A 56117-nucleotide genomic window follows, 5' to 3' on the forward strand; every position below is an offset into this window, starting at 1 on the left:
TGGCGCGGGGGATCTGTTCGGTGGCCAGCAAGGACGTGCTCGGCAAGACCATCGCCAAGACCCGGCGCGGTTCGGTGACCGGCTACGCCGCCTCGGCCGCCGGCGCCGTGACGGTGGCCGTGGGCGTCGCGGCGATCGCGTTCGACCCCGGCAGCCGGGGCATCGGCTTCTTCGTCGCCGTCCTGTTCGCAGCGGGCGGTCTCTGGCTGCTGGCCGCCGCCATCTACAGCTTCCTTGCCGAGTACGCCGGCGCCACCGAAGGCGGCGGCAACGCCCTGACCGAGGCCGTCCGCCAGCTCGGCCTCATCCGCCGCGACCGCGACCTGCGGGAGTTCCTGATCACCCGCACGCTGCTGCTCTCCACTGCTCTGGCGGCACCGTTCTACGTCAGCCTCGCGAACCGGAGCATGGAGAACACGCTGTCCGGACTCGGTTCGCTGATGCTCGCCTCCGGCGCCGCCAGCTTCCTCAGCGCGCCGGTGTGGGGGCGACTGTCGGACCGTTCCAGCAGGCTGGTGATGAAGCGCGCCGCACTGCTCGCCGCGACAGCCAGCCTGGGCACCGCTGCGCTGGCGCTCGCGCCGGGAGTGCCGCTCGCGCCGGTCGCCTTCGCGGCCACCTACTTCGCGCTCAGCATCGCCCACGCCGGCGTGCGACTGGGGCGCAAGACCCATCTCGTGGACATCGCCACGGCGGAGAACCGGGCGAGCTACGTCGCGGTGAGCAATACGGTGATCGGCGTGATGCTGCTGGCCGGCGGCATCTTCGGCAGCATCGCCACCCTGGTGGGCTCCGCCTGGACCCTGGTGCTGCTGGCCGGGCTCTCGGTGGCCGCGGCCGCATCTGCTCATCGGCTGAGCGAGGCGCAACGGTGAGCCGTCGAAAAGGCGGCTACAGCCAGCGCTTGCGGCGGAAGTAGATGAGCATGCCGGCGACGATGCCGAATATCACCAGCCACAGCAGCGGATAGCCGTAGCGAAGACCGAGTTCCGGCATGTTCCACGGACTCGCCTCCGTATCGAAGTTCATGCCGTAGACGCCGACGACGAACGAGAGCGGGATGAACACGGTAGCGATAATGGTGAGCACCTTCATCACGTCGTTCATGCGGTTGGAGAGGCTGGACAGATACACCTCCAGAAGACTGGAGGCCATCTCCCGGTAGCTCTCCACCAGGTCGAGCGCGTGCACCGTGTGGTCGTAGCAGTCACGGAGGTACGGGTGGGTGTCCGCCGCCAGCATGTGATGCTCGTCCCGCACCAGGCTATTGAGGGCATCGCGCTGGGGCCAAAGGCTCCGGCGCATGACGACCAGCTCGCGCTTCAGGCGGTGAATCTCGTCCAGTGCCTGCCGGCTGGGGTCGTCGAATACCGTCAGTTCCAGGGTCTCGATGCGCTCGCCCAGCGCCTCCATGACCGGGAAGGTGAGGTCCACCGCGGTGTCGATCAGCGCATAGAACAGGTAATCGGCGCCGCGCTCCCGGATCCGCGCCGCCGGCTGGCGCAGCCGGTGGCGCACCGGCTCGAACGGGTCGGCGTGACCCGGGTGGAAGCTCACCACCCAGGTGTCGCCGAGGAACAGGCTGAGCTGCGTGGGCGCCACCCCGTCCGGCCCGTGCTCCGGCGCGCCGACGATAGCGAAGAGCTGTCCCTCATAGGCCTCCACCTTCGGCCGCTGCCCGGTATGCAGGACATCTTCGAGCGCCAGAGGATGCAGGCCGTAGGCATCGCCGATGGCTCGCAGCAGCTCCTCCGTCGGTGTGCCCTGGACGTGCAGCCAGGTCGTCCGCGGGCTGTCGAAATAACGCCCGGCTTGCTCCAGGCCGCAGTCCGCCTCCTCCACCAGCTGCTCGTCGTCGAAGTCTGTCAGGGACATCCTGATCGGGACGCGCTCCGCCGCCGGCGGCGCGGTGAGGTCGCCGGGCGCCGTGCCGGGGCGGGTATAGCGCCCGGGGAACAGGTGCAGGGAATGACGCCGGGTCAGGTAGTGCCGGCCGCGCGGTTTCTCGCTCGACTTCGTGGGCTTCGTCATGGACTCGAGCCTGCCTGACGATGGATACTGTAGCGCTTTATCGCAGTGTATCCGCTTGCACGCCATTATGTCGCGTGACGGATATCGCGATCCGGGCACACGGGTGACTGCCGCTCAGCCACCGGACGGACACCATGGATGAGTACCGCAGAGTTCTGATCGACGCCTGCCGCCGCCTGTTGCGGCCGATCGCGCGCATCATGCTGCGCGGCGGCATGACGTGGCGGGAATTCGCCGACATCAGCAAGTCCGTCTTCGTGCAGGTGGCCACCAGCGATTACGGCATCGGCGGCCGGCCCACCAACGTCTCCCGCACCTCCATTCTGACCGGCCTCACGCGTCGGGAGGTGAAGCGTCAGCGGGAACTGCTCGCCGACGACCTTGACGAGTCCCTCACCCGCAAGACCAACAACGCCACGCGCGTGCTCGCGCGCTGGCACCAGGACCCGGACTTCTCCGACGGGCAGGGCAATGCCTTGGAACTCGACTACGAGGACGGCGACCACAGTTTCACCGAGCTCCTGCGCCGCTACGCCGGCGACATCCCGCCGAAGGCCATGCTGAAGGAGCTGCTGACGACGGGGGCCGTCGAAGAGGCCGCGGACGGGCGACTCCGGGCGGTGCACCGCTATTACATGCCCGCGGCCACCGACACCGAGACCCTGCGCCGCGCCGGCGAGGTGCTGGAGGACGTGGGCACGACGGTCAATCACAACCTCGGACGCGGACAGGAAGAGCCGTCCCGCTTCGAGGGCCGCGCCACGGCGCTGCAGGTGCCCCGCTCCGCCATCCCCGAATTGCAGGCGCTGCTGGAGGACAAGGGCGAGGAGTTCCTGTACAGGGTCGACGACTGGCTGGCCGAGCAGGAACGCCAGGCAGGGAAGGAGGAGACCGATACGGTGCGCCTCGGCATCGGCCTTTATTTCATCCAGGGCCCGCAGACCACGGAAGAGAGCGATGAGTGACAGGATGCGCAGTCAATCACAGTCCGCGAACATGACCTCGACGACGGCCGCCGCCACGCTGGCAGCCGCAACGCTGAGCGCGGTGCTGCTCGCCGGCTGCGACGGCACCGAGCAGGTGGCCGGCGTCGACCGGGGCGGTAACCCGGTCGCGGTGGTAACGAAGGGCGAGATCACCGGCTTCGGCAGCGTCATCGTGAACGGGGTCCGCTACGACACCGGAGGCGCCGAGATCGTGATCGACGGCGAACCGGGCACCGAGGCCGGGCTGTCGGTGGGTGCCGTGGTGACGCTGCGGGGCGAGATTGTGCCGGGCGCCGACACCGGCAGCGCCACCCGGATCGAATTCGACGACAGCGTCGAGGGACCGGTGGATGCCGTCGACGCGGGCGCCGGCATGGCCGTCGTGCTCGGACGCATCGTGCACGTGTCCATCGACACACTGTTCGAAGGCAACGACGCGGTCGCCGGCCTCGATGATCTGACGGCGGGGGATGCGGTCGAGGTCAGCGGATTCGACCGTGCCGACGGCAGCGTCGAGGCCACCCTGGTACGTCTGAAGTCCGCGCCCGACCGGCTGGAGCTGACCGGCGTTGCCGCCCAGGTGGACACGACCGCGCAGCGGCTGCGCATCGGCGGCGCACTCGTCGATTACGGCAGCGCCATGCTCGACGGCTTCCCCGGCGGCACCCCCGCCAACGGCGACCGGGTGGAAGCACGCGGCAGCGAACGCGCCGCAGACGGCGCGCTGATCGCCCAGACTCTGAGCTTCAGGGAAAAGGGCGTGGACGCGGCCGCGGAAGGCGAGGAGGCGAAAGTCGAGGGTCTGATCACGCGCTTCGCCTCGGCGGCGGACTTCGACGTGGACGGCCAGCCGGTCGCCACCGATGACGCCACCGTGTTCGAGGGCGGCAACGCCTCCATGCTCGGTCCCGACGTCCGCGTCGAGGTGGAAGGTACGGTGACGGATACGGGCGCCATCCTCGCGGAGCGGGTCGAGTTCGAGGGTCCCAGCCAGGCGCGGCTCGACGGCATGGTGGACGACGTCGACCCGGTCGCCGGCACGCTGACGGCCGCCGGGGTCACGGTCCTCACCGACGCGAAGACCCGCTTCCGCGACGCAAGCAGCCAGCGGCAGCGGCCGTTCTCGCTCGCCGACCTCGGCAGCGGCGAGCGCGTGGAAGTGGCCGGCACGGAGAGCGGCGAAGCGCTCATGGCGCGCAGTGTGACCCGCACGGACGCCGACGCCGGCATCGTCCTGCGTGCACGCGCCAGAGACGTGGGCGAATCCCGCTTCGTGCTGCTCGGCGTCACCGTCGTCACCGACGGCGCCACGGAGTTCGAGGAAGACGGGCAAGCGATCGACGACGCCGCCTTCTATGCCACTGCGGAAGGCCGTGACGTCGAAGTGGAGGGTACGCTGAACGGCGATATCGTCGCCGAGCGCGTGCGCCTGCTGGACGACTGACCCCGCGGCCGGACACACCAGGGGAGCGAACATGGATCTGCCGAAGACGATGACCGCCGTCGACATCACGGGGCCGGGCGGCCCGGAAGTCCTGCGGGCCGTCGAGAGAGCGGTGCCGGAACCGCGTGACGGTGAGGTACTGATCCGGGTCCGCGCCGCCGGCGTCAATCGCCCGGATTGTCTGCAGCGTCAGGGCCTGTACCCCGTGCCGGCAGACGCCGATCCCCTGCCCGGCCTCGAGGTCGCGGGCGAGGTGGTCGCCAGCGCCGCGGGCGCGGGCCGCTGGCGCCCGGGCGACCGGGTCTGCGCGCTGGTGCACGGCGGCGGCTACGCCGAATACTGCCGGGTGCCCGCCGAACACTGCCTGCCGGTGCCGGATGAGCTGACACTGACCGAGGCGGCCTCGCTGCCGGAGACCTACTTCACGGTCTGGTACAACGTCTTCACGCGCGCCGCGCTGGCCGAGGGCGAGTGCCTGCTCGTCCACGGCGGCTCCAGCGGCATCGGCAGCGCGGCCATCCAGATGGCGAAGACCCGCGGGGCGAGCGTCGTCGTCACCGCCGGAACCGAAGCCAAGTGCGATTACTGCCGCGAACTCGGCGCCGACCTCGCCCTGAACTATCGCGAGAGCGACTGGGTGGCGGGCGCGAAGGAGCTCACCGGCGGACGCGGCGTCGACGTGGTGCTGGACATGGTGGCCGGACCCTACGTGGACCGGAACCTGGACGTGCTGGCCTACGACGGCCGCTACGCGCTGATCGCGTTCCTGCTGGGGCCGAAGGCGGAGGCCAACTTCGCCCACGTCCTGCGCAAGCGGCTGACCATCACCGGCTCCGCGCTACGCCCGCAGACGGTCGAGGAGAAAGCGACCATCGCCGCCGGCCTGGAACGCGGCATCTGGCCGCTGCTGGAGGCCGGGCGTATCCGCCCGACCGTCTACGCGACCTTCCCGCTCATCGAGGCCCCACGGGCCCACGCGCTCATGGAATCCGGCGAGCATATGGGCAAGATCGTGCTGGAGACCTGATCAGAGATTCCCCATCGTCAGCCGCGAGATCGCCCGGGTGAGGCCCCGCGGCAGGAAGCGCAGCTGGAACAGCGAGATCTGGGTGGCGACCCCGGGGACCGCGATCACCTCCCCCCGCATCATCGCCCGGTAGCCGTAGCGCGCCACCTCGTCCGGCGACGAAGCCACGGCGTCGAACATCTGCCGGTTGGTCATGCCGGCCGCATCCACGAAACCGGTGGCGACCGGTCCCGGGCAGAGCACCGTCACCGTCACGCCGGTACCGGTCAGCTCCGCCGCGATCGCCTCGCTGAACGACAGCACGAACGCCTTGGTGGCGAAGTAGGTGGCGAAGTTCGGTCCCGGCAGGAAGCCCGCCACCGAGCCCACGTTGAGGATGCGGCCGCTGCCCCGCTCCACCATCGCCGGCAGGAATCCGTGCGTGAGCGCCGCCAGCGCCGTCACGTTCAGGTTGATCATGTCCCGGTCCCGGGCCCAGTCCCGTTCGTGGAAGCGGCCCTGCCCGCCGAAGCCCGCGTTGTTGATCAGGATGTCCGGCACGAGACCCTCGGCCAGCAATTCGTCGGCCAGGCCCTCCGCAGCGCCGGGCACGGCCAGGTCCCGCGCCACGACGCGCACGTTCACCTCGTGGGCGTCGATGAGCTCGGCGGCGAGTTCCGCCAGCCGGTCCTCGCTGCGCGCCACCAGCACCAGGTCGCCGTCCTTACCCGCATGGATACGCGCGAGCTGCTCGCCGATGCCCCCCGATGCGCCGGTGATCAGTGCCAGGTTCTCCATCGCTGCTCCTTTCCCGGCTTCCGCCGTCTGCCGCGCGCAATGCCGCGCCGATGTCCGCTAAAGTAAAGGCGTGACAACCTCCGGTAAAGCATCCAGTCCCGACGAACTCGCACAGGCGCTGGCCCGGATACTCACCGGCGGCGCCGGCCGGGTGGAGGGACTGTGCCGGCTGACAGGCGGCGCGAGCCGCGAGACCTGGTCGTTCGAGCGGGTGACAGGCGAGTCCCGCCGGCCCCTGGTCCTGCGTCGGGCCTGGGACGGCAAGGAGCGGGACGGCGAGGAACCGGACGAGGACCTGCTCGCGCTCGACCCGGGCCTGGAGGGCCGACTGGTCGGGGAACTGGCCGCCGCCGGCCTGCCGGTGGCCGGCGTGGTGCACGTGCTCGCGCCGGACGAAGGGCTGGGCGCCGGCTTCGTCATGGAATGGCTGGACGGCGAGACGCTGGCGCCGCGGATACTGCGCCGCGACCAGTACGCCGACGCCCGCAGCCGTATGGCGCAGCAATGCGGCGCCGCGCTCGCCGCCATCCACGCCGCGCGGCCCGCCACGGCCGCCGCGCTGCCGGCCATGCAGGCCGCGGACGTGCTTTCGGCGTACCGGCAGCGCTACGACGGCTACGGGCACGCGCGCCCGGTCTTCGAACTCGCCTTCCGCTGGCTGGAAAACCGCCTGCCCGAGCCCGTCGAGCCGGTGCTCGTGCACGGCGACTTCCGCAACGGCAATCTGGTGGTCGACGAACAGGGACTCGTGGGCGTGCTCGACTGGGAGCTCGCGCACCGGGGCGATCCCATGGAAGACCTGGGCTGGATCACCGTCAACTCCTGGCGCTTCGGCATGAGCCACCGGCCGGTGGGCGGCTTCGGCCGGCGCCGCGACCTGCTGCGGGGCTACCGCGAGGCCGGCGGCACGGCGGACGAGCAGCGGATGCGCTACTGGCAGCTCATGGGCAGCCTGAAATGGGGCGTCATGTGCATGACCATGGCGGAGATCTACCGGCGCGGCGTGGACCGTTCCGTGGAGCGAGCCGCGATCGGTCGGCGGGTCAGCGAAGCGGAGATCGACATGCTGAACATCATACGGGGCAGGGACTGATGGAAGACGCGCCGGACGTCGGCGAGCTGCTGGAAGCCGTGCGCGGTTTCCTGGCCGAGGTCAGGGAGGAACTCGGCGGGCATCACGGATTCCACGCACTGGTCGCCGCCAATGTGGTGGACATCGCGCGCCGCGAGCTCGAGCTGGCACCCGCCGCCGACGCGGCGGAAGCCGCACGTCTCAGCGTCCTGCTCGGACGCGACGGCGAGCCGGCCGAGCTGAACCGTGCCCTGTGCGATGCCATCCGGGAGGGCCGCATCGCCATCGACGACGCGGAGCTCCTGGAACATCTGGAGCGCACCACCCTGGACCGGCTGGCGATCGACCAGCCGGCCTATTCCGGGGCGCGCATCGCCGCCGAGGCCGGCGCCGCCGGCAGCGGGGAGGATGCACCCCGCCGCTAGCCGCGGATGAAGCCGAACAGGTGCCCCGCGACCTTGCGCATCTGTATCTCCTCGGCCCCCTCGGTGATGCGGTAGCGCCGGTGGTGGCGGTAGATGTGCTCGAAAGGCTCGTGCCGTGAATAGCCCATGCCGCCGAAGACCTGCATCGCCCGGTCGGCGGCCTCGCAGCACAGGCGGTTCGCCCGGTAGTTGCACATGGCCACCTTGTCCGACAGCTCTGCCGCGATGCGCCGGCGCTCGAACCGGTCCATCTGCCAGGCCGTCTGGCGGATCAGCACCCGCAGCATCTCCGCCTCGGTCGCCAGCTCCACCAGCGGGAACTGGATACCCTGGTTCGCCGCCAGCGGCTTGCCGAACGGCTTGCGCGCCCGCGCGCGGGCGACCGCGCGGTCGATGCAGAACTGTGCCGCGCCGAGGCTGCTGGCCGCCTGGCGGATGCGGTTCTCGTGCACGAAGTGCTGGGCCACCGCCAGGCCCCTGCCTGCCTCGCCCAGCACCGCCTCCTCGCCCACCCACACGTCGGTGAACGACACCCGCGGATGGTCGGTGGGCATGTTGAAGGTCCACAGATATTCCTCGACCCGCACTCCGTCCGCATCGGCCGGCACCAGGAAGCAGGTGATGCCGGCGCCCTCGCCGTCCGAGCCGGCGGTGCGGGCGAAGACCAGATCGGTGCCGGCGACGTGCATGCCCGTGTTCCACATCTTCTCGCCGTTGATGCGCCAGCCGGGCACGCCGTCCCGGCGGGCCGGGACGGCACGGGTCTCCATCCAGGTGGCATCCGAGCCGTGCTCGGGCTCGGTCAGACCGAACGCGATGGGGTGCTCGCCGGTGATCGCGGGCTCCACGTAGCGCTCGATCTGCTCGGCCGTGCCGAAATCCCGCAGCATGAGCACGATGGGCAGGTTGCCCACCATCGAACTCTCGTTCTGCAGATCGTTGTGCAGGCCCAGGCCCTTCGCGGCGAGGTGTTCGCGCACCAACGCCATCGCCAGATTGCCCGCCTCCTCGCCGCCGAATTCCCGCGGCAGCGCGTAGCGGTAATGACCGGCCGCGTCGGCGCGGCGGCGCATCTCGGCGAGCAGCGCCTCCCAGTCGGCAGCGGGCAGACCGCCCCGCTCCCAGTCGGTGCGCGCGTACTCCCGACGGTGATCGAAGAAGCGGATGTTGTCGTCCGCCGCTTCCAGCGGCCGGATCTCCGCCTCGATGAAGCGGTCCAGTGCCGCGAGCTTGTCGCGCACCGCGGCCGGAATCTCGAAGTCCATTGTTCCCCCCGTTTCGGTGCAGGCAGAGCCGCTCCCTGTGCGGTGCCGTCCCGTCCGTTTCCATTGCCATGGCCGTCGCCATTCCGGTTGTCATTGCCGTCGCCATGGCCTGGCAGCGGATGCTCGCGTTTTCCCGGCCGCGGGTAAAGCCTTAGAATGCCGCATTGCCCGGCGCGACTGGCGGAGGCGGAACAGGTGCTGAACGACACGGCCACGGTCACTGCAATTGTTGTGGTGGTCCTGCTGCTGGCGGCAGGGCTGGTCTTCTGGCTGCTCCGCCGGCCCGGCGAGAAAGCCAGCGAACGGCTCGTGCGCGGCCGGCGCATCCCGGAGTTCTCCGTGCAGACGGAGGACGGCGAGCCCGCAGGCCCGCCGGACCTGCGCGGGCTGCCGGCTGTCCTCGTCTTCCTGCGCGGCAACTGGTGCCCCTTCTGCTCGGCGCAGGTCGAGAATCTGACGCAGCACTACCGGCAGATCAGCGAGCTCGGCGCCCGGCTGATCCTCGTCGTACCGAAGCCGCAGCAGACCACCCGCCGGGTCGCGGAACTGTTCGACGTGGACTTCACCTTCTGGATGGACCCGGATCTCACCGCTGCGCGCGAGCTCGGCATCGTGCACCCGGAAGGCGTGCCGGCCGATTACCGGGACGCCTACGGCGCGGACACGCTGCGGCCGGTCTCGGTGGTGATCGACAGCGAAGGCATCATCCGCTACGCCAACCGCTCGAAGGACGTCCGCGAGCGGCCGGACCCGGCCGAGTTCGTGAAGGTGCTCAAACGCCTCCGCTAGCCGCCGGATACGCCCTGCCCGGTCCGACCCTGTAAAAGAGAACGCCCCGCTGCGAGGGCGTTCTCCCGGAACACACCGGCGGCGAGCGGCGGAGATGCGCCTCAGCGGGTGCCGAAGTTCCAGCGGCCGCGCACCTGCCAGGTCATCGGCGGCGTCCAGTAGGGAGTGAACAGGAAGGAGGTGATGTACTCCTCGTCGGAGCAGTTGTTGCACTCGGCCGTCACGGACCACACGCCTTCGTCATCCACCAGCGAGATACCCGCATTGGTGATGACCTCGGTGTCGTTCTCGCCCCGCTGGCTCGTGCCGACGACGTTCGGCCCGATGAAACGCGTGGAGACGTTCGGCTGCAGCGAGGCCCCGAACGCCGGGATCGGGAAATCCAGGAAGGCGCCTACGGTCAGCGTCCAGTCGGGGGAGCGCTTGGGATCGGCCACGTTGCAGTCGAAGTCGAGCGCCGCGAACTCACGCTCGTCTGGCGGTGTCGCCTGACACTCGGCGATCTGATCCTGGATATCCACGTACTCCGCGTCCTGCAATCCGAGCGATACGAACAGATTCAGCCAGTCCGTCGGTACGGCGTTCACCTCGAGTTCGAAGCCGGTAACCTCGAGTCCGCCCGCGTTGGTGGTCAGGAAATTGCCGTCTGATGCGGAGGTGGTCTGCAGGTCCTCCAGATCCGTGTAGAAGAACGTGCCGTTGGCACGCAGCAGGTCGCCGAACATGTCGCCGCGGAACCCGAGTTCGTAGGCCCAGAGCTTCTCCGGACCGAACGGTGTCATGGTCGGCGCCGTCGCCTCGCGGGCGTTCCAGCCTCCGGACTTGAAGCCCCGGGTGGCGGACGCGTAGACCATCAGATCGTCGGAGTAATCGTATTTGAGCGCGACGCGCGGGGTGACGATGGACTCCTCCTGTTCCACCGGGATGCCGGCGGCGATCAGGTTCTCCGTCTCCAGCGTGAGCGGTGGACCGATGATGCCCCTGTTCCCGAGATTGTCCGTAATCGAGATCTCCTTCTGCTCGTCCGTGTAGCGCGCACCGACGGTCAGCGTCCATTTGTCCGAGAGGGCATAGTCACCCTGGGCGTAGACGGCCCAGCTTTCGGTGGTGTTCACCATCACGCGGTCGGCCAGCACGAACGAGCCCAGCAGCCAGTCCGCGAAGTCCGTCTCGTTGTCCTCGTCCAGGTAGAAGACGCCGGAGACGAAGTCCAGCCTGTCGTCGAAATAACGGGCCGACCATTTGACCTCGGCCGTGAACTGCTCGTGGACGCCGTTGTTGTCGATCCAGAAGAAATCATCCGCATCGCCCGGTGCATTCGGGAAGTTCAGGAAGAAGTCCTGCTCCAGGTCACGCCAGCCGACGATGAACTCGAGCTCGCCCGCCGGCGCGGCATAGGTCAGGTCAGAGATGATGCTCGTGGTCTGCGACACACTGCCGTAGTCCGCCTTCTGCTGATAGGTCAGCGGCACGAAACCACCTGTGATCGAGAAGTTCAGGAAGTCGAACGCGGCGGTAGGCGCACCGAGGGGGGCCACGGAGGTGGATACGCGATCGTCGCCGACCAGGTCGCCGTGGATGTTACCGGCCTCGTCGTCGATGTACTCCAGGGTCAGGTCCCAGGTCAGCATGTCCGTCGGCATGTAGCGGAGGTCCGCCCGCAGGCCGATGCTGTCGCGGACGTTGTAGTCGCCGCCGATGGCCGGGTTGCGATTCTCCAGCCAGCCATCGTTGGAGATGTGATAGGCAGAGAATTTGGTCAGGAATGTCTCGCTCACGGGGATGTCGACGCTGCCGCGCATCCGGTACTCGCCGTAGCGGCCGAAACCCGCCTCCACGAAGCCGCCCGTCTCCGGCGCCGGATCCTTCAGCACCACGTTGATGGCACCGCCCGTCGTGTTGCGCCCGAACAGCGTCCCCTGGGGCCCGCGCAACACCTCGATGCGCTCGACGTCGAACAGCGTGAAGTTGTTGGCATTCTGCCGCGACACGTAGACGCCGTCGATGTAGGTGCCGACCGGCGGGTCGAAGGTGGAAATGGACTCGTCGTTACCCTGGGCGCGGATGTAGTACATGTTCGCGCTGCCGATACCGGTATTGTTGCCGCCGAAGAGATTCGGCACGACGTTGATCAGGTCGAGAGTGTCCTCCACCTGCAGCGCCTGCAGGGTTTCGTCATTGTATGCACTGACCGCCACCGGCACGTCCTGGATGGACGCTTCCCGACGCTCGGCTGTGACGATGATCTCCTCCACCTGGGCGCTCGCACCAACGGAAAACAACAATGGCAACAGGAAGGCCGGCAGGGCTGTGCCAAGGCCCGGCCTGCTTCGAAAAGACTTGCTCATGGATACTCCCCTGCTCAGAAAAAGACAATACATTCAGTATTTTCAGGGCGCCCCGGCTCTTCCCTGCAAATCCGTAACGCAGACGACCCCCGTCGCGTGAATCCTGCCTCATACATTCTGAATTTTCAAAACAATACGTAATTGTCGCAGGGCCACGACACGAGTCGATGGCAATGGGCCGGACAGGGCGGGCGAGGCGATGCATCGTCGTCTGGCAGCAAAATTGTATACAATTTTCCGCTAAGCGCTTGATTTGTACAACTAAATTGTCAACCACGGCGAGCGCGACAAAGTGTGGACGACAACCGGATTCCGGCACACGGGGCGACGCAGTGGGTGGAAGCTCCCGGCAGGGGCCGTGTCTCGCCCGCCGCTAAATTCGCCGGCTGTCCGCGCGCCTCGTGCTATCCCGTCAGGGCGACGACCGCCGACGGCAGCTCCGCCGGATGCTCGCACAGCGCCGCCGCACCGGCCTCCCTCAGCTCCGCGGCGCTGCCGAATCCCCACAGAACGCCGATCGCGTGGACGGCGGTCCTGGACGCCCCGCGCATGTCGTCGTTGCGGTCGCCGATCATCACGCACTCGCCGGCGGTCAGCCCGTGGCTCGTCAACGCATGGCCGATCAGCTCGGCCTTGTCGGAGCGGCTACCATCCAGGTGGGCGCCGACCACGTCCGCGAAATAGCCCGCCAGCCCGAAGTGCTCGACGACGCGCCGCGCGAACACCGTGGGCTTGGTGGTCACCACCAGCATTCGCCAGCCATCGCGCCGGAAACCGTCGAGCACCTCGACGATGCCCTCGTGCAGCCGGTTCTCGTACAGACCAGTGTCCGTGTAGCGCTCACGGTACAGAGCCACGGCGGCACGCACGCGCTCCTCGTCCTGCGTCCCGAGCAGCTCGCGAAAGCTCACGAACAGGGAGGGGCCGATGTAGCGCTCCAGAAACGCGAGCGGCGGCGGCTCCCTGTCCAGGCGCTCCAGCGCATAGGCGATGCAGCGAGTGATGCCCTCACGGGGGTCGGTGAGGGTGCCGTCGAGGTCGAAGAAGAGATTCATGGCAGCTTTTTCGGGCATCTTGTCGAGGCAACTCGTTCAGGCAGCTTGAGGCGTCGGGCGGCTGCGCCTATCTTGTGACAATCACGCGCGGAGTCAATCGGGAACCGGCAATCCACAGGAATACGCCCATGGCCCGGACGCTGGCCGAGAAAATCTGGTCGCAGCACGCGGTCGCCGACCTGGGCGACGGCACGACGCTGCTCTATATCGACCGCATCTTCCTGCATGAGCGCACCGGCAGCATCGCACTGAGGGGGCTGGAGGCCGCCGGCCGCTCCGTGCGCGACCCGGAGCAGGTGTTCTGCACCATGGACCATATCGTCGACACTTTCCCCGGCCGCTCCGACATCACCATCATGCCCGGCGGCACCGAGTTCATCACCGCCACCCGGGCGGCGGCCAGGGAGGCCGGCATCCGTACGTTCGATATCGGCGACCCGAGCCAGGGTATCGTGCACGTGGTCTCTCCGGAACAGGGTATCGCCCTGCCCGGCGTGACGCTCGTCTGCCCCGACAGCCACACCGGCACCGTGGGCGGGATCGGCGCGCTGGCCTGGGGCATCGGCTCCACCGAGGCCGAACACGCGCTGGCCACCAAGACGCTGGCGGTGACGAGGCCCCAGCAGATGCGCGTGACCTACTCCGGGCAACTGCCCTTCGGCGTGACCGCGAAGGACATGATCCTGGCGCTGATCGGCCGGCACACGGCGTCGGGCGGCGTCGGCTACGTGGTGGAGTTCGCCGGCGAGGCGGTCCGGGCGCTGGACGTGGAGGCGCGTCTCACGCTGTGCAACATGGCGGTGGAGTTCGGCGCCTGGAGCGGCATCGTCGCGCCCGACGAGAAAACCTTCGACTACGTGCGCGGACGCCCTTACGCGCCGACGGACGCGGACTGGGACAAGGCGCTCGCCCACTGGCGTTCGCTGGCCACGGATGAGGACGCGGCGTTCGACCGGGAGATCGAACTCGACGCTGCGGGCATCGCGCCCCAGGTCACCTGGGGCACGAGCCCGCAGCACGAACTGCCGGTGGACGACGCGATACCCGACCCGGCGGGCGAGCCGGACGCCAACCGGCGCAAGGCCATGGAGCGGGCGCTGGAGTACATGGCGCTCGCGCCGGGCCGGCCGCTCGCAGGGATACCCATCGACGCCGCATTCATCGGCTCGTGCACGAACAGCCGGCTGAGCGATCTGCGGGCGGCCGCCGATGTCCTGCGGGGACGGCGCGTCGCCGACGGCATCAAGGCCATCTGCGTTCCGGGCTCCAGCCGGGTGAAGGCGGCGGCCGAGGCCGAAGGGCTCGATCGGGTGTTCACCGCCGCGGGTTTCGAGTGGCGGGAATCCGGCTGCTCCATGTGCTTTTTCGCCGGCGGCGAACATTTCGGCCACGAGGAGCGCGTGATCACCAGCACCAACCGCAACTTCGAGAACCGCCAGGGGCCGGGCACCCGGTCGCATCTCGCCAGCCCCGCCACCGTGGCCGCCTCGGCCATCGCCGGCCGCATCGCCGACGTGCGCGAATTCGCGCCGCAGGAAGACTGAAATGGAACCATTCGTCCAGCACAGCGGCATCGCTGCACCGCTGCTGCGTATCAACATCGACACCGACGCTATCATCCCGAGCCGGGAGATGAAGCGGGTCACGAAAGAAGGGCTGGGCGAAGGCCTGTTCGCGAACTGGCGCTACCGCGACGTATCCGCCCGGGAGGAGGACCCGGAGTTCGTGCTGAACCGCGAACCTTTCCGCAAGGCCACCATCCTGCTGGCCGGCGAGAACTTCGGCTGCGGATCGTCACGCGAGCACGCGGTGTGGGCGTTGAAGGACTTCGGCTTCCGCGCAATCATCGCGCCCGGCTTCGGCTCGATCTTCTATGGCAACTGCGTACGCAACGGCATCCTGCCCGTGCGCCTCCCCGAGCCGGACATCGAGGCGATCGCCCTGCACGTGGACGCCGAGCCCTCCCAGCAGGTGAGCATCGACCTGCCGGCGCAGACGGTCACCGACGCGGCCGGCGCGGACTATGCCTTCGACATCGGCGCGGGGGACAAGGAAATGCTGCTGGAGGGCCTCGACCCCATCGCCAGGACAATGAAGCTGGATGCGGAGATCCTCGCCTTCCGCGAGCGCGATCGCATCGACAGACCCTGGATCTACCTCTAGCGTTCACTCGTACCCGAGCAGCGCCCTGAGCCCCGGCGCGGCGTAATCGACCAGCCGCTTCTGGGTATCGGGCAGTTCATCAGGCACCTCGGCCGCGGTGCCGACGAGATTCTCCCGCGCCGTGCCACTTTGCGAGCGATCGGCGCCGACACGCACCCGCTCCCGCCAGTCATCCGGGAGCTCTCCCATGCCGAGACCGGCCAGCAAGCCTGCGAAAAACTCGCCGGCCGCCGACGTGTCGAGTTCGCGCACGTGCAGGAGCAGTTCCTCGAATCGCAGCAGGCGCGCCGAGGTACCCAGCCAGGCGACAGCATTGTGCGTGTAGATCTCACGCAGCGTAGGCGCCTTGTCCGGGATGCCGAATATCATCATGTTCAGCATATCCTCCGCAGCCACATTGCCCCCCTTCAGGTGATCGAGGGAACCCTGGAAGTTGTCGGACAGGAAAAAACGCGCCCTCGCCAGCACCCAGTCGTAGGGGTCGCGGACGAGCAGCAGGTGCTGGACACGGCGCAGCGCGATGGCCGAATCGTCGGCGTACAGGAGATGGCCCCAGCTCAGGTACGGACGGGCCCGCGAAAATGCGGCCATGTGATCGCGGAGTATCGGGTACTGGATGAAGGCGCGATGGTACTGCTGCTCGACGGGCACGAACATGCGCATGATGTTGCGCAGCAGATGCGTGCCGCTCTTCGGCACGCTGTTCAGGAACACGGGCGCCGTCATCGGGCGTTGCCCAAACTCGCGATTGCGCTGGTCCAGATTGTCCGGTCGCGCGACTACCCTCGGCATTTCCTGTCCTCGAAAAAACTGTGCCGGCGTGAGCCGGCACAGTCTATCAGGCGCATCGCCCCGCGGGTTCTAGTCGAACGTCTTCTTGAGATTCAGGAAGAACCGCCGGCCGAACCAGTCGTACTGGGAATAGAATGCGGAATTGCCGACCATTTCGATGACGCCGCTGGTGCCCTGCGTCGTCAGCTGCGGCGGCTCCTCGTCGAAGGCATTCGCCACGCCCAGCAGCACGGTCAACCCCTGTTCCTCCCACTCGTAGGAGGCCGAGAAATTGTGATAGATCACGCTGTCGGTGGACAGTACGGCCCGGTAGGAATCGCCGAAGTAGGTCACCGTGTCGCTGCCGAGATCCCGCGTGCTGTCCGTGGTGCCGATGTAATTGCCACCGTAGTAGAACGAGAATGCGCCGCGGTAGAGAGAGACGTTGTATTCGCCCACCCACTGCGGATCGCCGACCAGACCGTTCAGGTCCTCTTTAGTCTCCGCGAAGAGCGCTCGGGTATCCTCGATCTGCCTCGTCGCCTGCAGCTCCACCGACACCGTGCCGACCCGGTCGATCTCCGTGTTGTAGCGCAGCGCGTAGTCGATGCCTCTGTTGGTCTGCTCCGCGATATTCAGGAAGCTGTCCTGGATGTTGTCGATGCCATCGCCGGCGCCGGTGCGGTCGAACAGATCACACAGCGGCTCGTTGCCGCCGAACGCATAACCGAAGTTCGAGGCGTAGCACTCGCCGACGATCGTCGAGGCGCTGAGCTGGTCGACCTGATCGTTTACCGTGATGTCGAAATAGTCGATCGAGACACTCAGGTCGGCGAACTCCGGCTGCCAGATGAGGCCGATGGTCTTGGATTTAGAGGTCTCGGCCTCGAGGACACCCAGACCGCCGCCGGTGGTGACCTGCGGTGAGATCGTCGTACCCGGGAAATCCGGCGGCAAACCGGCAGGGTCCGCCGCGCAGTTGTCGGCCACCGTCTGCGAGATGTTGCCGAGCGAGAGCTGGTCGGCGTAGTCCCGACAGGGATCGATACGCGCGTCCGCGAAGCTCACCTGATCGGCGAGGTAGAGCTCGAACAGGGCCGGCGCCCGGAACGAGGTGCCCTGATTCGCGCGCAGACGCACCGAATCGATGATCTGCCAGTTGACGCCGAGCTTCCAGGTCGTATCGTCACCGTAGGAATCGACGTCCGTGTAACGGGCGGAGGCGTTGAGCGTCAGCCGGCGGACCGCCGGCAGATCCGCGACGACCGGCACGTCGAACTCGACGAACAACGCCTGGGTGGAATCGTCACCCACGGTATTGCCGGCCGCTGTATCGCCCCAGGCGTTGTCCAGCCGGATGTTCTCGCCCGGCAGGTCGTCGATCTCGTCCTCCCGATAATGGAAGCCGAAGGCGGCGCTGAGCGCGCCCGCCGGCAGCTGCAGCAGCTCACCGGTCATGAAGCCGTCGAACGACCACTGGATGTACTCCGTGTTGCCCGTCTCGCGGCCGAACAGGAACTCGCGGACCTCCGGCGAGACGACGCCGCGCATGACGTCCTCGCTGAACCACGGCACGTCCACGCACGGCACGCCTCTGACCGAAGTGGTCTGACCCACGCAGGAGCCGGTCGCGAACCACTGGTCGGAGATGGAATCGTCATAGATGAAGTCGTAGGAGTAATCGCCGTCGTTATTGCTGTACTGGAGCGCGAGATCCCACTCCCAGTTGTCGGTCAGGGCGCCGCGCAGGCCGGCCACGAAGCGCTGGTAGTCGATCTCGATTTCGTCGTCGGCATGATCCGTGATGGCTGTGGGGCTGTACCACTGCTCGCCGAACCAGCCGGCATCGGCCGACAGCTGACTGCCGCCGCCAGGGGTACCGGTACCGAGCGACCCGAAATCGAAGTTGCCGCTGTAGAGATAGGTCCAGTACTGGCGGTAGCCGTTGACCTTGGTCGTGCGGCGGTTGAACAGTACTTCGGTGTAGGCCGTGACGTCGTCGGTGATCTGGTATTCGGCCTCGCCATAAAGCGTGATCAGCTCGTTCTCGGGCACCAGCGACTCGCCGTCCTGGAAGGGATGGTCGCTGTTGGTGACGCCGTCGGAGACCCGGTTGTAGCCCACCGGGAACCAACCCGAGGGCGTCACGATATCGCCCGGATCGTCCGGCGTACCGTAGCCAGGGATGTACTGACCGAGGTCGTTGTCATAGTCGAACTGGGCAAGGTTCGAGCCGCCGGAGGGGCCGGCGGGGATATTGGTATCCGCCGCGTAATCGTAGATCCAGATATGACCCCAGGTGAGGTCCTCGCATTTCAAATTGCCGCTGCGGGGATCGACCACGTCGGCACGTTCGCCGGTATTGGGGTCGAAGATGAACTGATTGCCGCACTCGAAATAGTCGCGGTCGCCGCGCTGCAGCTCGGACTGTTTGCTGTAGTCGGCAGTGATGCGGAAATTGCCGCGGTCGAACACGCGCCCCCAGGAGGCGCTGAGACGCGTCTCCTCGCCGCCGTTCTCCGTCGGCTGCGAAACGAAGCCGTCGATGACGCCGCCGTCATCCTTGCGCGTGATGATGTTGACCACGCCCGCCACCGCGTCCGAGCCGTAGATCGAGGACGCGCCGTCCTTCAGAATCTCGACCCGCTCGATCGTCGCGAGCGGCAGCACGTTCAGGTCAAAGGCGGAGACACTGCCGCGGGTGCCCGACGGCCCGGCACGGCGGCCATTCAGCAGCACGAGCGTGCGGTTCGCACCCAGGCCGCGCAGGGACAGCGTCTGCACCCCGATGCCACCGTTCTGGACAAACTCCGCGCTGGTCGCCGGTGTCACCTGCGGCGAACCCGCCGCGACGGTGTTGCGCTGCAGGAGTTCGCCGACGTTGGCGACACCCTGGATGGAGGCCTCGCTCACGTCGATGACGTCCATCGGTGCGGAACTGGTGAAGACGTCCTTGCGGATACGCGAACCCGTGACGATGATCTCTTCGACGACCGCCCCCCCGGCCTGTACCGGTTCGTCGTCGTCCTGAGCCAGGACCGGCGTCGTCATTAATGACCCGTTCGCGAGTATGCAGCTGATGGCAGCCGCCAGCGGTGTTTTCTTCATGGTGCAGAGTCCCCCGCGTCAATTCTGGTTGAGTCGCCGAGATTGCTGTCGCTTTCGGAAACGTTTTCCTCTTCCCCCTTCGAGACGTTTCGCGGACAGCGTTTTGTTGTTAGGAGCGGAGTAAACCATGTAAAACCCGCGAATTCAACGAGCAAAATGTTGTGTGGCCGCCACAAACCGGCTTCGGGGTGACGGGGTTTCCGGAGTATGGTCAGATTGACGATCCAGGGCGGTAACCGGTCCGAACGGGGGCGTTTCGGCAGATGGAAGCGAAGAAGTTGCTGATCGTAGGTGGCGGGTCCGCCGGCTGGATGGCCGCTGCCTATCTGGAAGCGGCGCTGCGTGACAACGGTCGCCGAGACGTCGAGGTCGCGCTGATCGAGTCCCCCGACGTCCCACGCATCGGCGTCGGCGAAGCCACCATCCCTAACATCAAGCACATCCTCTCCGTCATCGGGATCGATGAAATCGACTTTTTGCGGCAGGTCAGTGGCACCTTCAAGCAGGCCATCAAATACGTCGACTGGCTGCACGGTGCCGGCGAGCACTATTACCATCCCTTCGACGGATTCCGCGTGCAGCCCATCGATCGCGCGGCCCGGCGCTGGCTGATGAGCGACCGCTCCATTCCCTTCGCCGACACAACCTCCCTGCAGCCCGTGGTGTGCGAGCTCGGTCTGGCCCCGAAACCGCTCGCGAGCCAGACCGGCGGGCCGTCACTGGCCTATGCCTATCACATGGACGCGCTCAAATTCGCCGATCTCCTCACGGGTATCGCCACCGCCCGCGGGGTGCGCCACCACATCGACCACGTCACGGGGGTCGAAAGGGCCGACAACGGCGACATCGCGGCGGTGCACACACGCTCGGGTCAGCGGCTCGAGGCGGACCTGTATATCGACTGCACAGGTTTCGCCTCCCTGCTGATCGAGAAAGAACTCGGTGTAGGGTGGGTGGACTGTTCACAGTGGCTGCTCTGTAACCGCGCAGTCACGCTCAACGTCCCGTACGAACACCATTATTCCGGCCATGTGCGTCCCTACACGACCGCCACGGCGCTCTCCTCCGGTTGGGTGTGGGAGATACCGTTGCAGCATCGCAAGGCCCTCGGCTACGTCCACTCCAGCGACTTCATCAGCGAGGACGAAGCGGTACGGGAGCTGAAGGCCTTCGAAGGTCCGCATGCGCAGTCGCTGGACACACGCACAGTCCACTTCCGTGTGGGCCACCGGGCAAAGGTCTGGGCACGGAATTGCATCGCGATCGGGCTCGCCGGCAATTTCATCGAACCCCTGGAGTCAACCGGCCTTTATCTGAGCGATCTCGCCACGGTCATGCTGGCCGAGCACTTCCCCCACGAGGACGCCGACCGGGAGATACTGGCGCGACGCTACAATCGGATCATGGCGAACCGGTTCTACGAGATTCTCGATTTCATCAACATGCACTATTGCCTGACCCGGCGGTCGGATACGCCATTCTGGCGCGAGATCCGCCGACCGGAGCGCGTGAACGACCGGCTCCGTGCCAAGCTCGCGTTCTGGCGAACGAAACTTCCCTCGAAATCCGATTTCGTCGACCAGTTCCTGCCGGGACAGGCGGCATCGCCGCTGCCGGACGGTGGCCTGCCGGGCGACCACCGCCCGCCCGTGGACACGGCCGGCGTATTCGGCATCGAAAGCTATGAGGCGATCCTCTACGGCATGGATTTCCTGGCGGACGAGAGCGATCGCTGGTTCGGCAGGGACCGCCCGGCCACGAAGGTGCCGCGCTTCATCGTGGAGAACCTCAAACGCGCTCCCCGTGCGCTGCCGGCGCACGACGTGTGGCTGCAACGCCTTGCCGGGATGCCCGTATTCCCGCGGACTCGGGGACACCGGTCATGATGCCTCCCCGGCGTGTCGTCATTGTCGGCGGCGGTTCGGCCGGCTGGATGGCCGCGGCCTATCTCGATGCCGCCCTCAACCAGCCGGATCTGAAGGTGGCGGAGATCAGCCTGCTCGAGTCACCGGATGTGCCGCGGATCGGGGTCGGCGAGGCTACGATCCCCAGCATCCATCATGTGCTGGCCACCATCGGCATCGACGAGATCGAGTTCCTGAAGCGGGTCGACGGCACGTTCAAGCATGCCATCAAGTACGTGAACTGGATGCACGGCGAGGACGCCTACTACCATGCCTTCGGCCGCCGGCGCTTCAAGCCCCTGGACTATTCCGCGAGCGCCTGGCTGAAGAGCGACCGCTCGATCCCGTTCTCCGAGACAGTCTCCGCCCAGCCCTCCCTCTGCGAGTCGTTCGTAGGGCCGCGCGCACTGACCGACGCGCCCACGGACCTGCGCTTCACCTACGCCTTCCACATGAACGCGCTGAAGTTCGCGGATTACCTCTGCGAGATCGCCACCGGGCGCGGCGTCCGCCACTACCTCGATCACCTGACCGACGTGGAGATGACGCCGGAGGGGGATATCGCGGCCGTCCGCACGCGGTCAGGCCTGCGGCTCGAGGGCGATCTCTTCATCGATTGCACCGGCTTCGCGGCGCTGCTGATCGGACGCCAGCTCGGCGTGGAGTGGGTCGACTGCTCGCAATGGCTGCTCTGCGACCGCGCGCTGACCCTGCAGGTCCCGTACGAACGGAACTACCCCGGTTACGTGCGCCCCAATACCCTCGCCACGGCCGCGTCGGCGGGTTGGATCTGGGAGATTCCGCTGCAGAACCGGCGTGCCTGGGGTTACGTACACTCCGCGGCGTTCATCGATGAGGACGAGGCCGAACGGGAACTGCGCGCCTTCGTCGGCTCCTTCGCCGACGATCTGCCTGCCAGGGCGGTGCCGTTCCGCACCGGTTACCGCGCCAAATCCTGGGTGCGCAACTGTGTGGCCATTGGTCTGTCCGCCGGCTTCATCGAGCCGCTCGAGTCCACGGGTCTGTACTTGAGTGACCTGGCCACGGTCATGCTCAGCGAGCATTTCCCGTACCACGGCGACATGGCACCGCTTGCGTTCCGCTACAACCGCATCATCGCCGACCGCTTCCTGGAAATCCTCGATTTCATCAATCTGCACTACTGCCTGACCCACAGGCGCGACACGGAATTCTGGCGCGAGGTGCGCCGCCCGGAACGCATCCACGACCGGCTCAAGGCCAAACTCGACTACTGGCGTCGCAAGCCCCCGTCAATGCCGGACTTCGAGGACGCCTCCTTCCCGGGCGAGCCGGCGGAGCCGCTGCCCTCGGGGGGGCTGCCCGGCGATCATCGTCCGCCGGTCGACACGGCCGGCGTATTCGGTCTGTCCAGCTACGAGGCAATCCTCTACGGCATGGACTTTCTCCGCGCCGAGTGCGACCACTGGTACGGCACCACGCGCCCGCGCGCCCGCGTGCTGAAGCCCGTTGCGCAGCGCATCGCAAAAGCGAAAGCGACACTACCGAGTCACGAGGAGTGGCTCCAGCGGGTCTGCGGCATGCCCGACTATCCCCCCACCCTATAGCGACCGGAGACGCTCGGCCACCGACTGCCACAGCGGCCTGGCGGCGTCGATCGCCTGTTCGTGGCGGCGCCACTTGTCGGCCCGGGGCGGGGTGAGGGTCGTGCGCGAGAGCGGGAGTGTGCCGGGCACGGAATCCACGGACGCCTCGCTGCCCGCCCAGGCCGAGATACGCCCGAGCTCCCGTCGCGGCTCCGCGAGCAGCGCCTCGTAGCGCACGACGGTATAGTCCGTCCGGCTGGATTGCAGAGCGTCCAGGATCGCATTATTGGCAGCCGCCCACTGGAAAGCGGCGACGGCGGCAAGCGGGCGCCCGCGCAGCGCACGCCAGCCCGGCGGCAGCAGGAAACACCAGGCTTCGCGATCCCAGCCCGGCAGATCGCGAAAGGTGACGAAGCGCCCGTCGGCGAGCCCCACCCGCCACGCCTCGATGAGACTGGCGATATTGGACTCCGCGCGCCGGTGCAGGAACACGAAGCGCGCCTCCGGGAACACGCGGCGCAGGAACGGGATGTTCAGGGCATTGCGCGGCGTCTTCTCCAGCAGATTTACGGCGAACGGGCGCTCACTTTCCGGCAGCGCGAGCCAGCGCCGCCCTCGATGGTCCCGAAGCAGCGTCAGAAAGACACGGCGCATCAGGTCGCAGGTAGCCGGGTCGGCATGGCGCTCGCCGAGAGCGCCGGAGTCCAGCGCGGCGTTCTCCGCCCGCAGGGCCGGGAAAGCAGCGTAGATACCGTGGCTCTCGGCGCCGATGCTCCAGAATCCCGGCAGCCGCATCAGTTGCTCGAACACGAGGGTGCTGCCGGCGCGGGGTGCGGAGACGATAATGACCGGTCGTGAGAGTATGCGCTCCAGCGCCTGCGCATCGTAGCCCCGGGTAACCTCGACGGCGACGCCGAGCAGATCGGCAGCTCTGCTCATGGCGCGATCACGGAGCCGGGTCGGCCTCCTCCGGAAGGCAGTGGCAGGGCACCTTGCCGGTGTCGGTATCTGCACAGAGCCGCGGACTGCAGGTGGTATCCGGGTGGCGCCGCTCGCCGCAGCAGCACTGCTCCCCTTTCAGCACGTAATCCAGGACAAGGTGGACGCGCGCGGCGTCGCCCGCGTTACGCACCGCGTGCAGACGACGGTTATTGATCTCGAAGATCTCGCCCTCCGGCAGGTTCAGGGTCTCGGAACCCACGGTGAACGCGACGGCCTCGCTGGTCACGACCGGTACGTGGACCCGGTGCGAATGCGTCAGCGAGAAATTCCGGTCCCGGTGCTCGCTGATATCACCACCGGGGGCAAGCCGCACCAGGTTGGCCCGGATGAAGTACCCCAGGCCGTAACGCGCAGTGAGTTCGCGCCCCTTCGGCGATGACTCGTAGAAGCCTGCGATCATCGCCAGGATCGGCCGCAGGGCCGGCTCGAATACCTGCAGCATCGGATGACGCGTGGGATTGGTGTGACGGAAGTCGTAGTCGTGGACCAGGGGCACCGTCTCGGTATCTCTGTGTACCTCGTAGCGCTGCTGCCGGAGCACCTCGTTCTGCCACTGCTCGTCGGTGAGCCTGGCGACAAGCGAACGCAGCGGCGCGATGTTGGCGCTGCCGATAAACCTGAAGTTGCCCGCGAAATTCACGCCAGTTCATACCATGAGGCGGCAGAGAGAGGTTCATGATACGAACGCCGTTGGCCCGGGACAATCGATCCCCGGAAGCGGCGGACCGCAGGTGGACCGCAACACTCAGGCGAAGATGACGGTCTTCGCGCCGTTCAGCAGGATGCGGCGCTCGATATGCCAGCGCACGGCCCGCGCGAGGACGCTCGCCTCCGTCTCCCGGCCGATGCCTGTCATCTCCACCTCGCTGGTGGCGTGGCTGACACGCCGCACGTCCTGCTCGATGATCGGCCCCTCGTCGAGGTCCTCCGTGACGTAGTGCGCCGTGGCGCCGATCAGCTTCACGCCCCGCTCGTGGGCCTGGCGATACGGCATCGCTCCCTTGAAACTCGGCAGGAAGGAGTGATGGATATTGATGCAGCGGCCCGTAAGCGCCCGGACCATATCGCCCGAGAGGATCTGCATGTAGCGGGCCAGCACCACCAGGTCGATGCGGTGCTCGCCGACGAGGCGCAGCACCTCCGCCTCCTGCTCAGGCCGGCTGTCCTTCGACACCGGCAGGTGCACGAAGGGGACGCCGTGCCACTCGGCGAGCTCCCGGGCGTCGTCATGGTTGGAGACGACCAGCGGGATGTCCGCCCTCAGCGCGCCGGTCTCGCGCCGGTGCAGTAGGTCGCGCAGACAGTGGTCGAACTTCGACACCATGATCATCACTCGCGGCGCTACCGCGCAGTCGTGCAGTTCCCAGCCGATGCCGAGCCTCACCGCGAGCTCGCCGATCGCCGCGCCGAAGGCGGCGGCCGCCTCGTCCGAAGGCAGCAGTGCGTGCATGCGCACGAAGAACTCGTCGGTGCTGTCGTCGGCGAAGGACTGGGCGTCGCGGACGTCGCCGCCCTGCTCCGCCAGCGCGCCGGTCACCGCTGCCAGGATGCCCGGACGGTCCGGGCAGTGCATGGTCAGGATGTACTCGCGAGCCCGCGGTCCCGCCGCATTGTCTTGGGTCACAGCGTCGCCACCGCATCGCCGAGGCGGGCCACCGTGCGCTCGACGTTCGCCAGCTTGTCCAGTCCGAACAGGCCGATGCGGAAACTGCGGTAGTCGTCCGGCTCACCGCACATCAGCGACACCCCCGCGGCGATCTGCAGCCCTTGCGCCGCGAACCGACTGCCGTTCTGTATGTCCGGGTCCTCGGTGTAGGAGACCACCACCCCCGCGGCCTGGAAACCCGGCGCGGCAACGCTGGGGTAGCCCGCCTCTTCCAGCACGGCCCGCACCCGACGGCCGAGTTCCAATTGCGCATCGCGGGCACGCTCGTAGCCGAACTCGCGCGTCTCGTGCAGCGTGTCGCGGAACTGGCGCAGGCCATCGGTGGGCATCGTGGCGTGATAGGCATGTCCGCCGTTCTCGTAGGCCTGCATGATCTGCAGCCACTTGCGGAGATCGCAGGCGAAACTGCCGCTCTCGCTCGCCTCCACGTACTCGCGCGCGCGGCGGCTCAACATCACCAGCCCGGCACAGGGCGTGGAGCTCCAGCCCTTCTGGGGCGCACTGATCAGCACGTCGACGCCCAGCGCCTGCATGTCCACCCAGAGGCAGCCGGAGGCAACGGAGTCCAGCACGAACAGGCCGTCCACCTCGTGCGCGGCATCGGCGACCGCACGCACGTAATCGTCGGGCAGCAGGAGGCCGGCCGAGGTCTCCACGTGGGGCGCGAAGACCACCGACGGCCGCTCCGCCCGAATGCGCTCGACGACCTCGTCGACCGGCGGAGGGGTGAACGGCGCCCGAACGCCCTCGCCGCTCTGCCTGGCGGTGAGCACCGTGGATCCGGCCGCGAAGCCACCCATGTCCAGGATCTGGGTCCAGCGGTAGCTGAACCAGCCGTTGCGCACGATCAGGCAGTGCCGGCCGGTCGCGAGCTGGCGGGCGACCGCTTCCATGGCGAAAGTGCCGCCGCCCGGCACCGCCACCACGGCGTCGGCGCCGTAGACGTCCTTCAGGCCGGCCGAGATATCGTTCATGACCCCCTGGAAGAGGGCCGACATATGATTCAGCGAACGGTCGGTGAAGACCACCGAATATTCGAGCAGACCCTCGGGATCAACCGGGGAATCGACCCGGGAATCGACTTGAGGATCAATTGCAGGATCGATCTCGGATCGCGGGCCGGGCATGGCGCTTCCTCGTTGGCAGGGGTTGGCAGGACAATGGCAAGAGCGGCGAGAGAATAGCAGCCGCGCCGGCACCTTCCCAGCCGGCCGGTGACCAAATCCCCGGACGAACGCGTTATGCTTAGCCGCATTGCAGCGGATACCGCCGGCCCGCCGGCAGAACACCTCACAACAAGGCGAACCAGACTCCATGTTCGAACAAGTCAAACCCGTCCCGCCCGATCCCATCCTCGGCATCATCGCCGCCTACGCCGCCGACACGAACCCGAAGAAGGTCGACCTCGGCATCGGCGTCTACCGCAACGAGGAGGGCGAGACGCCGGTACTCGGATCCGTCAAGGAAGCCGAGGAACGGCTCCTGCAGACCGAAACCAGCAAGGCCTACCTCGGCCCCGCCGGCGTGGCAGGATTCAACGAGGGTATGACCGAACTGCTGTTCGGCGCCGACAGCGAGGTGGTCAGGGCCGGCCGCGTGCGTACCATCCAGACGCCCGGAGGCACGGGCGCGCTGCGCGTGGCCGGCGATCTCATCCACCGGGCCAGCCCCGGCACGGAACTCTGGGCCAGCGACCCGACCTGGGGCAACCATCTCGCCCTGTTCCCGGCGGCCGGTCTGCCGATGCACAGCTATCCCTATTTCGATCCGGAGACCAGCAGCCTGCGCTACGCCGACATGATGGAGGCCATCGGGCAGCGCCGCGCCGGCGATGCCGTGCTGTTCCATGCCTGCTGCCACAACCCCTGCGGCGTCACGCCGGACCCGGACCAGTGGGAGGAGGTCGTGGATCTCGCCGCAGAGAAGGGTTTCACGCCCGTGATCGATACCGCCTACATGGGCTTCGAGCGCGGTCTGGAGGAGGACTGCCTGGCCGTGCGGCTGTTCGCGGAACGCTGCCCCGAGGTGATCATCGCCACCTCCTGCTCGAAGAACTTCGCGCTGTACCGGGACCGGGTCGGGGCGCTGACGGTGGTCACGGAGAATGCCGACCGGGCCAGCGCCGTGGAGACGGTCATCAACAAACTGACCCGGGCGAACTACTCGATGCCGCCCGCCCACGGCCCGGGCGTGGTCGACATCATCCTGCACGACGACGAGCTGCGCGCTCGCTGGGTCGGGGAAGTGGACGGCATGCGCGACCGCATCAACGGCCTGCGGCGGGTGCTGGCGGAGAAGTTCCGCGACGCCGGCGTCGCGCGCGACTTCTCCTTCATGGAGCGCCAGTCCGGCATGTTCTCGTTCATGGGGCTGTCGGTGGACCAGGTGCGGCGGCTGCGCGACGAGTACTCCATCTACATGGTCGACTCCGGGCGGATCAACGTGGCTTCACTGAACGCCGGCAACATCGACTACTTCGTCGAATCCGTCGCCGCCGTACTCTGAGGCGGCGCTAGAGCGGCAGCACGGTGGTGTGCTTGATGCGCGACAGCGCGATGTTCGACGTGATCTCCTGCACGCCGGGCACCTGGGAGAGCTTATCGAAGAAGAAGCGCTCGTAGGCCTTGATGTCCTCGGCGACGATGCGCAGCAGGAAGTCCACCGTGCCCATGAGAAGGTAGCATTCCTGCACCTCCGGGAAGGCCCGAACGGCATCGGCAAACGCCGACAGGTTGCTGCGCCCGTGAGAGGTGAGCTTCACCAGCGCGAACACCATCGTATTGAGCCCCACCTTCTCGGCATCCAGCACCGCGGCCTGTTCGCGGATCACGCCGGCCTCGCGCAGCCGCTGGATGCGCCGCCAACAGGCGGACTGGGACAGACCGATGGCCTCGCCGATGGCCGAGGCATTGATTCCCGGCTCCGTCTGGAGGAGATTGAGGATGTGGCGGTCGGTCTTGTCGAGATCGGGCGTCTGCATGGTGAAACCGTTCTGGCGGGCAAGAACGCATTCATTATGCGCAAATTGGCATTGATGCCAATGAAATTTCAGAAATAATTCCCTCCCACCGGGATATATTTTAGGGTCAGGTACTGCAGGGGGCAGCCGGTGAGCGTATTCGATCATCCCGAATTCGATCAGCACGAATCGATCCACCACTTCTATGATCCCGCCTCGGGGCTGGAGGCCATCATCGCCGTGCATTCGACGGCACTGGGTTCCGCGGCCGGCGGCTGCCGCCGCTGGCAGTACGCCAGCGAAGCCGATGCACTCACCGACGCGCTGCGGCTGTCCCGTGGCATGACTTACAAGAACGCCGTTGCCGAACTGCCCTTCGGCGGCGGCAAATCGGTCATCCTCGCCAGCGACCGGGCGCCGAAGTCACCGGAGCTGTTCGCCGCCTTCGGTCGCGCCGTGGCCTCCCTGCACGGGCGCTACATCACGGCCGAAGACGTCGGCATCAGCGTGGAGGACATGCGCGCGGTGCGGGCAGAGACCGAATTCGTCTCGGGCCTGCCCCAGAGCGGCGAGAGCGCCGGCGGCGATCCATCGCCCTGGACTGCGCTGGGCCTGTTCCTCGGCATCCGTGCCGCGGTGGAAGCGAAACTGGGCACCGACTCGCTGCAGGGCGTCCGCGTGGCCGTGCAGGGCGTCGGCCACGTCGGCTGGCACCTGTGCCGACGGCTCCGTGAGGCAGGCGCCGAGCTGATCGTCTCCGACGTCAACCGGCGCAACGCCGAGCGCGCGCGGGAGGAACTCGGCGCGAGCGTGGTGCCGGTCGGCGAACTCCTGGCCGCGGAAGCGGAGGTGCTGGCACCCTGCGCACTCGGCAACATTCTCACTTCGGCCAGCATCCCGAGGCTGCGGGTGAAGATCGTGGCCGGCGGCGCGAACAACCAGCTCTCGACGGCCGGGGACGGCGCGCGGCTGGCGGCACGCGGCATCCTCTATGCGCCGGACTACGTCATCAACGCCGGTGGCGTGATCAGCGTGGCGCGGGAGTACCTGGGCGGCAGCTCCAGGGAAGAGGTGCGCGCCGAGATCAGTCGCATCCCGGATCGGCTGCGCGCCATCTTCGCCGAGGCCGAGGAGACCGGGCGGCCCACGAACGAGGTCGCCGACGAACTCGCCCGCCGCATCGTCGCCGGCGGGGCGGCCCGGCCCGCGGAGGAGACAGCGCCCGCCGGCCGACACGTTTCATGAGAATCCTATGGTAATCCGAGGGGGGATCCTCGACGCATGACCAAAAAGTCACGCCTGCACATTCCGCATCCTGCGGCACGTCCCGGTGAAGAGCCGGATTTCAGCTATCTCCAACTGGAGCCCGCGGGCGCCCATGCCCGGCCGCCCATCGACGCGCGCACCAGGGAGCTGGACGAGCTCAGCACGGGCCTGATCCGCGTGCTGGACGACGACCACAAGGCGGTCGGGCCCTGGGACCCGGACATCGATGCCGCCGAGCTGCAGCGGGCGCTGCGCTGGATGCTGCTCACCCGGGTCTTCGACGAGCGCATGTGGCAGGCCCAGCGCCAGGGCCGCATCTCCTTCTACGTGCAGTCCCTCGGCGAGGAGGCCGTCTCCATCGGCCAGGGCATGGCGCTGCGGCCCGGGGACATGTGCTTCCCCTCCTACCGCAGCCAGGCGCTGTTCCTGTACCGCGGCACGAAGCTGGTCGATCTCATGTCCCAGTGCCTGTCCAACACCCGGGACATGTGCAAGGGCCGGCAGATGCCCATCATGTACCACAGCCGGGACGGCAACATCTTCTCCGTCTCGGGCAACCTGGCCACCCAGTACCCGCACGCCGTCGGCTGGGCCATGGCGGCGGCCATCAAGGGCGAGGACCACGTAGCCACGAGCTGGCTGGGCGACGGCAGCACGGCCGAGGCCGACTTCCACCACGCGCTGACCTTCGCCGCCGTCTATCAGGCGCCGGTGATCCTGAACGTGGTGAACAACCAGTGGGCCATCTCCACCTTCCAGGGCTTCGCCGGCGGCGAGCGGCGACCGTTCGCGGCGCGGGGCCTCGGCCTCGGCATACCGGGCATCCGGGTGGACGGCAACGACCTGCTGGCAGTCTATGCGGTCACGCTGTGGGCGGCGGAGCGCGCCCGGCGCGGCGGCGGCCCGACGCTGATCGAGCATGTCACCTACCGCGGCGGCGCCCATTCCACCAGTGACGACCCCTCGAAGTACCGGCCGAAGGACGAGTGGGCGGCCTTCCCGCTGGGCGACCCCATCGATCGCCTTAAGGACCACCTGATCGCCATCGGCCACTGGTCCGAGGAGAAGCACCAGGCACTGCGCGACGAACTCAAGGAGGAAGTCTCCGCCGCCTGGAAGGAGGCCCAGACCTACGGCACGATGACCGATGGTCCCTGGCTGGATCCGTCGGAGATGTTCGACGACGTCTTCGCCGAGACGCCGCCGCACCTGGAAGCCCAGCGGCGGCAATTGCTCGAATTCGAGGAGGAGGACTGAGTCATGGCACAGATGACCATGGTGCAGGCCATCCGTTCGGCGATGGACGTGATGATGGAGAAGAATCCCGACGTCATCGTCATGGGCGAGGACGTAGGCTACTTCGGCGGCGTGTTCCGCTGCACGGACGGCCTGCAGAGAAAGTACGGTGAACACCGGGTGATCGACGCGCCCATCGCCGAGGGCGGCATCATCGGCGCGGCCATCGGCATGGCCGTGAACGGACTGAAACCGGTGGCCGAGATCCAGTTCGCCGACTACATCTATCCGGGCTTCGACCAGGTGGTGAGCGAACTCGCCCGTATCCGTTACCGGACCGGCGGCGACTTCGACGCGCCGGTGACCATCCGCACGCCCTGCGGCGGCGGCATCCGCGGCGGCCAGACCCACTCCCAGAGCCCGGAGGGCATCTTCACCCACGTAAGCGGCATCAAGACCGTGATGCCGTCGAACCCGTATGATGCGAAGGGCCTGCTGATCAGCGCCATCGAGTCACCGGATCCGGTGGTGTTCTTCGAGCCGAAGCGCATCTACCACGGCCCGTTCGACGGCGACCCCGACAAGCCGGCGCTATCCTGGTCCAACCACCCCAAGGGCGAGGTGCCCGAGGACTACTACACCGTGCCGCTGTCGAAGGCGGACATCGTGACCGCGGGCGAGGACCTGACCATCGTGACCTACGGCACCATCGTGCACGTGGCGCAGGCGGCGGCGAAACTCGCCGGGGTGAACGCGGAGATCATCGACGTGCGCACGTTGATGCCGCTCGACATCGACACCATCGCCGAGTCGGTGCGCAAGACCGGGCGCTGCCTGATCGCCCACGAGGCCACCCGCTTCAGCGGCTACGGGGCGGAGCTGACGGCCGGCATCCAGGAGACCTGCTTCTACTACCTGGAGGCGCCGATCGAGCGGGTGACGGGCTGGGATACACCCTATCCCCATGCTTTCGAATGGAAATACTTCCCCGGCCAGAAGCGCGTGGCCGCCGGGATCCGCAAGGTGATGGAGGCAGGATGAGCGAATACATCTTCAAACTGCCCGACCTCGCGGAAGGCACCACGGAAGCCGAGATCGGCGAGTGGAACGTGAAGGTCGGCGACCAGGTGACCGAGGACGACGTCGTCTGCACCATGATGACGGAGAAAGCCGCGGTGGAAGTCTCCTCCCCGGTCTCCGGCAAGGTCACGAAGGTCGCCGGCGAACCCGGCGACATGGTGCAGGTCGGCACGCCGCTGATCGTCTTCGAGACGAAAGAGAATGTAGGAGGGCCTTCAGGCCCGACGGACGACGAGGAGAAGGGAACCGGGGCTAAAGCCCCTCCCACAGGAGGTGCTTCAGACCAGGCCAGGGAACCCGAAGCCGCGCCGAAGCACGTAGGAGGGCCTTCAGGCCCGACCCAAAAACCCGGGTCACCCGAACGCACCCGCAAAGGCAAGGTCATCACCTCCCCCGCCATCCGCCGCCGCGCCAAGGAAGCGGGCATCGACCTCACCGAGGTGGAGGGCTCCGGCCCCCGCGGGCGCATTCTGCGCGAGGACTTCGAGCGCCATGTCGAGCAGCGCTCCGCCGGCGGCCCGGGACCCTCCCCACGCCGCGCCACGGGCGCCACCGAGGTGAAGATCATCGGCCTGCGCCGGGTCATCGCAGAGCGCATGGCGAAGGCGAAGCAGGAGATACCCCACTTCGCCTACGTCGAGGAGATCGACGTCACCGAACTCGAGGCGCTGCGCAAACACCTGAACGGGAAGAAATCGGACTCCGCCGAACGACTCACCCTGCTGCCGTTCATCGGCCTGGCCCTGATCCGCGCGCTGGCCGACTTCCCCCAGTGCAATACCACCCACGATGCCGAGCGCAAGCTGCTGCTGCGCCACAACCCGGTGCATCTCGGTGTCGCCACCCAGACCGGCGACGGGCTGAAGGTACCGGTCGTGCGTCACGCGGAAGCCCGCGACCTGGACGACCTCGCCGGCGAGATCCGGCGGGTCACGGAGGCGGCCAGGGAAAAGAGCGCGAAGCCTGACGAGCTGAAGGGCTCGACCATCACCATCACCAGCCTCGGCAAGCTGGGCGGCATCGTCTCCACGCCGGTGATCAATCAGCCGGAGGTGGCCATCATCGGCGTGAACAAGGCCGTGCAGCGTCCGGTGATCGTCGACGGCCAGGTGACGGCACGGCTCATGATGAACCTGTCCTCTTCCTTCGATCACCGCTTCGTGGACGGTTACGACGCGGCCGCCATGATCCAGCGCATGAAGGAGCTGCTGGAACATCCGGCGACGCTGTTCATCTGAGGCGCGGTACCTGACGATCGATTTCCGGGGTGCCGAATCCGCGGCCTTTCCCGCGGCTGCCCGCTACTCGCCGGCGGCGAGCCCGGTCTCGAACAGCCGGGCGATCTCCTCGGCCGGATAACCGAGTTCGTCGAGCACCGCGGCGGTATGCTGGCCCTGGCGAGGCACATCGTGGTGCAGACCGAAACGCTCGCCTGCCATCTCCAGCGGCAGCGCCGGCAGCTTCGCGGTATCGCCGGCATACTCGCCACCGGGCACGGTGACCTTCACCAGGCCCTCGCCGGCATTGAGATGGGGGTCGTCGAACATCTCCTCCGGCTTCGCGATGGGCGCAAACGGCAGGCCCGTCTGCTCCAGCCTGGCCATCAACTCGGCCTTGGTGTAACGGCGGAACGTCTCCCTGATGACCGGGATGATGCGGTCGCGCTGCCGCACCCGGTCGCCATTGGCCGCCAGCGTCTCGTCGGCGGCGAATTCCGTCAGGCCGAAGGCCTCGCAGAACAACCGCCACTGGGTATCGCTCACCACGCCCACGAACACCTGCTCGTCATCGGCCGTGTCGAACACCTCGTACACCGCCCAGGCGGAGACGCGCGCCGGCATCGGCGCCGCCGGCGTGCCCGTGACCGCGTGCTGCGCCATGTGTTGACCCACCAGGAACACCGTGTTCTCGAACAGCGAGCTGACCACCTTCTGGCCCTCGCCGGTGCGATGGCGCTGCTCCAGCGCGGCCAGCACGCCCATGGCGCCGAACATGCCACCCTGCACGTCGATGACGCTCGCCCCGGCTCGCAGCGGGCGCCCCGGCGGTCCCGTCATATAGGCGAGACCGCCCATCATCTGCGCCACCTCGTCCAGCGCCGTGCGGTGCTCGTAGGGCCCGGCCAGGAAACCCTTCTCGGAACAGTAGATCAGGCGCGGATTCAGCGCGCGCATCGCCTCCCAGCCGAAGCCGAGCTTGTCCATGGCGCCCGGCCGGAAGTTCTCGATCAGCACGTCGGCCGATTCCGCCAGCTTCAGCGCCGCTGCCTTGCCCTCGGCAGACTTGAGGTCCAGGCAGATCGAGCGCTTGTTGCGGTTGTACATCGGGAAATAGCCCGCGCCGGAGCCGAGCAGCCGCCGGGTGTTGTCGCCCTTCACCGGCTCGACCTTGATGACGTCGGCGCCCATGTCGGCCAGCAGCAGCCCGCAGGCAGGCCCCATTACCATGTGGGTGAACTCGACCACCCTGATACCGGCCAGCGGCAGCTCTTCGCGGTCTCGTGTCATCGTCGTCCTCTCATCTGTAGGAGGGCATTCAGGCCCGACTGTGGAATTGCTGAATCGGGGCTAAAGCCCCTCCTACATGCTTCGATCGGGTCGGGCCTGAAGGCCCTCGTACGGGTTGGGCAAGGTAGCGTAGGATAGTATGGTTGTCATCCGCACGTCAGCCGAGTAACGGGGACCATGAGCACGAACACTACCCGCATCCTGGTGAGCGAGGTCGGACCGCGGGACGGTCTGCAGAGCATCGATTCGATCATGCCGACAGAGGCAAAGAAGGCCTGGATCGCCGCCGAGGCGGAAGCCGGCGTGCGCGAGATCGAGGTGGGCTCGTTCGTGCCGCCGAAGCTCCTGCCCCAGCTGGCCGATACGGCGGAGATCGTCCGCTACGCACGCACCCTGCCGGGCCTCACGGTGGCCGCCCTGGTGCCGAACCTCAGGGGCGCGCAGGACGCCGTGGCCGCCGGCGCCCACAAGATCACGCTGCCGCTGTCGGTCAGCGAGACCCACAGCAAGGCGAACCTGCGCAAGACCCACGCCGAGGTGCTGGAAGAGGTGCGCGCCATCGTCCAGCTGCTGGGTACGCTGCCGGCCGACGAGCGGCCCGGGTTCGAAGGCGGGCTGTCCACGGCGTTCGGCTGCACGCTCGAGGGACCGGTGGACGAGCGCAAGGTCGTGCAACTCGCTGTCAGGTTGATGGAGCTCGGTTGCGACGAGGTGGGACTCTCCGACACCACCGGTTACGCGAATCCGGCCCAGCTGCAGCGGATGGTGAAACTGGTGCGGGCCGAGGTGGGCGACGATGCGCTCACCGGCGTACACCTGCACAACACCCGCGGGCTGGGCCTGGCGAATGCGCTGGCGGCGCTGGAGGTCGGCATCACCACGCTCGATGCCTCCCTCGGCGGCATCGGCGGCTGTCCGTTCGCGCCGGGGGCCAGCGGCAATATCGTCACCGAGGACCTGGTGTTCATGCTCGACAGCATGGGTTACGAGACCGGCATCGACATCGAGAGGCTGCTGAACGTGCGTAACGTCGTGCGCGAGGCCCTGCCCGACGAGGAACTCTTCGGCTTCACCCCCGATGCCGGCCTGCCGAAAGACTACCGGGCTCCCTGGGGCCTGCCCTCCGCCGCATGAACGAGAAGACCGAGAAGAAGGAGGCGGAAGAGCGGCAACGCCTGCGTTCGCCGCTCATCTACGAGATCGTCCGCCGCGAGGGCATCGAGGAACTGCGCCGGCCCACCTCATCGCTCTGGTGGTCGGGGCTCGCGGCCGGCGTCGGCATCTCCGCCTCGCTGCTGGGCACCGGACTGCTTTTCCACTATCTGCCCGCTGCCGACTGGGCGCCGGCGGTCAGCAGTTTCGGTTACTGCCTGGGCTTCCTCATCGTCGTCCTCGGACGCCTGCAGCTGTTCACGGAGCAGACGGTCACGGCGGTGCTGCCGCTGCTGAAGAACCCGAAACGGGAAAACTGGATCGGACTCGGCCGGCTGTGGGGCGTCGTCCTGATCGCGAACCTGACCGGCACTTTCCTGACCGCGGTCTTCATCGTGGCCGCAGGACCGGTCCATCCGGAGCATCTCGAGGCCATGCTCGAGGTGAGCCGGAAATTTGCCCAGATGGCTCCCGGCGAGGCAATCGGCCTCGGCATCCCCGCCGGCTTCCTGGTGGCCGCCATGGTCTGGATGATCCCCAACGCCAAGGGCAGCGAGTTCTGGGTGGTGATCGCCATGACCTATCTCATCGCCCTGGGCGGCTTCGCCCATGTGATCGTCGGCTCTTCCGAGGTGTTCCTGCTGCAGCTTTCGGGCGAGCTGGGCATCGTCGAGGGACTGTTCGGACTGATCCTGCCGAGCCTGCTCGGCAACATCATCGGAGGCACGGGACTCTTCGCGCTGCTCGCCTACGGCCAGGTGCAGGAGGAGTTCTGAATGGCCATCCGGCCGATCCTCCGCATGGGCGATCCCCGGCTGCGGCAGGTCTCCCGGCCGGTGGAGGCCTTCGACACGCCGGAACTGCACGACCTGATTGCAGACCTGTTCGACACCATGGCCGACGCCGACGGCGCCGGGCTCGCCGCGCCCCAGATCGCCGTGCCGCTGCGGGTCATGATCTTCGGCGTGGAATCGAACCCGCGCTACCCGGATGCCGAGCCGGTGCCCACCACCGTACTGGTGAACGCCAGCTACGAGGTGCTCGACGAGGCGCAGGTCAGCGGCTGGGAGGGCTGCCTGTCCGTGCCCGGCATGCGAGGCCGGGTACCGCGCTACCGGCGTATCCGTTACCGGGGCTTCGACCCGTACGGCGAGCCCGTCGAGCGCGAAGCCGATGGCTTCCACGCCGTGGTATTCCAGCACGAGTACGACCACCTCGACGGCATCCTGTACCCGGACCGCATCGTCGAGAAGGAGAAATTCGGGTTCGAGCGCGAGCTGGTCGAAGCCGGCGTCTTCGACTAGCGGGCGGAAGTGGATGGTGGTGATGGGTGGATTTGAACCACCGACCTCAGCATTATGAGTGCCGCGCTCTGACCAACTGAGCTACATCACCACGGCAGGGGACCCCCGGGTCGGGGGGCGTGAATTGTCGGCCGCGGGGCCCGCGGAGTCAAGCGCCGCTGCCGGGTCCTCTGTGCCGGTATAATCCCGGTCCGTCTCCGCCCCGGACCCCCTCCCCGATGTTCGAAAATGCCGAGATACCGCTGGAATCCCTGCCCTCCGTGGAGGAGGTCAGCTGGCAGCCGATCGCCCGCAGCTACCTGGCGGAACTCATCGCCGGGCACGTCGTCGGCCTCGGCATCGCGCTCCTCGTGGCGTTCGGCGGCACGGCCCTCGGCATCATCGATGCGCCTGGCTCCGTGCCGAAGGGTGTGGCGCTCTATGCCGCCGTGCATCTGCTCGTGGTCGCCGTCTGGTCGCCGCTGTCGGTCCGGCACCGGGGCTATGCACTGCGCGAGCACGACCTGCTGTACCGGGTCGGCGTGCTGCGCCGCAAGCTGATCGCGATTCCGTTCAACCGCATCCAGCACGTCGAGACCACCAGCGGCGTCACCGAGCGTCTGTTCGGCCTGGCCACGCTCGTGTTCTACACCGCCGGCGGCAGCGGCGGCGATCTCAAGATCCGCGGGCTCGAGACCGACCAGGCACACCGGCTGCGGGAACACATCCTGCGCCGTGCCGGACAGGCCGATGAGTCTCTCTGATCCGGCCGGCTGGCAGCGAGCCTCGCCGCTGTCGGTGCTGTTCTACGTCGGCCAGATACTGCGCGGAGTCGCCCGCAACCTGTTCCAGGCCGTCGTGCCCGCCACCGCGGTGGTGATCAGCACGGGCTGGACCACCCGGGACCGGCTCTACGGTCTGGCCGGCGCCCTCCTCGTCGCACTGATCCTGGTGGCCGTCGGGCGCTGGCTGCGGTTCCGTTTCCGCATCGACGAGGAAGGCATCCGCATCCGCCAGGGTATCTTCCAGCGCGAGGAGCTCGATATCGGCTACGACCGCATCCAGGGCATCAACACCACCCAGAACCCGATCTACCGGCTGTTCGGCCTGGTGGACCTGAAGCTTGACACCGCAGGCTCGGCGACGGCCGAGGGCCACCTGCCCGCCATCCCGGCCGACCTGGGCGACCGATTGCGGGGACGCATCCGGCGCCGCAAGCACGAGAGCGCGGACGGGGTGACCGGCACGGAGGAAGTGGTCTCGGACGAAGGCGAGACCCTGCTGGCGCTGTCCCCCGGCGACATGGTCCGGATCGGCCTGACGAGCAACGGCGCGCTGATCCTGCTCGCCGTGCTGGCGCCTCTCGCCGATCAGCTCGGCGAACGCGCCGGTCCCTGGCTCGAGCGCACGTTCGGGCCCGTCGCCGAGACGCTGCAGGAGCTGTCCGCCGGTGCAGCAGCCATCGTGGCCGTCGGCAGCATCGTCGCCGCTGCCATGGTCCTGATGGGCATCTCGATTCTAGGCGCCTTCCTGCGCCATCACGGCTACACGCTCAGCACCGACGGCGAGGTCATCCGCTCCCGCGGCGGACTGCTCACCACCCACGAGCATTCCATGGGGCTCGGCAAACTGCAGGTGCTGCGCATCCGCCAGGGACCGCTACTGCGGCTGTTCGGCGCCTTCCGCATGGTCGCCAAGCAGGCCGCCAGCCACGCCGTGAATACGCGCAAGAGCTTCCTGATTCCGCTGGCACCGTCCTCGTTCATCGAGCGCGCGCCGGTCGTGTTTTTCGGCGACGAAGGCCGCGAGGTCGATCTGCGCATGGACGGCAACGGCTTCCACCCGATCTCCCGACGCTATGTCCGCTCGCGGACGTTGCTGTTCGGCGGCTTCGGCGCCGTGGCCGGTCTGCTGCTGGCCGCCATCAACGTGCCGTTGGCTGTCGCCACCGTCATCGCCCTGCTCGTGCCGCCGGCCGCCTGGCCCCTGATCCGTCGCCGATACGCCCGCTGGGGCCTCGCGCTCACCGCGGATGCGGCGGTGGTACGCCAGGGCTTCGTTGGCTCTACGCTGCAGGCGTTCCTGTTGCGCAAGGTGCAGCGGGTGGACGTGGTGCAGTCGCCGTTCCAGCGCCGCCACGGCCTGGTCACGCTGCAGTTCGTCCTGGCGGCGGAGACGGTGACCGTGCCCTGGCTCGACGAGACCGTGGCGCTGCACCTCTGCGACCGGGTGCTCTACCGGGTGGAATCCAGCCGCCTGGCCTGGTTGTAGGAGGGCCTTCAGGCCCGACCCCGGCCGCCCCTGAACTACGGCCGGTTGCCGCTGCCAATGGAATTCCGGGCGGCCCGCCGGGTCAGAAAGCGGAGGCCATCGGCCATCGGCCATCGGCCATCGGCCGGCGGCCGAAGTACGCAGAGAGGTACGTGATGCGACAACGATCGGGCAACGCAGCAGCATCAATCCTGGCTATGACAATCCTGGTGCTCGCCACCGGCACGCAGGCGGATCCGCCGGACGAGCAGAAGGCGGCCCCGACGACGGAAGACGCCATGGATCCGGCGTCGGACCCCACGGGAGTCTGGGTGTCCGCGGACAGCGAGACGAGACGGACGCTGACCCTGGACGGCGATCAGCTGGAAGGGCGTTGGGGGCGGGATTCCGAAGACGGACGATACCCCACCGGCGGCTATCGGCTTACCCGCGTCGATGCGGAACACTACCGCGGCACCGCCAGCGCGAAATGGCGATGCTGGTACTACAGCCAGGGCTATCGGCGGGAGAACGATTGCGCGGCGGAATATCCCATCGAACTCAGGCTGACCGGCACCGGCCGGATCGAGGGACGCCTTTTCATGCCGAGCCTCGACGCCCAGCTCACCGATGACGAGCGTGCCAGAGACTGCGATGCCTGCGGCGAAAACAGAGAGAGCGTCTGGCAGAGTTTCCTGTGGGTCCGCGAAGAAGACTAGAACAACGTGGCGCGACGGGGCCACGCCGCCTGCTCGCCGTGACAATGGCGGTCGCGGCCACGCTCGTATTCGCCTTCTGCGCATTGCCCGCCTCGGCCGCCGACCTGGAATTCCACTTTGCGGACCGCTTCGATGCCGCCGAGCGCGCGAAACTCACCGCTTGGGTCAGCACGGTCGCCGACGCCACCGAGGAACTCGCAGGACCTTTCGGGTTCCCGATCGACGTCCACTTCGAACGCACTCGCTCGTCCCAGCCGGTGCCCTGGGCGCGTACGCTGAGGGGCCGCCGTCAGGGCATCCGTTTCTACGTGGACCCGAGCCACCCGGCCGAGGCGTTTCTGGGCGACTGGACGGCGCCGCACGAATTCAGCCACCTGCTGCTGCCCTATCTCGGCAGCCGACATGCCTGGTTCGCGGAAGGCTTCGCCAGCTTCATGCAATACCAGGTGATGCACGCGATGGGAGTGCTGGACCCGGCAGACGCCGCGCGGCGCTACCGAGAGCGGCTGCAGCGCGCGGAGCGGGCTTACACACGGCACGGCGAGACCTTCGTCGCCGCGGCACCCCGGCTGCGCGCGGAGCGCAAGTACCCCACGCTGTACTGGGGCGGCGCGGTGTTCTTCTTCCGTCTGGACGCGCGGCTACGCGCCAACGCGGACCTGGGCTTGCTCGACCTGCTGAGGGATTACGTGGCCTGCTGCCGCCGCAACCGCGACGATCTGACGGCGCTCATCCGCGACCTCGACCGGCTGCTCGGCGCGGATCATTGCGCCGATGAACTTGCCGCATTCGCCGCGGAGCGCGGCTTTCCGGAATACGACGATCTGGAGCCGGGCATCGTCAGCCGACCCGGCGATTAATCATCAGACATTGAACCGGAAATGCATCACGTCGCCCTCCCTGACGACGTAATCCTTGCCTTCCAGACGGAGTTTGCCGGCCTCCCGGGCGCCCGACTCGCCGTTCTTTGCGACGTAGTCGTCGTAGGCGATGACCTCCGCGCGGATGAAGCCCTTCTCGAAGTCCGTGTGGATCTCGCCGGCGGCCTGGGGTGCCGTGGCGCCGACGCGCACCGTCCAGGCCCGCACCTCTTTCGGCCCGGCAGTGAAGAAGGTCTGCAGTCCCAGCAGCCGGTAGCCCGCCCGGATCACCCGGTTCAGACCCGGCTCCTCGAAGCCGAGGTCCGCGAGGAACTCCACCTTCTCGCCCTCGTCGAGCTGGGCGATCTCCGCCTCGATGGCCGCGCACACCGCCACCACCTCGGCGCCCTCGGACGCAGCCAGTTGCCTGAGGGCGTCCAGATAGGGGTTGTTCTCGAACCCGTCTTCGTTGACGTTGGCGATATACATCACGGGCTTGCCCGTCAGCAGGAACAGCTCCCGAAGGTCCGCGCGCTCGTTGTCGTCCAGCTCGAGGGTGCGCAGGGGTGCGCCGGTATCCAGGTGCGCCTTCACCCGCTTCAGTAGATCCCGCCAGGCCACGGCCTTCTTCTCGTTGGTCTTCGCGGCCCGCTCCGCCTTGTCCAGCGCCTTCTCCACGGACTCCAGGTCCGCCAGCGCCAGTTCGGTGTTGATGACTTCCGTATCGCCCACCGGATCCACCCGGCCGGCGACATGGGTGACGTCGTCGTTCTCGAAGCAGCGCACGACGTGGGCGATGGCGTGGGTCTCGCGGATGTTGGCCAGGAACTTGTTGCCGAGTCCCTCGCCCTTCGAGGCGCCCGCCACCAGGCCGGCGATGTCGACGAACTCCATGGTGGTGGGGATCACCTTCTCGGGCTTCACGATGGCGGCCAGCCGCTCCAGCCGGTGATCCGGCACGGGCACCACGCCCACGTTCGGGTCGATGGTGCAGAAAGGGTAGTTCTCCGCCGCGATCTCCGCCGCGGTGAGTGCATTGAATAGCGTGGATTTGCCCACGTTGGGCAGTCCCACGATGCCGCATCTGATTGCCATGGTCCGGGTCCGTGCGCCCGCGCCGGCAGCGGGGCTCTGTATAATCGAAGTGATCCCAAGAAATTCAAGGGGCGTCCGACAGGGCGCGTATCCTAACAAGAATGCCCGGCCTGCATAAGCCGCCAGATCCCCCCCGGAGGACCGATGGTCAAGCTCTACCAGTTCGAGGTCTCGCCATTCTGCGAGAAGGTCAAACGGGTGATGAACCTGAAGAAGGTCTCCTACGAGATCGTCGAGGTACCGATGCTCGCCTTCCTGCGCGGCAAGGCGAAGGCCGTGTCGTCCACCAACAAGCTGCCGGCCATCGAGGACGGCGGCGTGCACCTGGCGGATTCCACCGACATCGTCGAGTACCTGGAGGAGAAGTACCCGGAGCCGCACGTCTACCCCATCGTCCCGGCCGAGGTGGCCATGTGCCACGTGCTGGAGGACTGGGCGGACGAGTCCCTGTACTTTTACGAGTTCTACCTGCGCTTCGCGGTGCCGGAGAACGCCCGGCGCTGGGCACCGGAACTGCTGAAGTACGACCCCGAGTGGTTCCGGAAGCTGGGGCCGCGCATCATCCCGCGCGCAGCGCTGAAGGCGACCCGGGCCCAGGGCATCGGACGCAAGTCGCCGGAGACCATCGCCAGGGAGCTTAATCGCCACGTCGATGCCATCGACGGACTGCTGGGCGACAGGAAATGGCTGGTGGGCAAGTCCCTCAGCATCGCTGACATCTCGGTGTTCGTGATGCTGCGCTGCCTGCAGGGCGTACCCGAGGGCGAGACTGCGCTGGCGCGGAAGAAGGACGTGCGACGCTGGATGCAGCGGGTGGACGAAGCCACCATGGCACCGGTGCTCTAGACCGCGGAGGGAGACCATGTTCAGAGACGACCTGCTGAAGGGCAAGCGCATCCTGGTGACCGGCGGCGGCACCGGACTCGGCAAGGTGATGACCGAGCAGTATCTGCGGCTCGGCGCCGAACTCTACATCTGCGGCCGGCGCCAGTCCGTGCTGGACGAGACGGCCGGGGAACTGACGGAAAAGCACGGCGGCCGGGTGAACACCCGCACGCTCGACATCCGCAACGCCCAGGCGGTGGACGAGGTGATCGACAGCATCTTCGCCGAGGGCCCGCTGGACGGCCTGGTGAACAACGCCGCCGGCAACTTCGTCAGCCCGACCAAGGATGTCTCGCCGCGGGGCTTCGACGCCATCGCGAGTATTGTTTTCCACGGTACTTTCTACGTGACCCACGCCGTCGGCCGGCGCTGGATCGAACTGGGACACACGGGCAGCATCATCTCCATCACGACCACCTGGGTGCGCAACGGCTCGGCCTTCGTGGTGCCCTCGGCCATGTCGAAGTCCGGCATCGATGCCATGACCAAGTCGCTGGCCACCGAATGGGGTCGCTACGGCATCCGCCTGAACTGCATCGCGCCCGGCCCCTTTCCGACCAAGGGCGCCTGGGAGCGGCTGAACCCGGGCTCCAAAGCGGCGGAGAAACAGGACTCGATGGAGCGATCCAACCCCTGGGGACGCTACGGCGAGATGCCGGAGCTAGCGAACCTCGCCACCTTCCTCATGGCGGACGGCTGCGACTATCTCACCGGCGAGACCATCGCCATCGACGGCGCCCAGGGGCTCGCCACCGGCGGCAACTTCTACTCCCAGCTGATCGACGTCACCGACGACGAATGGGACGAGATGCGCGAGGAGATCCGCAAGGCGAACGAGCGGGACAAGGCCGCGCGGAATGGCTGAAACCACTGCGCCACCGCATGCACGTCGCCGCGCGGCGACTCTCTCCTGCCTTCTCGCAGCGCTCCTGCTCGGCACGAGCACCGTCGCAGGAGAGCGGCAGCTCTTCGTCCCGCTGTCATCACCTGCCGGAGCGGACAGCGAGCGGCCCCATCTTGCGCTCGCTCCTGACGGAACGGTCGTCATGAGCTGGCTGGAGCCGACGGACGAGGGGCATGCGCTGCGTTACGCGCGATTGACGGGCACGGACTGGAGCGAGCCGGTGGAGGTTGCGCGTGGCCCCAGGTGAGTTTCGCCCGTTCCGTCGACGGCGGAGCGAGCTTTTCGGAACCGATCGTCCTGGACGGCAAGTCGACGGCCGGAGCCGTACCGTGGGGCCGGGTGGACGTCGTCACCCTGGATGACGGCCGATCGGTCGTGCGCTGGGTCGCCCGCGGAGGCGCCGCCGAAGGCCAACTGGCGCTGGCGTGGATCGAGGGCGATGGTCCCCTGTGGCGCGAGCGCATGACAGTGCCGGGCCCCGAACCGGCACGTCAGATCGGTTTCCCGCAGATGGTTCTCGACGGCGAGGATCTCATCCTCGCCTGGACTGCCGCCGAGGGTGAGAACAGTCACCGCGTCCATACCGTCCGAATCACGGAAAACCGCTGACGAACCCGTAGGAGGGCCTTCAGGCCCGATTGGACAGGCGAATCGGGCCTGAAGGCCCTCCTACATGATTTTTTACCCCGGGTCGGACTCCGCGCCGGCGGCCTGTCGGAGCAACCCGCGGAACGCATGCCTCGGATTGCCGTTCTCGGCGACCACCTTGTAGACGTCACGGGAGATCGGCATCTCCACGCCGTATTCGTCGGCGAGCGCGATCACGGCCGGTGCACTCTTCACGCCCTCCGCCACCATGAACATCTGCTCGGTGATCTCCTTGATCGTGCGCCCCCTCCCGAGTTCGTAACCCACGGTGCGATTACGGCTCTGCGGACTGGTCGCCGTGGCAATCAGGTCGCCGAGTCCCGCAAGGCCGGCGAATGTCTGCGCCTCCCCGCCCATCGCGACACCCAGGCGGGTGATCTCCGCGAGGCCGCGGGAGATGATCGCCGCGCGGGTGTTGTCTCCCGCCGACTGACCGTCACCCATGCCCGCCGCGATGGCGATGATGTTCTTCAGCACTCCGCCCAGTTCGCAGCCGATGACGTCATGGTTCGAGTACACGCGGAACAGCCCGCTGTGGAAGAGCTTCTGCAGTTCCTTCACGATGAGCACGTCCTGCATGGCGATGACGCTCGCCGCCGAATAGCCGGCCATGATCTCCCGGGCGAGATTCGGGCCCGTCAGCATGCCGAACGGATGACCCGGCAGGATCTCTTCGACGATCTCGGACATGCGTTTGCCCGCCGGCAGCTCCAGGCCCTTCGTCAGGCTAACCACCGGCACCCAGGGGCGGATGTGCTCCGCCACCTGCTCCAGCACACTGCGGAACCCGTGCGACGGCACGCCCATGACGATGACGTCCTTGTCTGCGACGGCCTCTTCCAGGTCGCTGGTCGCCAGCAGTTGCTCCGGCAACCTGGCGTCGGGCAGGTAGCGCGAGTTGGTGCGCTGCTCATTGATCTCGTCGGTCACGGTCTGCTGACGCGCCCACAGCGTGACCGGTGCATTGCGCGTGACCAGCGCGGCCACGGTCGTGCCCCAGGAACCGGCGCCGACGACGCCTACTTTCAGTTTCATGCGCTCCCCCTCGTAAAACCGATCCGGATCCCGACCTCGGGCCTGAAGGCCCTCCTACGATTTCTTCTTGCGCTTCGTCTTCTTCTTCGCGGGTGCCGCAGCCGGTGCCTCCACCGCCGCCTTCAGCTCGGCGAGCGACTGGCGCAGGCATTCCACGAAGAAATCGATGTCCGGCAGGATGTGGCGGGCAGAGGTCACGTTGAAGGTGATCTCGCCGTTGTAGCTCGGGGTGCCGATGAACAGACCCATGCCGTCCGCCAGCGGCGCCATGCCGAACGAGTGCACGTTCAGCGCGCCGGCCATGTACAGCGGCTGCTGCGGACCCGGCACGTTGGAGATGAACAGGTTGCAGACGCGCTGCGCGGCGCCGGCACGCAGCACGAGGCGACCGGCCAGCGCCTGGGTGGCGGCCGGGATGTGCCGGGAGATGTCGGTCATGAGCCGGGCGGAGACCCCCGACTTCGCCTCCTTGCTCTGCCGCGTGCCTGCCGTGATGGCGGCGAGACGGGCCAGCGGATCGGCCAGGTGGGTGTGCAGGCTCGCCGTCATCGCCGTGATCCGGTTGCCCGAGGCCTCCACGTCCACGCCCGTACTCTTGCCGGGGCGGGCGTTGATGGGCACCCAGGCCACCAGCGGGTCCTCGGGCAGCTCGCCGTGGTGCTCCAGGTAGCGGCGCAGACCGCCGGCGCAGACCGCCATCACCACGTCGTTGATGGTGGCATTCTCCACCGCCTTGCGGATCTGCTTGAGGTCGTCGAGCGCGAAGATGGCGGCATCGAACATCTTGTGCGGACCCACCGGCACGTTGAAGCGCGTGAACGGCACGCGCTTGCTCGTGCCGTCGTCGCGGCGGAGCGCCTTCTGCGCGAGGCCGGCCAGCGCCGGCACGGAGCGCACCACCGTGTTGGCCAGCTGGAACGGCTCGCGCACGTTGTTCACGAGGGCGCGGCCGGCCATCTCCCGCGGCGTCGGCTCCGCCGCCGGCTCCTCTTCCCGCCTGGGCACCACCAGCGCGGGCGTACCCAGCGCATCCACGTCCGACATGGCCGCGTAAAAGCGGATGACGGCGGCACCGTCCACGGCCGTGTGATGGAGCTTGGTCGCGATGGCATAGGCCCCGTCGGGAAAGCCCTCGATCCGGTCGAGGCCCTCGATCACGTACATCTCCCAGGGCGGGCGCTGCATGGCCAGCGGCCGGGAGTGATAGCGGGCCACATGGATGCAGAACTGGCGCCAGTCCCCCGGCTCGGGCAGCCGCCCGTGGGTGATGTGGTATTCGATGTCGAAGTACTCGTCGTCCGCCCAGTAGGGGAAGTCCAGTTCCAGCGGCACGCGCACGAGCCGCCGCCGGAAGATCGGCGAGGTGTGCAGCCGGCTCTCCACGTGGGCGATGATGTCCTTGAAGCGCACCTTGCCGCCCGGCGCGGTCGAGGGGTCGAAGACGTGCACACCCGTGACGTGGGTGAAGTTGTTCGCCGATTCCATGTACAGGAACTGGGCGTCCTGGGGGCTGAGCTGGTGCATGATCGCTACCTGGCGGCTGTGCGGGTGTATGCCGCAGTTTACCGCTACGGGGCGCCCATGGCAGCGGCTGGCGGCGCCCGGAGGGTCGGCGGGCCTGCATACGGTGCCGATCTGCGGTAACTTTGGGGGTTCGGGCCGCCACCCGGCGCCGGACAGGACACACAGAGGTAGATGCCATGAGCAGCGGAGCAGCAGCGGCGGTCACGTCGACCCGCAAACCGATACGCACCGGCGAGGAGTACATCGACAGTCTGCGCGGCCGGGATCTGAAGGTCTGGCTGTTCGGCGAACTGGTGGAAGAGCCCGTCGACCACCCGATCATCCGGCCCTCCGTCAACGCCGTGGCGCGCACCTACGACCTCGCCGTCGAGAACCCGGAGCTCGCCACCGCCCTTTCGCCCTTCACCGGAGAGCGGGTGAACCGCTTTCTGCATGTCGCGCAATCGGCCGAGGACGTAGTGATGCAGAACAAGATGCAGCGTCGCCTCGGCCAGCTGACCGGCACCTGCTTCCAGCGCTGCGTTGGCATGGACGCATTGAACTCGCTGCATTCGGTCACGTACGAAATCGACGAGAAGCACGGCACGGACTACCACGCCCGCTTCACGGGGTTCGTGGCCGAGGCCCAGCGCGACGGCGTCGTGATCGGCGGCGCCATGACCGACGTGAAGGGCGACCGCAGCCTGCCGCCCCACAAGCAGGCGGACCCGGACCTCTTCGTCCACGTCACGAGGCGCAACGACGAAGGCGTCTGGATCACCGGCGCCAAGGCCCATCAGACCGGCTGCCTGAACTCCCACTGGCTGATCGTCATGCCGACCATGCGTCTCGGCGAAGGCGACGAGGACTATGCCATCGTCGGCGCCATCCCGGTGGAGGCCGAGGGCATCACCTACATCTACGGCCGCCAGTCCTGCGATACCCGGGCCATGGAAGGCGGCGACATCGACACCGGCAACAACGAGTACGGCGGCCAGGAGGCGATGGTCATCTTCGACGACGTCTTCATCCCCTGGGACCGGGTCTTCATGCACGGCGAGTACGAGTACGCGGCAATGCTGGTGGAGCGCTTCACCTGCTATCACCGCAGGAGCTACGTGTGCAAATCCGGCGTGGGCGACGTGCTGATCGGTGCGGCGGCCACCGTGGCCGAGTACAACGGCGCGGACAAGGCCTCCCACATCAAGGACAAACTCACCGAGATGACCCATCTCAACGAGACCATCTACTCGACGGGCATCGCCGCGAGCTATCAGTCCCACGAGCTGAAGTCCGGCGCCTGGATCTGCGACGACATGATCGCCAACGTCTGCAAGCACCATGTGACGAAGATGCCCTACGAGATCGGCCGACTGGCCCAGGACCTCGCGGGCGGGCTCGTGGTGACCCTGCCCTCCCAGAAGGACTTCGAGAGCCCGGAGATCGGCGGCCTGCTGGAGAAGTACCTCAAGGGCCGTGCGGACATCCCCACCGAGAACCGCATGCGCATCCTGCGGCTGATCGAGAACATGACCATGGGCCGCAACGCCGTCGGCTATCTCACCGAATCCATGCACGGCGCCGGCTCGCCCCAGGCCCAGCGCATCCAGATCGCCCGCGCCGCCCAGATGGACTTCAGGAAGGCCCTGGCGAAGGAACTCGCCGGCATCGACGAGACCGAGCGCGAGCAGGTCCTGGAGACGTTCACGGACTACTTCGCGCGGGTATTCGCGACGGCGGAACCGAAGGCAAAGGCATAGCGCCGGCGCGGCTGCCCGCACCCGATGTCCGAAGAGCGCAAGCGCGAGTCCGAGGACAACGGCAGCGAGCCGATCGCCTCCATCGAGGAGTCCGGCACCGGCACGGCCGACCAGCCCGACATCGTCGCGGCCACCGCCCGGTGGCTGGTGCCGCTGATCCGCCCGGCCGTCCTGGTGCTGCTGGCCGGCCTCGGCGCCGGCCTCTGGGTCTCGGCGAACGTCGACCGGCAGTGGGTCGAGCAGAAGGTCACCTATAACGTCTACGAGAACGATGCCGGCCGGCTGGTGTACGTGGAGCGGGGCCGGGAGAAGCGCGTGCTCGACGTCGTGCCGTACGCCGAGTCGCCGCTGCGCCAGGCGGCCCTGGACGAACTGGTGGGCGAGCCGCCGCTGGAGGAGCAGTGGGTCGTCGAGACGGTACCCGCCGACGACGGCAGCGAGCGCCGCTATTCCCTGCTGGAGCCCACCTATCACTTCGGTCCGTGGTCGCTGCTGCCGGCAGCCATCGCCATCGCGCTCTGTCTCCTGACCCGCGAGGCGCTGACCGCCCTCTTCGCCGGGGTCGTCACGGGCGCGTTCATGCTCGGGCAGTTCGACATCACCAACGCGGTACTGCTGCCGAGCCTCGCCAGCGAGAGCGCCGCCGCCATCCTGCTGCTCTATCTCTGGCTTGTGGGCGGCCTAATGGGCATCTGGTCGCGCACGGGTGCGGCGCAGGCCTTCGCGGAATTCATGACTACGCACTTCGTGAAGGGTCCGCGCTCCGCCAAGCTCGTCTCCTGGCTGATGGGCGTCATCTTCTTCCAGGGCGGCACCATCAGTGTGGTGCTGGTCGGCACCATTGTTAAACCGGTAGCGGACAAGGAGCGCGTCAGCCACGAGGAACTCGCCTACATCGTCGACTCCACGGCCTCGCCCATCGCCTCGGTGCTGGCGTTCAACGCCTGGCCCACCTACGTGCAGGCGTTCATCTTCATTCCGGGCGTCGCCTTCCTGGCGACTGAAGAGGAGCGCGTCCGCTTCTTCTTCCAGAGCGTGCCGTTCAGCTTCTATGGCATCCTGGCGGTGCTGGGGACACTGCTGCTCTCGCTCGGCATCACGCGCTTCGCCGGCCCGGGCATACGGGCCGCCCGCAGGCGCGCGCGGGAGACCGGCGAGCTGGACGCCCCCGGCGCCATCCCCATGAGCGCGAAGGAGTTGCACGCGAGCCACGTGCCGCCCGGCTACCGGCCCCAGGTGGCCGAATTCTTCGTACCGCTGGCGCTGCTGATCGCCATCGCCGTCGGCACCTTCGTGGCCATGGGCACGCCGCGGGTGAACTGGGCCTTCGGCGCGGCACTGCTGCTGTCGGTGCTGGTGGCGCTGTTCAAGGGCATGCACCTCGGCCAGGTCATCGAAGGCATCGGCGACGGGCTGAAGGGCGTGGTACTCGCCTCGGTCATCCTGATGCTGGCGGTCACCATCGGCGGCATCAGCCAGGAGATCGGCGCCGGCACCTACCTGGTGCAGCAGCTCGGCGAACGCATCCCGTACTGGGCGCTGCCGGTGGCGCTGCAGCTCATGACCATGATCATCGCCTTCTCCACCGGTACCAGCTGGGGCACCTATGCCATCGCCTTCCCGCTGGCGATGCCGCTGGCCTGGACCGTGGGCCAGGTGCAGGAGGTCGCCAACCCCGAAATATACCTATCCATCTGCTTCGCGACGGTGCTCAACGGCAGCGTCTACGGCGACCAGTGCTCGCCGATCTCCGACACCACCATCCTCTCGGCCATGACGACCGGCTGCGACCTCATGGACCACGTGAAGACCCAGATCGTGCCGGCCAGCTACGCGGCCGGCCTCGCGGCCCTGCTCTGGACCCTGGCCGCCTACACCGTCGCCTGACCCCATCGTGCTTCGCCTCGACCGGCCCACCGAGCACCGCATCGACGCTTGAACGGCTAACCGGGGCGTTCGAAGATCGCATACCGTAATATCGTCCACCGTCGATGACCGACCCAGCCGGAGGATTCCGACCATGACTGCACCACTATGAAGCGTTATTCCCCGATGTGGTGGCTGGTCATCCTTCCTACCTCGATAACGGTAGGCGGGACATCCGTTCTGCTTGCCAGCCTCCTTACGGACTGGGGCATCTTCACGATCCTCGCCGTCGCGGCCGTCGCAACCGCCCTCGCCGATCTGGCGCTGGCTGCCTGGATGGAGTCGATCGCGCCGACCAGGGTTCACATCGGTCCGGGCGAGAAGCACCTGGTGTCCGACCTGCCCTCCGAGAAGGCCGTCGTCGTTACAGGTTTCGACTCCGTCCCGCACGGCCAGGTTTCGATAAGGGGCGAGACGTGGCGAGCCGTTAGGGCACCCGGCGATACCGGAGCCCTTGCCACCGGGATGGCTGTGAACGTCGTTGACCGTGAGGGCCTGACATTGATCGTGTCCAGCCTGCCCCGATAGCGGCGGGCATCGACCTCCCGGCTACTGCAGTACCTGCTTCGGTGTCCGGTCGCTGTAGTAGAGTCCCCAGTGCTTCTCGGCCTTGTCCATCGGGTTGGCCCCGTCGAACCCGCCCTTCCACCTTTCGTCGAATGACGTGAAGTAGAAAGAGACGACCTTGTTGCGGTCTACCCACGGATCGTACTGGTTGAAGAAGACTTCCTGCTCGGGCTCGCCCGCTTTACCGATCAATCCGCCTTCGTAGCTGCCGTCGTCATACACGCGGCTCGTCGGCCAGCCGGTCTCGCAGTAGGCGATCTTGTGGTCGGGATGACGGCTCTGTATGTCGCGGTAGATCGACTCCGTCCATTCCATCGCGACGTCCAGCGTCTTGTCGTTCCAGAACGCATAGGCATGCAGGCAGATGAAGTCCAGCTCGTCGGCCACCCGGCGGGCCTGGGGCTTGTTCCAGAAGTTGTAGTCGTCCGCCACCGTCACCGGTTGGTCTATGCTTTCGCGCACCTGCCGGATCTTCTCGATGACACCGTCCATGTCATCGATGCGGTGGTACGACCAGTCGACGAATATCTCGTTGCCGACGTTGACCGCGATAATGATATCGCTGAAGCGATTGGCGTACTCGATCGCGAGCCTCACCTGCTCGTCATTCTCCTGCTCGGTCTTGTGGGCGTCCAGCCAGATGCCCTGCATGACCCGGATCGGCAGGTCGTGCTCCTCGATCACCTCCAGGATGTTCCGCGCCTGTTCATCCGCGCCGTAGAGGCGGATCAGGTTCCACCGTGGCGCGAGAATCGTGAGGTCTTCGAGAATGTGCTCTTCCGACGTCAGGGCCTCGCCGGGCGCTTCGCCGTCCCGGTAGGCACCATACGAGATTCCGTTGCCGATCCATTTGCCGTCGAGCATCGGCTCGAAAGTGCGTTTCGTCACGGCGCTACTCTCCGCAACGTCGGTGTCCCCGTCGGGAGTCGTCGAACCGCAGGCTGCCAGCGCCAGGGCCGCCGCAATGGGTACCCAGAAGTTCCGATATCTCATGGAGCCAGTCCTTTGTCATTCTTGTGTCGCTGCATAACTTACTACACGGACGCGCTCCGTTCCTCCCTTCCCGCGCACTTCACATATCCACGATTGCCAGACGGCGAAATCCGTCCTAGCGTGAAATGGGGAGAGGAATGGCAGGGAAGCCAGGACGTCACGAGGAGAAGACCGTGACAGACTACATCAGAAAAAGCATCAAAAAGGGGCAGATGGCCGAGTCCCAGGCGGATGTGGCGCTGCGTCCCGAGGGGCGCCGGCAGAGCGGCGAATTGCGCCACGGCGAGTGGATCCGGCAGGCCGAGTCGCAGCTGAAATCGAGACGATTCACGAATCCGCTGTTCGCACTCGTGGTCGTGTTCGCGTTCCTCTTCGGTGGGTCGCTGTATCTGTTCGAGAACCTGCCGGTCATGGCCGGCGATCCGATGTACGCGATCAAGATCACCGTGGCCAGCTTCTTCGCGGTGAGCCTCGGTTTCATCCTCTCGGTGTGGTGGAACGCCACCTCCCGCTTCGATGCCAAGCTGCGGGAGGCCGAGAGAATCGATCGGGAGTACCGCGAACTGCTGATCGGCTTCTCGGACAGCCTGTTCGATATCATCAACGCGCTGAACACGCTGGCCACGAAGCCGCCGAAGCCCTTCGTGGTCGCCACGGAGTTCCTGCTCGGCGAGTACATCCACCTGCTGCAGAGCCAGCTGCAGCGCTACGGTGACTACATCGCCGGACTGGGCTTCGACGCGACGGGCTTTCTCGACGAGAAGATCCGCATCTTCGAGGGCATCCGCGAGCGGGCCAGCCTGTCCATCAAGGGCATGCCGAAGGAGATCGAGTCGCTGTTCGTGGACAGCCTGAACCTGCAGACCGAGAAGCTGCTCGATCCGCAGGCACGGCGTCAGAAGAGCCTGCAGGAGACGCTGGCGGACCTCGGTACGGCGGAGAAAGGGCCGGAACTCAAGCGCGCCGGCTAGTGTCCTGTCTCGCTAATTCGCAGCCTTTCAGCGCCTGACCCGGCCCACCAGCTCCACCGTCGTGCCTTTCTCCGACACGGCGGTGGCGCTACCCGTGATGCGGAAGGCGGTGTGGCCGGCCGCATCGCTCAGCACCAGTACGCGCCCCGCGGCGGTCCGGTTCGCGGCCGGCAGGTCGACGAACTCGACCGGATCGGTCGCTGCCACGGCTCCGGCGAGTGCCAGGGTATCGGTAAGCTCCGGCCAGATGCCGGCCGGCAACTCGCGCAAAGACAGCCCTGCCTGCGCAGGCCGAACGCGGATCGTGACATCGATCGGCTCCACGGTGACCCACGTCAGACCGGAGATACCCGCGGCCTGGACCGGGCCGGCGCCGAGGCGGCGCAGCACGGCGTCCGACGCTTCGAGCGCCCGCCCGAACGCCTCGCCGGCAGCCGGCTCGGGCGGTAATTCCGGCTCGCCCACGGCGATTTCCAGAGTGGCAGTGCTGCGGCGGTCCTCCCGGTCCGTCAGCGTCACCAGGAAGAGATATTCGCCGTCCGCCGCCAGCCGCTCGTTGATGTAAGGGCTGAAATCCAGCGTGACGTCGTAGGCCTGCAGCGGACGGGATTCCAGTCCGAACAGCGGGAACAGGGAACGATCCGGCGTGGTGGCCAGGTCGGCCTCGAACTCACCCTGCCGGATAACCAGGGAAGCGATGCGCGCGGGTGCTTCCGCCCGCAGGCGCACCGGCGGGAATTCGCCGGGCTCACCGCGCTGGGTGCTCGTGATGGCGAAACCCTGGGCCGTGAGGCGGGGTGGCTCGGAGGCCACGGCGAGTGTCGTGGTCGCCAGGATGAGCAGAATGCCGGCGGCCAGATGGCGGGTAATCATCGTTTCTCCCGCAGGCGGCGGGTCATGCCGCGGGCATACAGGCGCGGCGTGAGTCTGGCCAGGTAATAGGACAGACGGCCCAGGAAGCTGAGCACGACGATGTCCCTGCCCTTCTTCGCGCCGCGGACCATGGCATCCGCCACGTCGTCGGGTTCGGCCAGCCGGCCGATCATGGTGCGCCTGGTGCCGGCCGGCTTGCCGTCGCCGCCCATGGCCCGCTGCTCGAAGGGGCTGCGCACGAAGTTCGGGCAGGCCACCATCACCCGCACCCCGTCCGCTGCGACCTCGCAGCGCAGCGACTCGAAGAAGCCGTGCAGCGCGTGCTTGCTGGCCGCATACCCGGTGCGGCCATACAGCGGTGCGACGCCCGCAATACTGCTGGTGACGATGATCAGCCCTTTCGTCGCCCTCAGGTATTCCAGCGCGGCCTTCGTGCAGTTCACGCTGCCGAAGAAGTTCACCTCCATCACCTTGCGGTACACCTCGAGATCGGTCTCCTCGAACAGGCTGCGGTGGACGGTACCGGCGTTGTTCATCAGCACGTCGAGACGACCGTAGTGGCCCACCACCGCCCGGAACGCGCGCTGGCAAGCCGCGTAATCGGTCACGTCGCACCCGACGGTCATCACGTCCGCGCCCGTCACGCGCAGCCCTTCCACTGCCTGCTCGAGCGGTTCGGGCTCGAAGTCCAGCAGGGCTATGCGCGCACCCTCCAGGCTCCAACGCCGCGCCAGCGCACGGCCGATGCCGCCGGCGCCGCCCGTGATCGCGACCACCGGGCGATAGTCGGCATCGCCGGCGAGACTCTTGTCGTCGGGCTCGTCGCGATCCTCCAGCCAGATGCGGAAGGCCGCCGCCGAGGAGATTGGCGTGTAGCCGAACTCGCTCTTCAGCCGCTCGTTGGAGAGCACCGGGCGGTAGCGCAGGAAGTCCACCGTCTCCGGGCCGTTCACGGTCTTGCCCAGCCGCTTCGCAAGCCCCAGTCCGGCAGCCAGCAGGCCGGCGGGCACAGGCAGGTACGGCTTGCGCAGGGCTTTCGCGATCGCCCTCGCGGTGAGCGCGCCGTCGCCGGCGACATTGTAGACACCGGTCTGCTCGCCGAGCGCCGCCTGCACGAGGATGGCCACCAGGTCCCGGTCCCAGACGAACACGAACGGAGCATCCGTACCCAGGATGCCCGGCACCACGGGCCCCTCGAAGATCTCGGTGACCGGGCTGCTGGTGCCTTTGCCGATGACCGTGCCCGGGCGCAGCAGCACCTGGGCGAGTGCGGGATGCGTGATCCGGTACTCGGCGAGGATGCGCTCCACCTCGCTCTTGTTGCGGCTGTACTCGAAGGCGGGATGGCCGCGGGCCGGCGCTTCCTCTGTCATCCAGCGGGGATTGTCGGGGCTGTAGCCGTACGCGGCGCCGCTGGTGGTGACCACGAAACGCCCGACGCCTGCTTCGACGCAGGCCTCCAGCAGCCGACGGGTGCCGATGACGTCCACCCGACGGGCGAGGTCCGGCGGCGCGTCCGGCGGCGGCTTCAGGATGCTGGCGAGGTGAATGACGGTGTCGATGCCGTACTCCTCCAGCAGGGGTGCAATTTCCTCGCTGGCGATGTCGCCGCTGACCGTTACCACTCCCGCCGGCGCCTCCGCCTCACGGATGTCGTAGGCGACCACCGTGCCCACGTCGTCGTGGCCGGCCAGCTCGGCGACCGTGAGCCCGCCGATATAGCCGGCCGCGCCCGTGACGAAGATGTTCCTCGGCATGGATGCCTCCCGTGTCTGTCAGTCGGGCCGTGTCCGGTCGGGCCCGTCGCCGCTATCGCCGCTATCGTCGCGACCCTCGCCCGGAAGGTCCCCGGAACGGCCGCCAGGTTCGCGCCGCGACCAGAGTGCGGCCAGGGTCAGCCCACCCACGATGTGCCAGCTGCCCCACCAGGCCGCCACAATGGCCATGCCACCCAGCCCGGCGAAGAACGTGAAGATCAGCGCGAGCCCCAGGCCGCTGTTCTGGATGCCCACCTCGATGGTCACGGCGCGGCGGTCCCGGGCCGAGAGACCGGTGAGGCGGCCGGCAGTGTAGCCCACCGCCAGGGCGAGGGCATTGTGCGTGGCGACGATCCCCAGCACCGGCAGTATAGCGAGAGTGAGGTATTCCCGGTCGCGCCAGAAGGCGAGCACGATGAAGCCCAGGAAGAACAGCCCCCCCGCTACGCGCAGCGGCCGGCGCATGCGGGCGGCGAATGCCGGGTAGCGC

The 56117-nt window shown here is 67.3% G+C and carries 50 protein-coding genes and 1 tRNA gene (2 of these 51 cut by a window edge); 30 read left to right on the forward strand and 21 right to left on the reverse strand.

Features of this window, described 5'->3' with window-relative positions; all coding sequences use genetic code 11:
• Window positions 1–875: the 3' portion of an MFS transporter gene (locus ACJMKX_RS07495; RefSeq protein ID WP_405223240.1), read on the forward strand. Its footprint begins 448 nt before the window's first position; the window shows 875 of its 1323 coding nt (coding positions 449–1323); its start codon lies beyond the left edge, outside the window; it ends in the stop codon at window positions 873–875.
• Between the two features lie 16 nt (window positions 876–891).
• On the opposite strand, the gene corA is transcribed toward ACJMKX_RS07495, so the two are convergent.
• A complete protein-coding gene (gene corA, locus ACJMKX_RS07500) occupies window positions 892–2031 on the reverse strand; it encodes a magnesium/cobalt transporter CorA (RefSeq protein WP_405223243.1) in 1140 nt (379 codons plus the stop codon).
• Window positions 2032–2165: 134 nt separating this feature from the next.
• On the opposite strand from corA, the gene ACJMKX_RS07505 reads away from it, so the two are divergent.
• From ACJMKX_RS07505 to ACJMKX_RS07515, 3 genes are read left to right on the forward strand one after another with little or no spacing between them, the layout of a single operon-like run.
• A complete protein-coding gene (locus tag ACJMKX_RS07505; protein WP_405223246.1) occupies window positions 2166–2996 on the forward strand; it encodes a DUF6502 family protein in 831 nt (276 codons plus the stop codon).
• A 4-nt stretch (window positions 2997–3000) separates the two neighbouring features.
• Entirely contained in the window at window positions 3001–4461 is a 1461-nt protein-coding gene (locus ACJMKX_RS07510) for a DUF5666 domain-containing protein (RefSeq protein WP_405223249.1), read from the forward strand.
• Window positions 4462–4492: 31 nt separating this feature from the next.
• Window positions 4493–5488: an NAD(P)H-quinone oxidoreductase gene (locus ACJMKX_RS07515; protein WP_405223252.1), complete on the forward strand. Its 996-nt coding sequence runs from the start codon at window positions 4493–4495 to the stop codon at window positions 5486–5488.
• Here the strand turns inward: ACJMKX_RS07515 and ACJMKX_RS07520 are convergent, their stop codons facing one another.
• Window positions 5489–6265 (reverse strand): SDR family NAD(P)-dependent oxidoreductase, encoded by a 777-nt coding sequence (locus tag ACJMKX_RS07520; RefSeq protein ID WP_405223255.1) that lies wholly within the window; start codon window positions 6263–6265, stop codon window positions 5489–5491.
• 70 nt (window positions 6266–6335) lie between these two features.
• Here ACJMKX_RS07520 and ACJMKX_RS07525 point away from each other — a divergent pair, with 70 nt between their 5' ends.
• Together ACJMKX_RS07525 and ACJMKX_RS07530 are read left to right on the forward strand one after the other, a co-directional pair.
• Window positions 6336–7358 carry a phosphotransferase family protein gene (locus ACJMKX_RS07525; protein WP_405223258.1) on the forward strand — a complete coding sequence of 341 codons (1023 nt, stop codon included), beginning with the start codon at window positions 6336–6338 and terminating at the stop codon, window positions 7356–7358.
• Entirely contained in the window at window positions 7358–7762 is a 405-nt protein-coding gene (locus ACJMKX_RS07530) for a DUF6285 domain-containing protein (protein WP_405223261.1), read from the forward strand. The genes ACJMKX_RS07525 and ACJMKX_RS07530 overlap by 1 nt, the downstream gene beginning before the upstream one ends.
• Here ACJMKX_RS07530 and ACJMKX_RS07535 read toward each other — a convergent pair.
• A complete protein-coding gene (locus ACJMKX_RS07535) occupies window positions 7759–9027 on the reverse strand; it encodes an acyl-CoA dehydrogenase family protein (RefSeq protein ID WP_405223264.1) in 1269 nt (422 codons plus the stop codon). The two genes, ACJMKX_RS07530 and ACJMKX_RS07535, sit on opposite strands and share 4 nt — an antisense overlap.
• A gap of 156 nt (window positions 9028–9183) precedes the next feature.
• Here ACJMKX_RS07535 and ACJMKX_RS07540 point away from each other — a divergent pair, with 156 nt between their 5' ends.
• Window positions 9184–9816: a peroxiredoxin family protein gene (locus ACJMKX_RS07540; protein ID WP_405223267.1), complete on the forward strand. Its 633-nt coding sequence runs from the start codon at window positions 9184–9186 to the stop codon at window positions 9814–9816.
• Window positions 9817–9917: 101 nt separating this feature from the next.
• Here ACJMKX_RS07540 and ACJMKX_RS07545 read toward each other — a convergent pair whose 3' ends face one another.
• Entirely contained in the window at window positions 9918–12164 is a 2247-nt protein-coding gene (locus ACJMKX_RS07545; protein ID WP_405223269.1) for a TonB-dependent receptor, read from the reverse strand.
• A 404-nt stretch (window positions 12165–12568) separates the two neighbouring features.
• Complete coding sequence (locus ACJMKX_RS07550; protein ID WP_405223272.1) at window positions 12569–13237, reverse strand: HAD hydrolase-like protein; 669 nt, start codon at window positions 13235–13237, stop codon at window positions 12569–12571.
• A gap of 110 nt (window positions 13238–13347) precedes the next feature.
• On the opposite strand from ACJMKX_RS07550, the gene leuC reads away from it, so the two are divergent.
• Both leuC and leuD read left to right on the forward strand, forming a co-directional pair.
• On the forward strand, window positions 13348–14763 hold the full coding sequence (gene leuC / locus ACJMKX_RS07555; protein ID WP_405223275.1) for a 3-isopropylmalate dehydratase large subunit: 1416 nt from the start codon (window positions 13348–13350) through the stop codon (window positions 14761–14763).
• Between the two features lies 1 nt (window position 14764).
• Window positions 14765–15382 (forward strand): 3-isopropylmalate dehydratase small subunit, encoded by a 618-nt coding sequence (gene leuD / locus ACJMKX_RS07560; protein WP_405223278.1) that lies wholly within the window; start codon window positions 14765–14767, stop codon window positions 15380–15382.
• 3 nt (window positions 15383–15385) lie between these two features.
• On the opposite strand, the gene ACJMKX_RS07565 is transcribed toward leuD, so the two are convergent.
• Window positions 15386–16174, reverse strand: a complete 789-nt coding sequence (locus tag ACJMKX_RS07565; protein ID WP_405223281.1) for a hypothetical protein — start codon at window positions 16172–16174, stop codon at window positions 15386–15388.
• A gap of 69 nt (window positions 16175–16243) precedes the next feature.
• On the reverse strand, window positions 16244–19261 hold the full coding sequence (locus ACJMKX_RS07570; RefSeq protein ID WP_405223283.1) for a TonB-dependent receptor plug domain-containing protein: 3018 nt from the start codon (window positions 19259–19261) through the stop codon (window positions 16244–16246).
• A 263-nt stretch (window positions 19262–19524) separates the two neighbouring features.
• On the opposite strand from ACJMKX_RS07570, the gene ACJMKX_RS07575 reads away from it, so the two are divergent.
• Together ACJMKX_RS07575 and ACJMKX_RS07580 are read left to right on the forward strand one after the other, a co-directional pair.
• Complete coding sequence (locus ACJMKX_RS07575; RefSeq protein WP_405223286.1) at window positions 19525–21147, forward strand: tryptophan halogenase family protein; 1623 nt, start codon at window positions 19525–19527, stop codon at window positions 21145–21147.
• Window positions 21144–22751 (forward strand): tryptophan halogenase family protein, encoded by a 1608-nt coding sequence (locus ACJMKX_RS07580; protein WP_405223289.1) that lies wholly within the window; start codon window positions 21144–21146, stop codon window positions 22749–22751. The genes ACJMKX_RS07575 and ACJMKX_RS07580 overlap by 4 nt, the downstream gene beginning before the upstream one ends.
• On the opposite strand, the gene ACJMKX_RS07585 is transcribed toward ACJMKX_RS07580, so the two are convergent.
• The 4 genes from ACJMKX_RS07585 to ACJMKX_RS07600 form a co-directional block, all read right to left on the reverse strand.
• The gene (locus ACJMKX_RS07585; protein ID WP_405223292.1) at window positions 22746–23669 is read right to left on the reverse strand and encodes a sulfotransferase family protein; all 924 of its coding nucleotides are present in this window, start codon (window positions 23667–23669) and stop codon (window positions 22746–22748) included. The genes ACJMKX_RS07580 and ACJMKX_RS07585 overlap by 6 nt on opposite strands.
• A gap of 7 nt (window positions 23670–23676) precedes the next feature.
• Window positions 23677–24372 (reverse strand): aspartyl/asparaginyl beta-hydroxylase domain-containing protein, encoded by a 696-nt coding sequence (locus ACJMKX_RS07590; RefSeq protein WP_405223295.1) that lies wholly within the window; start codon window positions 24370–24372, stop codon window positions 23677–23679.
• 105 nt (window positions 24373–24477) lie between these two features.
• Window positions 24478–25356 (reverse strand): formyltetrahydrofolate deformylase, encoded by an 879-nt coding sequence (gene purU, locus ACJMKX_RS07595; protein WP_405223298.1) that lies wholly within the window; start codon window positions 25354–25356, stop codon window positions 24478–24480.
• Window positions 25353–26396 (reverse strand): aminotransferase class V-fold PLP-dependent enzyme, encoded by a 1044-nt coding sequence (locus ACJMKX_RS07600; RefSeq protein WP_405223301.1) that lies wholly within the window; start codon window positions 26394–26396, stop codon window positions 25353–25355. The genes purU and ACJMKX_RS07600 overlap by 4 nt, the downstream gene beginning before the upstream one ends.
• Window positions 26397–26712: 316 nt before the next feature.
• On the opposite strand from ACJMKX_RS07600, the gene ACJMKX_RS07605 reads away from it, so the two are divergent.
• Entirely contained in the window at window positions 26713–27903 is a 1191-nt protein-coding gene (locus ACJMKX_RS07605) for an amino acid aminotransferase (protein WP_405223304.1), read from the forward strand.
• 7 nt (window positions 27904–27910) lie between these two features.
• On the opposite strand, the gene ACJMKX_RS07610 is transcribed toward ACJMKX_RS07605, so the two are convergent.
• Window positions 27911–28378, reverse strand: a complete 468-nt coding sequence (locus ACJMKX_RS07610; RefSeq protein WP_405223307.1) for an Lrp/AsnC family transcriptional regulator — start codon at window positions 28376–28378, stop codon at window positions 27911–27913.
• A gap of 129 nt (window positions 28379–28507) precedes the next feature.
• Here ACJMKX_RS07610 and ACJMKX_RS07615 point away from each other — a divergent pair, with 129 nt between their 5' ends.
• Genes ACJMKX_RS07615 through ACJMKX_RS07630 form a run of 4 tightly spaced genes read left to right on the forward strand, consistent with a single transcriptional unit; the run spans window position 28508 to window position 33177 of the window.
• Window positions 28508–29602, forward strand: coding sequence for a Leu/Phe/Val dehydrogenase (locus tag ACJMKX_RS07615; RefSeq protein ID WP_405223310.1), 1095 nt, complete (start codon window positions 28508–28510; stop codon window positions 29600–29602).
• Window positions 29603–29638: 36 nt separating this feature from the next.
• Entirely contained in the window at window positions 29639–30880 is a 1242-nt protein-coding gene (locus tag ACJMKX_RS07620; RefSeq protein ID WP_405223312.1) for a thiamine pyrophosphate-dependent enzyme, read from the forward strand.
• A gap of 3 nt (window positions 30881–30883) precedes the next feature.
• Complete coding sequence (locus tag ACJMKX_RS07625) at window positions 30884–31900, forward strand: alpha-ketoacid dehydrogenase subunit beta (RefSeq protein WP_405223315.1); 1017 nt, start codon at window positions 30884–30886, stop codon at window positions 31898–31900.
• Window positions 31897–33177 carry a dihydrolipoamide acetyltransferase family protein gene (locus ACJMKX_RS07630; protein ID WP_405223318.1) on the forward strand — a complete coding sequence of 427 codons (1281 nt, stop codon included), beginning with the start codon at window positions 31897–31899 and terminating at the stop codon, window positions 33175–33177. Before ACJMKX_RS07625 ends, ACJMKX_RS07630 begins: the two co-directional genes overlap by 4 nt.
• A 63-nt stretch (window positions 33178–33240) precedes the next feature.
• On the opposite strand, the gene ACJMKX_RS07635 is transcribed toward ACJMKX_RS07630, so the two are convergent.
• Window positions 33241–34446, reverse strand: coding sequence for a CaiB/BaiF CoA transferase family protein (locus ACJMKX_RS07635; RefSeq protein WP_405223321.1), 1206 nt, complete (start codon window positions 34444–34446; stop codon window positions 33241–33243).
• Window positions 34447–34623: 177 nt separating this feature from the next.
• Between ACJMKX_RS07635 and ACJMKX_RS07640 the strand changes: the two genes are divergently transcribed.
• Genes ACJMKX_RS07640 through def form a run of 3 tightly spaced genes read left to right on the forward strand, consistent with a single transcriptional unit; the run spans window position 34624 to window position 36902 of the window.
• Window positions 34624–35580, forward strand: coding sequence for a hydroxymethylglutaryl-CoA lyase (locus tag ACJMKX_RS07640; RefSeq protein ID WP_405223324.1), 957 nt, complete (start codon window positions 34624–34626; stop codon window positions 35578–35580).
• Window positions 35577–36374: a formate/nitrite transporter family protein gene (locus tag ACJMKX_RS07645; RefSeq protein ID WP_405223327.1), complete on the forward strand. Its 798-nt coding sequence runs from the start codon at window positions 35577–35579 to the stop codon at window positions 36372–36374. Before ACJMKX_RS07640 ends, ACJMKX_RS07645 begins: the two co-directional genes overlap by 4 nt.
• The gene (gene def / locus ACJMKX_RS07650) at window positions 36375–36902 is read left to right on the forward strand and encodes a peptide deformylase (RefSeq protein ID WP_405223330.1); all 528 of its coding nucleotides are present in this window, start codon (window positions 36375–36377) and stop codon (window positions 36900–36902) included.
• A 14-nt stretch (window positions 36903–36916) separates the two neighbouring features.
• Here def and ACJMKX_RS07655 read toward each other — a convergent pair.
• Window positions 36917–36993, reverse strand: a tRNA-Met gene (locus ACJMKX_RS07655).
• Between the two features lie 127 nt (window positions 36994–37120).
• Here ACJMKX_RS07655 and ACJMKX_RS07660 point away from each other — a divergent pair.
• From ACJMKX_RS07660 to ACJMKX_RS07675, 4 genes are all read left to right on the forward strand, one after another.
• Window positions 37121–37645, forward strand: coding sequence for a PH domain-containing protein (locus ACJMKX_RS07660; RefSeq protein WP_405223333.1), 525 nt, complete (start codon window positions 37121–37123; stop codon window positions 37643–37645).
• The gene (locus ACJMKX_RS07665) at window positions 37632–39152 is read left to right on the forward strand and encodes a PH domain-containing protein (protein ID WP_405223336.1); all 1521 of its coding nucleotides are present in this window, start codon (window positions 37632–37634) and stop codon (window positions 39150–39152) included. The genes ACJMKX_RS07660 and ACJMKX_RS07665 overlap by 14 nt, the downstream gene beginning before the upstream one ends.
• Window positions 39153–39349: 197 nt before the next feature.
• Entirely contained in the window at window positions 39350–39850 is a 501-nt protein-coding gene (locus ACJMKX_RS07670; RefSeq protein ID WP_405223339.1) for a hypothetical protein, read from the forward strand.
• A gap of 38 nt (window positions 39851–39888) precedes the next feature.
• On the forward strand, window positions 39889–40710 hold the full coding sequence (locus tag ACJMKX_RS07675; protein ID WP_405223341.1) for a hypothetical protein: 822 nt from the start codon (window positions 39889–39891) through the stop codon (window positions 40708–40710).
• 3 nt (window positions 40711–40713) lie between these two features.
• On the opposite strand, the gene ychF is transcribed toward ACJMKX_RS07675, so the two are convergent.
• On the reverse strand, window positions 40714–41805 hold the full coding sequence (ychF, locus tag ACJMKX_RS07680) for a redox-regulated ATPase YchF (protein ID WP_405223344.1): 1092 nt from the start codon (window positions 41803–41805) through the stop codon (window positions 40714–40716).
• A 144-nt stretch (window positions 41806–41949) separates the two neighbouring features.
• On the opposite strand from ychF, the gene ACJMKX_RS07685 reads away from it, so the two are divergent.
• The 3 genes from ACJMKX_RS07685 (at window position 41950) to ACJMKX_RS07695 (ending at window position 44203) form a co-directional block, all read left to right on the forward strand.
• Window positions 41950–42651 carry a glutathione S-transferase family protein gene (locus ACJMKX_RS07685; protein WP_405223347.1) on the forward strand — a complete coding sequence of 234 codons (702 nt, stop codon included), beginning with the start codon at window positions 41950–41952 and terminating at the stop codon, window positions 42649–42651.
• A gap of 16 nt (window positions 42652–42667) precedes the next feature.
• Window positions 42668–43555 carry an SDR family oxidoreductase gene (locus ACJMKX_RS07690; protein ID WP_405223350.1) on the forward strand — a complete coding sequence of 296 codons (888 nt, stop codon included), beginning with the start codon at window positions 42668–42670 and terminating at the stop codon, window positions 43553–43555.
• A 282-nt stretch (window positions 43556–43837) separates the two neighbouring features.
• A complete protein-coding gene (locus ACJMKX_RS07695) occupies window positions 43838–44203 on the forward strand; it encodes a hypothetical protein (RefSeq protein WP_405223353.1) in 366 nt (121 codons plus the stop codon).
• A gap of 72 nt (window positions 44204–44275) precedes the next feature.
• Here the strand turns inward: ACJMKX_RS07695 and ACJMKX_RS07700 are convergent, their stop codons facing one another.
• Window positions 44276–45277 carry an NAD(P)H-dependent glycerol-3-phosphate dehydrogenase gene (locus ACJMKX_RS07700; protein ID WP_405223356.1) on the reverse strand — a complete coding sequence of 334 codons (1002 nt, stop codon included), beginning with the start codon at window positions 45275–45277 and terminating at the stop codon, window positions 44276–44278.
• 54 nt (window positions 45278–45331) lie between these two features.
• Window positions 45332–46801, reverse strand: coding sequence for a WS/DGAT/MGAT family O-acyltransferase (locus ACJMKX_RS07705; RefSeq protein ID WP_405223359.1), 1470 nt, complete (start codon window positions 46799–46801; stop codon window positions 45332–45334).
• Window positions 46802–46977: 176 nt separating this feature from the next.
• Between ACJMKX_RS07705 and ACJMKX_RS07710 the strand changes: the two genes are divergently transcribed.
• The 3 genes from ACJMKX_RS07710 to ACJMKX_RS07720 all read left to right on the forward strand — a co-directional run bounded on the left by ACJMKX_RS07710 (window position 46978) and on the right by ACJMKX_RS07720 (window position 50994).
• The gene (locus ACJMKX_RS07710) at window positions 46978–48540 is read left to right on the forward strand and encodes a 4-hydroxyphenylacetate 3-hydroxylase family protein (RefSeq protein ID WP_405223361.1); all 1563 of its coding nucleotides are present in this window, start codon (window positions 46978–46980) and stop codon (window positions 48538–48540) included.
• A 24-nt stretch (window positions 48541–48564) separates the two neighbouring features.
• Window positions 48565–50427 carry a Na+/H+ antiporter NhaC family protein gene (locus ACJMKX_RS07715; RefSeq protein WP_405223364.1) on the forward strand — a complete coding sequence of 621 codons (1863 nt, stop codon included), beginning with the start codon at window positions 48565–48567 and terminating at the stop codon, window positions 50425–50427.
• Between the two features lie 147 nt (window positions 50428–50574).
• Window positions 50575–50994 (forward strand): NfeD family protein, encoded by a 420-nt coding sequence (locus ACJMKX_RS07720; protein ID WP_405223367.1) that lies wholly within the window; start codon window positions 50575–50577, stop codon window positions 50992–50994.
• Window positions 50995–51015: 21 nt separating this feature from the next.
• On the opposite strand, the gene ACJMKX_RS07725 is transcribed toward ACJMKX_RS07720, so the two are convergent.
• Complete coding sequence (locus tag ACJMKX_RS07725) at window positions 51016–52026, reverse strand: glycoside hydrolase family 17 protein (RefSeq protein WP_405223369.1); 1011 nt, start codon at window positions 52024–52026, stop codon at window positions 51016–51018.
• Window positions 52027–52199: 173 nt separating this feature from the next.
• On the opposite strand from ACJMKX_RS07725, the gene ACJMKX_RS07730 reads away from it, so the two are divergent.
• On the forward strand, window positions 52200–52997 hold the full coding sequence (locus tag ACJMKX_RS07730) for a hypothetical protein (protein ID WP_405223372.1): 798 nt from the start codon (window positions 52200–52202) through the stop codon (window positions 52995–52997).
• A 27-nt stretch (window positions 52998–53024) separates the two neighbouring features.
• On the opposite strand, the gene ACJMKX_RS07735 is transcribed toward ACJMKX_RS07730, so the two are convergent.
• The 3 genes in view from ACJMKX_RS07735 to ACJMKX_RS07745 are tightly spaced (at most 18 nt apart) and all read right to left on the reverse strand, a layout consistent with a single transcriptional unit that may run on beyond the window.
• Window positions 53025–53870: a hypothetical protein gene (locus tag ACJMKX_RS07735; protein WP_405223375.1), complete on the reverse strand. Its 846-nt coding sequence runs from the start codon at window positions 53868–53870 to the stop codon at window positions 53025–53027.
• Window positions 53867–55627 (reverse strand): SDR family oxidoreductase, encoded by a 1761-nt coding sequence (locus ACJMKX_RS07740; RefSeq protein WP_405223378.1) that lies wholly within the window; start codon window positions 55625–55627, stop codon window positions 53867–53869. Before ACJMKX_RS07740 ends, ACJMKX_RS07735 begins: the two co-directional genes overlap by 4 nt.
• Before the next feature lie 18 nt (window positions 55628–55645).
• Window positions 55646–56117, reverse strand: the 3' end of a protein-coding gene (locus ACJMKX_RS07745; protein ID WP_405223381.1) for a bile acid:sodium symporter family protein. Its footprint extends 512 nt past the window's final position; only the last 472 of its 984 coding nucleotides appear in the window; the start codon falls outside the window, past its right edge; the stop codon is at window positions 55646–55648.

The sequence above is a fragment of the Lentisalinibacter sediminis genome, assembly GCF_040706615.1.
Taxonomy (GTDB): domain Bacteria; phylum Pseudomonadota; class Gammaproteobacteria; order Steroidobacterales; family Woeseiaceae; genus Lentisalinibacter; species Lentisalinibacter sediminis.

Bases quoted from the DNA above. Each gene is read 5' to 3' on its own strand.
- corA (WP_405223243.1), bottom strand. From the start codon at position 2,031: ATGACGAAGCCCACGAAGTCGAGCGAGAAACCGCGCGGCCGGCACTAC.
- ACJMKX_RS07505 (WP_405223246.1), top strand. From the start codon at position 2,166: ATGGATGAGTACCGCAGAGTTCTGATCGACGCCTGCCGCCGCCTGTTG.
- ACJMKX_RS07510 (WP_405223249.1), top strand. From the start codon at position 3,001: ATGCGCAGTCAATCACAGTCCGCGAACATGACCTCGACGACGGCCGCC.
- ACJMKX_RS07515 (WP_405223252.1), top strand. From the start codon at position 4,493: ATGGATCTGCCGAAGACGATGACCGCCGTCGACATCACGGGGCCGGGC.
- ACJMKX_RS07520 (WP_405223255.1), bottom strand. From the start codon at position 6,265: ATGGAGAACCTGGCACTGATCACCGGCGCATCGGGGGGCATCGGCGAG.
- ACJMKX_RS07530 (WP_405223261.1), top strand. From the start codon at position 7,358: ATGGAAGACGCGCCGGACGTCGGCGAGCTGCTGGAAGCCGTGCGCGGT.
- ACJMKX_RS07535 (WP_405223264.1), bottom strand. From the start codon at position 9,027: ATGGACTTCGAGATTCCGGCCGCGGTGCGCGACAAGCTCGCGGCACTG.
- ACJMKX_RS07540 (WP_405223267.1), top strand. From the start codon at position 9,184: ATGCCGCATTGCCCGGCGCGACTGGCGGAGGCGGAACAGGTGCTGAAC.
- ACJMKX_RS07545 (WP_405223269.1), bottom strand. From the start codon at position 12,164: ATGAGCAAGTCTTTTCGAAGCAGGCCGGGCCTTGGCACAGCCCTGCCG.
- ACJMKX_RS07550 (WP_405223272.1), bottom strand. From the start codon at position 13,237: ATGCCCGAAAAAGCTGCCATGAATCTCTTCTTCGACCTCGACGGCACC.
- leuC (WP_405223275.1), top strand. From the start codon at position 13,348: ATGGCCCGGACGCTGGCCGAGAAAATCTGGTCGCAGCACGCGGTCGCC.
- leuD (WP_405223278.1), top strand. From the start codon at position 14,765: ATGGAACCATTCGTCCAGCACAGCGGCATCGCTGCACCGCTGCTGCGT.
- ACJMKX_RS07565 (WP_405223281.1), bottom strand. From the start codon at position 16,174: ATGCCGAGGGTAGTCGCGCGACCGGACAATCTGGACCAGCGCAATCGC.
- ACJMKX_RS07570 (WP_405223283.1), bottom strand. From the start codon at position 19,261: ATGAAGAAAACACCGCTGGCGGCTGCCATCAGCTGCATACTCGCGAAC.
- ACJMKX_RS07575 (WP_405223286.1), top strand. From the start codon at position 19,525: ATGGAAGCGAAGAAGTTGCTGATCGTAGGTGGCGGGTCCGCCGGCTGG.
- ACJMKX_RS07580 (WP_405223289.1), top strand. From the start codon at position 21,144: ATGATGCCTCCCCGGCGTGTCGTCATTGTCGGCGGCGGTTCGGCCGGC.
- ACJMKX_RS07585 (WP_405223292.1), bottom strand. From the start codon at position 23,669: ATGAGCAGAGCTGCCGATCTGCTCGGCGTCGCCGTCGAGGTTACCCGG.
- ACJMKX_RS07600 (WP_405223301.1), bottom strand. From the start codon at position 26,396: ATGTCGGCCCTCTTCCAGGGGGTCATGAACGATATCTCGGCCGGCCTG.
- ACJMKX_RS07605 (WP_405223304.1), top strand. From the start codon at position 26,713: ATGTTCGAACAAGTCAAACCCGTCCCGCCCGATCCCATCCTCGGCATC.
- ACJMKX_RS07610 (WP_405223307.1), bottom strand. From the start codon at position 28,378: ATGCAGACGCCCGATCTCGACAAGACCGACCGCCACATCCTCAATCTC.
- ACJMKX_RS07620 (WP_405223312.1), top strand. From the start codon at position 29,639: ATGACCAAAAAGTCACGCCTGCACATTCCGCATCCTGCGGCACGTCCC.
- ACJMKX_RS07625 (WP_405223315.1), top strand. From the start codon at position 30,884: ATGGCACAGATGACCATGGTGCAGGCCATCCGTTCGGCGATGGACGTG.
- ACJMKX_RS07630 (WP_405223318.1), top strand. From the start codon at position 31,897: ATGAGCGAATACATCTTCAAACTGCCCGACCTCGCGGAAGGCACCACG.
- ACJMKX_RS07635 (WP_405223321.1), bottom strand. From the start codon at position 34,446: ATGACACGAGACCGCGAAGAGCTGCCGCTGGCCGGTATCAGGGTGGTC.
- ACJMKX_RS07640 (WP_405223324.1), top strand. From the start codon at position 34,624: ATGAGCACGAACACTACCCGCATCCTGGTGAGCGAGGTCGGACCGCGG.
- ACJMKX_RS07645 (WP_405223327.1), top strand. From the start codon at position 35,577: ATGAACGAGAAGACCGAGAAGAAGGAGGCGGAAGAGCGGCAACGCCTG.
- def (WP_405223330.1), top strand. From the start codon at position 36,375: ATGGCCATCCGGCCGATCCTCCGCATGGGCGATCCCCGGCTGCGGCAG.
- ACJMKX_RS07660 (WP_405223333.1), top strand. From the start codon at position 37,121: ATGTTCGAAAATGCCGAGATACCGCTGGAATCCCTGCCCTCCGTGGAG.
- ACJMKX_RS07665 (WP_405223336.1), top strand. From the start codon at position 37,632: ATGAGTCTCTCTGATCCGGCCGGCTGGCAGCGAGCCTCGCCGCTGTCG.
- ACJMKX_RS07670 (WP_405223339.1), top strand. From the start codon at position 39,350: ATGACAATCCTGGTGCTCGCCACCGGCACGCAGGCGGATCCGCCGGAC.
- ychF (WP_405223344.1), bottom strand. From the start codon at position 41,805: ATGGCAATCAGATGCGGCATCGTGGGACTGCCCAACGTGGGCAAATCC.
- ACJMKX_RS07685 (WP_405223347.1), top strand. From the start codon at position 41,950: ATGGTCAAGCTCTACCAGTTCGAGGTCTCGCCATTCTGCGAGAAGGTC.
- ACJMKX_RS07690 (WP_405223350.1), top strand. From the start codon at position 42,668: ATGTTCAGAGACGACCTGCTGAAGGGCAAGCGCATCCTGGTGACCGGC.
- ACJMKX_RS07700 (WP_405223356.1), bottom strand. From the start codon at position 45,277: ATGAAACTGAAAGTAGGCGTCGTCGGCGCCGGTTCCTGGGGCACGACC.
- ACJMKX_RS07705 (WP_405223359.1), bottom strand. From the start codon at position 46,801: ATGCACCAGCTCAGCCCCCAGGACGCCCAGTTCCTGTACATGGAATCG.
- ACJMKX_RS07710 (WP_405223361.1), top strand. From the start codon at position 46,978: ATGAGCAGCGGAGCAGCAGCGGCGGTCACGTCGACCCGCAAACCGATA.
- ACJMKX_RS07715 (WP_405223364.1), top strand. From the start codon at position 48,565: ATGTCCGAAGAGCGCAAGCGCGAGTCCGAGGACAACGGCAGCGAGCCG.
- ACJMKX_RS07720 (WP_405223367.1), top strand. From the start codon at position 50,575: ATGAAGCGTTATTCCCCGATGTGGTGGCTGGTCATCCTTCCTACCTCG.
- ACJMKX_RS07725 (WP_405223369.1), bottom strand. From the start codon at position 52,026: ATGAGATATCGGAACTTCTGGGTACCCATTGCGGCGGCCCTGGCGCTG.
- ACJMKX_RS07735 (WP_405223375.1), bottom strand. From the start codon at position 53,870: ATGATTACCCGCCATCTGGCCGCCGGCATTCTGCTCATCCTGGCGACC.
- ACJMKX_RS07740 (WP_405223378.1), bottom strand. From the start codon at position 55,627: ATGCCGAGGAACATCTTCGTCACGGGCGCGGCCGGCTATATCGGCGGG.